This is a genomic window from Hymenobacter sp. IS2118 (genome assembly GCF_000715495.1).
In the GTDB taxonomy this organism is placed as follows: Bacteria; Bacteroidota; Bacteroidia; order Cytophagales; family Hymenobacteraceae; genus Hymenobacter.
Window position 1 is genome coordinate 1 of the sequence record NZ_JNLX01000191.1, and the last position, 57,671, is coordinate 57,671.

Genomic DNA, 57,671 nt, shown 5'->3' on the forward strand with positions numbered 1-57,671 from the left:
TGGTAGTGGCACTCGGCCCAGCGGGCCAGCACCGCAGCCGAGCCGGTAGGCGGGGCGGCAGGGGCGGCTCCGGGGGTTGGGGCCGCCGCCGCAGTTTCGGCGGCTTCGGACTGCGCCAGTGCCCCGGCCCAGGGCCGCAGCCAGGGGCGAGCGTGGGCGGGCAGCGCCTCGCGGCCGGTTTCGACGAGGGCCAGCAACGAGCGGCTCAGGCCCAGCCAGGGGGCCAGCCCGGCCTGCGAAAAGGCGAAGTGGGCGCGGATGTCGCGCAGTTGGGAGTGGAAAGCCATACGGGCAGCAATATCGATGGCAGGCAACCCAGCCGCAACCAGAGCGGCCAGGGCCAACCAACCTAACAACTTCCCAGCCGCGCTCAAATTGTGTTAGGTACTCAGCAACCTAACACAATTTCATCCCAAGCAAAAACCTGTTAGGTCAGCTGGCGGGCGGCAACGCGTCCGCTCCGGGGAGCAGGGACCGGGCCAGGCTGCGGCTTCTGCGATGAAAAACGCGAGCCGGCCAACGCAGCGTTAACCAACGCAAAAGCGGCTGAAACTACGAGAGTTTCAGCCGCTTTCAGTTTCTGCCGCGCGGGCGGAATCACCGATGAATGGCCGGGTGCTCCGGGGCGGTGAACCCCCACTCGCCGATGACGATGCCGGTGCGCTTGATTTCCTGCACGAAGGGGTTCCAGTCGGTGAACTGCTCGGGCGAGAAGGTGTGCGGCTCGATGTCGACAAACTGCTTCTGAATAATGGCGTTGCTGAGTAAGCCCACGTCCTGAAAACCGAACCCGGTGAACGCATCGGCTACCAGGGCCACGTCGATATCCGAGAATTCGCGCTGCTCGTTGCGGGCGTAGGAGCCAAACAGAATAACCTTACGCAGCCCGATGGACTGGCTGCGGATGCTTTCGGCAAAGGCCCGGACCCGTTCTAGGGCAACTGATTGAGTAAGCATTGGCGCAGGTCGGTTACGTCGTGTAGCACCGCTTGGGTGAAGGCTTGGGTGGCTTGCTGGCGCAGGTTGGCCGTGTAGCTCTCATAACGCCCTTCCAACTGAAAGGTGTTCAATTGCTGTACAAACGTGGCCTGACCCGTCGTTAGCACCAAATTGGTATCGACCAGCAGCCGGGCAATGTTGTGCGTGAAGGGCGGCGTGTCGCCAGCATTATCCTGCACCCAGAGCGCCTTGGCCAGCTTCTCGATGGTGAGGTGCGCCCAGAATAGGCACGGCACGTAAGTACCGGCTTTGAACAGGCTGCCGACATCCTGCCAGTTCTGGTCGGCGGCATTCATCCAGTGCGCAACGTGGTCGGCTTTGGTCATAAAAGAAAGATGTGAGGTGTACCAAGATTAGCATTTAGAACCTGCTTTGTTACCCTGACCCACCTCACACGCTTCAATTCACCTCAATTACATATGAATCGCCCGGTTCTCCGTAGCGGCCAGGCACGCCTCTTTCATAGCCTCGGCGTAGGTGGGGTGCGAGTGGCTCATGCGGGCCACGTCCTCGGCGGAGGCGCGGAACTCCATGGCGGTCACGGCTTCGGCGATGAGGTCGGCGATGCGCGGGCCTATCATGTGCACGCCCAGGATTTCGTCGGTGGTTTTGTCGGCCAGCACTTTTACGAAGCCATCGGTGTCGCCGCTGGCGCGGGCCCGGCCGCTGGCTTTGAAGGGGAAAGAGCCCACTTTGTAGGCCGTGCCGGCTTCCTTGAGCTGCTCCTCGGTGTAGCCCACGCCCGCCACTTCGGGCCAGGTGTACACCACGCCGGGGATGAGCAGGTAGTTGATGTGCGGCTTCTGGCCCACGATGGTTTCGGCCACGAACACGCCTTCTTCCTCGGCCTTGTGGGCCAGCATGGCCCCGCGCACCACGTCGCCGATGGCGTAGATGCCGGGCACGTTGGTTTGCAGGTGGGCATCGACCTTGATGCGGCCACGTTCCTCCATCTCGATGCCGGCGGCTTCGAGGTTGAGGCCGGCGGTGTAGGGCGCGCGCCCCACGGCCACGAGGCAGTAGTCGCCCTCAAAGCTCACTTCCTCGCCCTTTTGGTTGGTGGCGGTCACGGTTACGCTGTCGCCCTCGCGGGTAGCAGCAGTCACCTTGTGGCTCATGAAAAATTCGATGCCGATTTTGCCCAGCACACGCTTCAGCTCCTTGCCCAGGCCCCGGTCCATGGTCGGAATCAGGGAATCCATGAACTCAATAACGGAGACTTTGGCGCCGAGGCGGGCGTAGATGGAGGCCATTTCGAGGCCAATCACGCCACCGCCAATGACAATCATGTGTCGGGGCACTTCCCGAATGTTCAGGGCCTCGGTGCTGGTGATGATGCGCTGCTTGTCCTGCTTGATGAAGGGCAGCACCGTGGGCTTGGAGCCGGTGGCGATGATGACGTTCTTCGTTTCAATCGTCTGGGCCTCGCCGCCCTCGATGGGCTCAATTTTGATGTGGGTTTTGTCAACAAAAGAGCCGAGGCCGGTGAGGACGTCGATTTTGTTTTTCTTCATCAGGTAGCCGATGCCCTCCACGTTGGCCTTCACCACGCCGGCCTTGCGGTCAATCATACGGTTCATGTCCACCGTCAGGTTATCGAGGCCAATGCCGTGGTCAGCAAATACCGAGTGGGCGTTGTGGTAGTGCTCGGAGGAGTCGAGCAGGGCCTTGCTGGGAATGCAGCCCACGTTGAGGCAGGTGCCGCCCAGGGTGGGGTATTTCTCGATGAGGGCAGTTTTGAGGCCCAGCTGGGCGCAGCGGATGGCCGCTACATAGCCGCCGGGGCCGGAGCCGATGACGGTGACGTCGTATTGATTCATAGAGCCGAATGTTCGGTGAAGGTTCGCCCTGCAAAGGTACGCCTGTCCTGTTGAGCCGACGAAGCATGGACAGGCAGCAGCACGATAATTCCTATTCCACCAGCACGCCGATGTAGTAATTGAACGTATCCACTTCCAGCGTTTCCCTGGTAGCGCCGGCCAGCTCCTTCACCGCCGCAAATTTCGTGGTGAGCGGAACCAGCTGATAGTCGTCGCCCTTCTGGCGCAGGCGCACGGGCATGTCGAAATCGGGTACTTCCGATACCCAGCGGGCCAGCGTTTGGCCGTTCTCGAAGCGGATTTCCAGGGTGGGCAGGCTGCGGTGGCGCAGGTACTGGTCGAATATTTTGGTGAGGTTCTGGCCGCTTTCGCGGTTGAAGTAGTCGATGACCTGCTGGCCGGTCACGGTCTGGTGGTAGAAGGTGCGGGAGAGGCCGCGCAGCAGCTGGCGCCACTTCGCGTCGTCGTTGATGACCGTGCGCAGCATGTTGAGCAGGTTGCTGCCCTTGTCGTACATGTCGCCGGAACCTTCCTGGTTCACGCCGTAGGGGCCGATAATCGGCGCATCATTCTGAATGTTGCGGCGCTGGCCGTGGATGTATTCTTGGCCCGCCGGCTTGCCAAACTGGCTTTCCACAAACAGCGCTTCGGAGTAGGTGGTGAAGCTTTCGTGCACCCACATATCGGCAATATCCTTAGTGGTGATGTTGTTGCCGAACCACTCGTGGCCGCTTTCGTGGATGATGATGAAGTCCCACTTGTCGCCCCAGCCGGTGTTGCTGCGGTCGCGGCCCAGGTAGCCGTTCTGGTACTTGTTGCCGTAGGCCACGGCGCTCTGGTGCTCCATCCCCAGGTGCGGGGCGTCCACTAGCTTGTAGCCATCTTCGTACCACGGGTACGGCCCGAACCAGTATTCCATGGACTTGAGCATGGGTTTCACGTTGGCGGCGAACTGCGTTTTGGCCTTGGTCAGGTTCTCGGGCAGCACCCAGTAGTCGAGCGTAAGCGGGCCTTTCTCGCCGGCGTAGCTGTCGGAAAAGTGCTGGTAGTCGCCCACGTTTAAGGCCACGTCGTAGTTGTTGATGGGGTTGCGCACGGCCCAGTCGAAGCGGGTGTAGCCGCCTTTCAGCTTGGTGACTTTGCGCAGGCGGCCGTTAGAAACGTCCTTCAGGCCGGTGGGCACACTCACGCTGATGAGCATCGAGTCCACTTCATCGGCCTGCTGGTCTTTGGTGGGCCACCAAATGCTGGCGCCCGTGCCCTGGCAGGCCGTGGCTACCCAGGGCTTGCCGGCGGCATCGGTGGTGAACACCATGCCGCCGTCCCAGGGTGCCCTTTTGGCCACGATGGGGTTGCCGGAATACTGCACCGTGAACTCGTCGCGGCGCCCCTTGGCAATGGCTTGCGGAAAGGTCACGAACACCGCGTTGGCCTCGCGGGTGAAGGGCACCTCCCGGCCTTTGTAAAGCACTTTTTCTACCCGCAGGTTGGCAAAGAGGTCAAATTGCAGGCGCGTAAAATCCTGGGTGGCCGTGAACCGGAATAGGTTGGAGCCGCTGATAAACCGCTTGGCGGGGTCCAGTTTCACATCGAGGTGGTAGTAATTGAGGTCGTAGCAGGTGCGTAGTGGCGAAGTGAGGCTGCCGCGCAGGGAGTCGGCGCGGGAAAAGGCGGGCTTGGGTTGCAACAACTGCGCCGCGGCCGGGCGGCTGCCACCCGCCAGCAGGCCGAGCAGGAGGAATAAAGAAGATACTTTCACGAAGCAAAGATGCGCCAATGGAGGGAGTTGCGTGGGCAAATGTGCAGGCGCTACTCCAGGTTGGCCCGGCGGCCAGCGAAACGCAAACCTTCCTCAACCAAGAAAGGCCGAAGCAAATGCTCCGGCCTTTCCACTCAATTCACACCAGAAAACCTGCTTACGCGCCCACCAGCAGCTTTTCTTCGTGCTGGCTAATGTCGAGGCCCTGCAATTCCTCCTCTTCCGACACGCGCAGTGGCGTGATGAGGTCGGTGAGCTTGAGTAGGATGAACGAGGCCGCGAACGTGAAGGCCGACACGAGCACCAGCGACAGCAAGTGCTTCAAAAACAACGCCGTACCGCCGTAAGCCAGGCCATCGGCTGCGGCCGAGTTCACAGCTTTGCTCGCGAAAATACCGGTCATAATCAAGCCCACCATGCCGCCTACCCCGTGACAGGGAAACACGTCCAGCGTGTCGTCGAGGCGCGATTTGGAGCGCATGTGGGCCACCGCGTTGCTGGTGATGCCCGCCACCACGCCAATGAAGATGCTCACCGGAACCGTGACGAAGCCCGACGCCGGCGTAATGGCCACCAAACCCACCACGGCGCCAATGCAGAAGCCCAGCGCCGAGAGCTTCTTGCCCCTGGCCACGTCAAACAGAATCCAGGCCAGGCCGGCGGCCGAGGCGGCCACGTTGGTGGTTGCAAACGCACTCACAGCCAGCGCGCTGGCACCCACCGCCGAGCCCGCATTAAAGCCAAACCAGCCAAACCACAGCAGGCCCGTGCCCAGCAGCACAAACGGAATGTTGGCCGGCGGCATTGCCTCGGCCGCACCGTGGGCTTTGCGGGGTTTCAGGTACATGGCTGAGGCCAGGGCCGCCCAGCCCGCCGACATATGCACCACCGTGCCACCGGCAAAATCGAGCACGCCCAGCTTAAACAGGAAGCCGTCGGGGTGCCATACCCAGTGTGCCAGCGGGGCATACACCACCAAGCTAAACAGCACGATAAACACGATGTAGGACTTGAAATTGATGCGCTCGGCAATGGAGCCGGTGATGAGGGCCGGAGTGATGATGGCGAACTTCATTTGAAAAAACGCGAACAGCATCAGCGGAATGGTGGGGGCCAGCGACCAGGGCTTGCCGTCGAGCACGCCGCGGAAGAGGAAGAACGTACGCGGGTCGCCCACGAAGCCGCCGATGGAGTCGCCAAACGCCAGGCTAAAACCCACCACTACCCACAAGAGGCTGATGATGCCCATGGCCACGAAGCTCTGCAACATGGTCGAAATCACGTTTTTAGTATTCACCATGCCGCCGTAGAAGAAGGCGAGGCCGGGCGTCATCAGCAGCACGAGGGCCGTGGCACAGAGCATCCAGGCGGTGTCGCCGGTATCGATGCCTTCGGTGACGATGGTGGTGGGCAGAGCGGGCATAAACGTGGCCAGCAGGCCCAGCGCCAGCAGCAGCAGCACAGGAATGTAGTTGGGCTTTTGCATAAGAAATGTTCGGGGTTAAAAATGAAAAAAGCGGGTTGTGAATGTGGTTTCTGGGGTTACCAGTCCGCGCCGCGCAGAGCGGGCGCCTCGGGTTTGGGCACGGCAAGCATGGCGGTTTTCAGCTCTTCGGCCAGGGTGGTCACGGTGAGGAGGGCATCCTGACGGTGGGTTTCCCAGAGCTTTTGCCAGCCGGGGGCCGTGGCCTCTTCCAGGGGCTTGGTTTTGCCGGTGGGCTGCGGCAGGGCGTTGCGGTCGGGCTGGTGGTAGGCAAACGAGAAGTCGGTAAACTGCGAGCGGTAGCGACCGTCCTTCACTTCCACCGTGAGGCGGTAGTGCACCTTGCCGTGCAGCCGCTTGGTGAGGTAGCCCCGGTCGTACACCCCAAAAGCGTGCTCGGCCACCAGCCGGCCGGCGGCCGAGTCGGCCTCGGCCAGCTGGTAGCCGCGCCGCCGCAGCCAGGTTTTGGCGTGGGCATAGAGCACGCCCGCCCGCAGCGAATCGGCCCGCACCACGGCGGCAAAGCCCACCCGGCCCCGCTCGTCGAGCGGCAGGGCTTGCGCCTGGGCTGCGAAAGTGGCCAGAAGGCCCGCTACCACGCCCAGCAGCGGGCACACCGCCAGCGGGGCCGCACGTGAAAATCCGCCCATGCGCCGACTAGTATTTATAGATGAAGGCCACACCCAGCGTGCTCTGCGTTTTGCGGCCGGTGCCTCCCGAGTTTTCGTAGTACTTGTCGGGCGAGGCATCGAAGCGGAATTCCGGCTTCACGATGAGCTTGGTGGCGGCCAGCGTGATGGGGGCTGTTACGGTGACCGAGTTATTGCTCGTTTGCAGGTAGCGCACGGCGTGCTTGTCCTCGAAGTACTCGTAGCGCACGCCCAGCCCCAGCACGTCGCTGAAAGCGTAGCTGGTGTAGAGCGCCACCCCGCCCCAGTCGGGCGCGGTGCTGTCAAACTGGTCGGTTATGGCGGCGGTTTCGGTTGCCGATTCGGCATCGAAGTAGTAGCGGCCGTACGCCGCGTTCAGGCCCAGGTAAAATTTGGGCGTTACCTGATAGGTGGTGGTGAGGTCGTAGAGCTGGCGCGAATAGCTGCCGAACATGGCGGGGAGTGTGCCGCTGCTCACCAAGGAGTTGAGGTAGGTGTCGTCGCGCGAGCCGCCAATCCAGTTCACGTACACCGTCCAGGTACTGAGGGGCTTAAAGGAGAACTGCCCGACAACCGACTTCTGCTTATTATCGTCGGTGAGGTTGTCCCAGTTATTCACCACGCCCAGCATCAGCGAGGTATGGTCATTAAAGGCGTAGGCCGTTTTCAGGCCGATGTGGTAAAAGGGCCCGTTGTTGAACAGGTTGGAAAGGGAATAGTGGTAGTTGACCGGCGCATCGATTACTTCGTAGCCGATGTGCGTGCCAAACTGCCCGGCCGTGAAGCTAAGCTTGGGCGTAACCCGATACGTGAAATAGGCTTGTTTGATGGCCGCCGAAGTGCCGTAGAGCGCCGCGCCGTAGGGCGACTGCGGCCGGAAGGAGTTGAGCGCCCCAGTAGTGTTGCCGAAGTTGCCCAGCTCGGCGTTGGGACCGAAGGTAAGGTCTATCACCAAATCCGATTTGCGGTTCGAGTACCCTAGCCTGGCCTGCACTAGGCCTAGGGCAAACTGGTCGGTGAGGCGGTCGAAGGCGCGGCCGGCCAGCTGGTCCACCCCCAGCAGGTTGCCCGACTTGGGGCGGTTCAGCGCCGTGAGGTAGTAAGAGTCGATGTAGCCCGAGACGGTCAGCTTGCCTGTGTCCGTAGAATCGGTCTGGGCGTTGGCCGAGAAGCCGGAGGCCCCCAAAAGCAGAGTAGGTAAGAGTTTTTTCATAGGAAGCTTAGTATGGTGAATGGTGTTTAAGAAAGAAATAAGCTCATTTTCCAAAAAATGTAGCGACCTTAAGTTTTTAAGTACTTTTGGTTTTTGCATGCAACATTTTAGGAATCACCCCATTTTTTTGTAGGTCATTTTTTCAAATGTATAGATATTTTTCTAAATATGACATAAAAATTTGATGCTTATTTTTAAAATGTTTGTTTTATCAATTCTGGCCGCGCATAGCTTATTACTTATAATTCGCTTTCCCATCGACTTCTGGTAGCCCGTCTCAGAATTGGCGGGAGCGGCTGTAGCACACTGCTCCTACCGGTGCCTGCTCCAGCTAGCCCGTGTCCTTTGCCCATCCTTTGGGCCCAGCCAAAAGTGGGCGCACGGCGTAAGCCCACAGCAGTGCCGTAGTTTTGTGCTCCTGGCCGCGGCCTGGCTGCTAGTAGCAGCGCTGGCCCACTGGCCCCTCTCATTCGCTTTCGATTTACATGCCCGATACTGCCCCGGCCTCGCCTTCACGGGCCGCACTGCTGCTGGCCTTTGCCGCCGTTTACCTCATCTGGGGCTCTACTTACCTGGTTATGAAATTTGCCGTAGCCAGCATGCCGCCGCTGCTCATGGCCGGCACGCGCTACGGCTTGGCGGGCGGGCTGCTCTACGCCGCCATGCGCCTGCGGGGCGAGCCCCGGCCCACTTGGCGGGGCTGGGGCCACGGCCTGCTGATTGGCATTTGCCTGCTGGGCTTCGGCAACGGCGGCACCACGTTTGGCGTGTTGTACCTGCCCAGCGGCACCACGTCGCTGCTGGTGGCCACAGTTCCCATGTTTCTGGCACTACTGGGATGGCTGAGTGGCATCACGCCGCGGCCCACGCGCTGGGTGTCGTTGGGCCTGGCGGCGGGCCTGGGGGGCATGTACCTGCTGGCCGCACACCCGAGCTCGGCGGGCGTGCCGCGGCCGGGGCACCCCGAAATTGGCGTTACCCTGGTGCTGCTGGCGGCGGTGATGTGGTCGGTGGGCTCGCTGTATTCGAAGAAGCACCAACCGGCCTCCTCCCCTTTCCTCTCGGGCGGCATGCAGATGATATGCGGCGGCGTGGCCATGCTGCTGCTGGGCCTGCTGCGGGGCGAGGCCACCGGCTTTGAGTTTGCCCAGGTCACCACCAAGTCGTGGCTGGCGTACGCCTATCTGGTCACGTTTGGCTCCATTGTGGCCTTCTCAGCCTATATATGGCTGCTGCGCGTGGTGGAGCCCGCCCTGGCCGGCACGTATGCCTTCGTCAATCCGGTGGTGGCCGTGCTGTTGGGCTGGGCCTTCGCCGGCGAGGTGCTCAACTTCCAGATGCTGAGCGGCGCGGCCCTCATTGTGCTGGCCGTGGTGCTGGTGGTACTGGGCGGCCGGCGCAAGAAGCCAGCCCCTACGCCAATGCCCGAAGCAGCCGTCGAGGCCTAAGCCTCTGCTTTTTTTGGCTGTTCAAGCCCCTACAGCGGCCGCCACGCGCCGTGCGCCGGCCGTTGCCCGCTAAGCAGCGCCGCCCCACCGGCCAGCACCAGCGCATCTTCGCCCACGCCCACCAGCGCCACGGGCACGCCCGATTCTTCGCTGATGCCCGTACGCAGCGCGTAGCTCACAAACGTGGCCGCTACGGCCGTCAGTCCGCCCACTACGCCGCCGCTCAGGGCGCTGCCGTGCCGGGCGCGGTACCAGGCCGCCCCCACCAACGCCCCCGACAGCAACCGCCCCAGCAGCACCGGCGGCGCAATACGGTCAGGGGTTCCCGGCAGTTTGTCGGCTACCATTTCGCCGACGGCCAGCACCTTGAGCACGGTGGCCGTGGCCGGCTTCTGCAGAAAGCGCAGCCGCGACCCGTCGAGGCCGGCATGGGGCTGCCGCGAGAGGTAGTGGCTCAGAAAAGCCGGTGCGCTCATGCTCCGCATACCCGCCAGGGTGGCAAAGCCGACAACAGGCCAGAACTTGGCGGGGCGGTGCTTTTTTGTGGATTGTTTCATAGCGAAAAATAGTACGGGTTGTTAAACGAAAGCAGTCGCCTTAAAGCCGCGAAATCCCACAAAAAAAGCGGCCGGCAATAATTACCGGCCGCTCCTTCACAGTTCACAGCTGAGGATATTCAGCAACCCTATTATGCTGTCGTACGGAGCTTAATCATCGCCTGCCTACGCGGGCTGGGGCGAGTATTCGTGCTTGTGTGGGGGCTTGCGCGGAGCCAGGTCGCGCAGATACTGTAGGTCCATGATGCTGAAGCCCACTTTGGAGAAGAATGGCACCACTACAAAGAGCAGGGTTTCGGTGGTTTGGCCCAAAAAGCCAATGCCCGAGGGCCCCAGTGCCCAAATTGTAGGATAAGCAAACCAGAGAAACGTCAGGAAGCTCACCAGCTTGGTGTAGATGCTCCCCAGCTCGGCATCGCTGTTGGTGGCAATGCGGCGTAGCGGCACCCACACCACGTAGAGCACGGCCAGAAACGCGCCTACGCCGCACATAAACCACAGCAACCGGGCATTACTCGACTCCGACAAATCGGCAAACAGTCCGCAGATTATCATCACCACGTCAGCCGCCACCAGCCCAAAGAGCAGCGTTTTGCTGCGCTCGTCTTTGGGCACGTAGAACATGGCCGTGAACGCCAGCGCCAACAGCAGCAGCGGCGTGCTCACCACCCAGTCCATGTAGCGGGCGTAGTGCGTCACCTGCCCTGCCACCTCGGTTTTGCCCTGCCCCATGGCCATGCCCATGTACGCCAGTGCCGACCAGATAGGAATCATCATGGCGAGGCTGTATTCGTATTGCGGCACGCCCTTGGGGTCGCGGCTCCAGGCCCAGAACAGCAGCGCGCCACCTATCATCAAGGCCACGTAGAGCCAGTAAAGTAATGTTTGAGTATCCATGCAAAAAAAGTAAGGTGTGAATGGGTTCAGAACGGTTTACTTCAATGTGACATTTTAGGTTTGTTTTTATGACCTTGTGTGAGTGGCCTGATAACTAAAAAACCGGCCCCTGCTGAGCAGAAACCGGTTTTTACAATCATTTTCAACAGCTATTACACCCCAAACATCATGCGGGTGGGGTCTTCGAGCAGCTCCTTCACCCGCACCAGGAACGACACCGACTCGCGGCCATCGATGATGCGGTGGTCGTAGCTCAGGGCCAGGTACATCATGGGCCGAATCACCACCTGCCCGTTCTCGGCAATGGGGCGCTGAATGATGTTGTGCATGCCCAGAATGGCCGACTGCGGCGCGTTGATGATGGGAGTGCTGAGCATGGAGCCAAACACGCCGCCGTTGGTGAGCGTGAACGTGCCGCCCGTCATCTGCTCGATGGTGAGCTTGTTGTCGCGGGCCAGGCCGGCCAAGCGCACCACTTCCTTCTCAATGCCCTCGAAGCTCAGCTGCTCGGCATTGCGAATTACGGGCACCACCAGTCCTTTCGGGGCCGAAACGGCGATGCTGATGTCGCAGAAATCGTTGAATACGATGTCGGTGCCGTCAATCTGCGCGTTCACGCTCGGCCATTCTTTCAGGGCCACGCACACGGCCTTGGTGAAGAAGGACATAAAGCCCAGGCCCACGCCGTTTTTAGCCTTGAACTGGTCCTTAAATTTGTTGCGCAAGTCCATGATGGGCTGCATGTTCACCTCGTTGAAGGTGGTGAGCATGGCCGTCTCGTTCTTCACCGTCACCAGGCGGCGGGCCACCGTCTTGCGCAGGTTGCTCATGCGCTCACGGCGCTGGTTGCGGTCGCCGCTGGCGGCCGGAGCGCTGCTGGTTGAAGCCGATGCCACAGCAGGAGTAGTAGCAAGTGCCGCCGGTGCCGCGGGTTTGGCCTGCGCGTTCTGGGCGTCTTCTTTAGTAATGCGGCCGTCGCGGCCGGTGCCGGCTACGTCGGTGGCCGCAATGCCTTTCTCGCCCAGAATCTTACCAGCAGCCGGCGAAGGCACACCGGTAGCATACGTGGCCGCGCCACCGCCTGCCGGCGCCGATGCCAGCGCCGCAACCGGGGATGCCTGGGCGGCTGCCGGAGCTGCTGCGGCCGGGGCCGCGCCCGCGCCACTACCGCCCTCAATCCGCGCAATGACAGTGCCGATGGCAATTGTTTCGCCTTCTTTCACGGCGTGGCGCAGCGTGCCGCTGGCTTCGGCCGGCAGCTCAAACGTAGCCTTATCCGACTCCAGCTCGGCGATTACCTCGTCGCGCGTTACCTGAGCACCGTCTTCCTTCAGCCATTTGGCTACGGTTACTTCGGTGATGGACTCGCCGACGGTAGGGATTTTCATTTCGATGGTACTGCCGCCCCCACCGGCAGGTGCAGCCGCAGCAGCGGGTGCGCCGGGCGTGGCCGGGTCCTTGCTCTCGTTGCCGGCGGGCGCGCCGCCGTAGCCAGCCTGGTTGCTGGCCTGGGGGTTTTCCTCGCCTTTGGAAACCGGGTCGGGTGCGGCGGCAGCAGCAGCGGCTGGTGCAGAAGCTGCCGGTGCAGCGGCAGGCGTAGCAGCGGCAGGGGCCACACCGTTACCACCCGCGCTATCCAGGTCGGCGATGATGGTGCCGATGCCGATGGTTTCACCTTCGGCCACGCGGATTTTCAGGATGCCATCGGCTTCGGCGGGCAGCTCAAACGTGGCCTTGTCCGATTCCAGCTCGGCAATGACTTCGTCGCGCTTCACGGCGTCGCCGTCCTGCTTGAGCCACTTCGCAATGGTGACTTCGGTGATGGATTCGCCAACGGCGGGAATTTTGATTTCGAGGGGCATGGGCGGTGAAAGCGTGTAGTTAAGTTTTAATTAAATCAGAAACGCCTGGGCCAGTGGCCGAAGCTTGGTTTGAAAACGAGTAGCCATCGTCAGCAAATCAGCCGAAGTATAGCCTGGAGCATCGTCGGTTTCATAACGTAGCTCTACGCCGAATTCATTGAGAATTGTAGCCTCCACCAGGTCTTGTTGAGAGAACTGAATCAAATTTGCTTGAATGAGTGGCAGCAGCAGCTTGGTCAGGTCGTGAATGAACGGCGCGGGTAGCGACGAGGCTACCAGTACGGCTTTTATATATTTCTCCGTTGCCTGCTGGCAGTGGAAACCAATACTTTCATAAAGGTGCGGACTAGCCTTCAACAGGGTCTCAGCGGCTTCCATGTCACGGTCGGCCGTTAAAAGCGACATGGCAACGCGTTTCTGTTCGGGGGTACTAAGCGGCATATAATAGTCGGCCTTGCTGCTCGGCAATGGTTTCTACGGATTGAAAAACACCTGCGGCCCGCTCCATCTCCGCCGGCGTACGAATCAGAATATCCATCGCGGGAGCATCAGTACCCCACAGCAACGTGCGAACAGCAATAGCGCGTGCCACTCGCTTCTCCTCCGCATCACGCTTGATAATGAGCAAATCCAAATCCGAGTCCTCAGTAGGCACGCCATAGGCATACGAGCCGAACAGGATTATCCTGTCCGGCGCGTAGCCTTCAACGATGCGCTGCACCACGGCTTGGATTTGCTCTTCGGTTATCATGTGTAGAACATGCTTTGGCTTGTTCGGCGGCAGGAGGGCGCAAGCTAACGCATGCGCTACCAGCCTTAATCCTGTTTTTTGGCGATTTCAGCGGTAGCCTTGATGGTGTCGTCGGCCACGGCTTCTTTGGGCTTGTCGAAGGCCCGGGCCACCAGGTCCTTTTGCTCTTTCACGTGGATTTTGTTGTAGCCCGTGGCCGGCGAGGCCGATGGCTTGCGGGCAATAACGTCTTCCAGCTCACGGCGCATGTACCGGAGCATGTAGTTCCAATAGCCCATATTTTCGGGCTCCTCCTGTACCCAGTACAGCTTGGCTTTGGGATACTTGGCTAGCTCCACGGCAAGCTGCTTTTTGGGGAAGGGGTGCAGCTGCTCCAGGCGCACAATGGCCACGTCGGCGCGCTTGGATTCGCGCTGCTCCTCCAGCAGGTCAAAGTAGATTTTGCCCGAGCACAGCAGCACGCGCTTCACCTTTTTAGCATCGGCGAAAGTGTCGCCCATCACTTCGCGGAAGCTGCCGCTGGTGAAATCCTCTATCGGCGACACGCACAATGGGTTGCGCAGCATCGACTTCGGCGACATCACCACCAGCGGCTTGCGGAAGCTCCAGGTGAGCTGGCGGCGCAGGGCGTGGAAGAAGTTGGCCGGCGTGGTCATGTTGGCCACCACAATGTTGTGCTCGGCAGCCAGCTGCAGGAACCGCTCGGGGCGGGCGTTGGAGTGCTCCGGGCCCTGGCCTTCGTAGCCGTGGGGCAGCAGCATCACCAGGCCGTTCATGCGCTGCCACTTGCTCTCGCTGCTCACAATGAACTGGTCAATCATAGTCTGGGCTCCGTTGGCGAAGTCGCCGAACTGCGCCTCCCACACCACCAGGGCCGTGGGGTTGGCCATGGCGTAGCCAAATTCAAAGCCCAGCACCGCGTACTCGCTCAGCAGCGAGTTGAAGATGCTCAGCTTTTCGTTTTCGCCCTCAATGTGGTTCAGCGAGTTGTAAGGGGCCGAGGTTTCGGCATCGTGCAGCACCGCGTGGCGGTGCGAGAACGTGCCGCGCTGCACGTCCTGGCCGCTCACGCGCACCATGTGCTTTTCGGTCAGGAGCGAGCCGTAGGCCAGCAGCTCAGCGGCGGCCCAGTTCAGAATGCGGGTTTCAAAGAACATCTTGCGGCGTTCCTTCAGCAGGTTATCAATCTGCTTGAGGGGCTTGAAGCCGTCGGGAAGCGTGGTCAGGGCCTGGGCTACCTGCGCCACGGTTTCGGCCGAAATACCGGTTTCGGGCGACTGGTCGAAGTCCTCGGGCGTGCTGCGGCGCAGGCTGCGCCACTCGTTTTCCAGGGCCTGGTACTTGTAGGGAAGCGGCGCCTGCTTCACAAGGTCGAGGCGCTCTTGCAGGGTGTTGCGGAACTCCTTGTCCATTTGGGCGGCCAGTTCGGCATCCACGTCGCCGCGGCTCACCAGCATGGCATTGTACACCTCGCGCGGGTTCTGGTGCTTCGAAATGATGTTGTAGAGCGTGGGCTGCGTGAACTTGGGCTCGTCCGACTCATTGTGCCCGTGGCGGCGGTAGCACACCATGTCAATAAAGATGTCGGCGTGGAACTGCTGGCGGTATTCGGTGGCCAGCTGCACGGCAAATACCACGGCTTCGGGGTCGTCGCCGTTCACGTGCAGCACCGGCGCGTCGATAATTTTGGCCAGGTCCGTGGAGTAAATCGACGAGCGGGCGTCTTCAAAATCGGTGGTGAAGCCGACCTGGTTGTTGATGACAAAGTGAATGGTACCGCCCGTTTTGTAGCCTTCCAGCAACGACATCTGGGTTAGCTCGTATCCAATGCCCTGGCCCGCCACCGCGGCGTCGCCGTGAATGAGGATGGGGAGAATCTGGTGGTAGTCGTTGTCGTACTGGTGCTCAATCTTGGCTCGCACAAAACCTTCCACCACCGGGTTCACCGCTTCCAGGTGCGAGGGGTTGGGGGCGAGCTTCAGGTTCACCTTCTGGCCGCTGGCCGTTTCCACTTCCGACGAGTAGCCCATGTGGTACTTCACGTCGCCGTCGCCCATCGTCAGGTCGGGCACAGCGGTGCCTTCAAACTCCGAGAAAATCTGCTCGTAGGTTTTGCCCATGATGTTGGCCAGCACGTTGAGCCGGCCGCGGTGGGCCATGCCAATCATCACTTCCTGCACGCCCAGTTCGGCCGCTTTGCCAATGATGGCATCCAGGGCCGGAATGGTGGTTTCGCCGCCCTCCAGCGAGAAGCGCTTCTGCCCTAGGAACTTGGTGTGCAGGAAGTTTTCAAAAACCACTGCCTCGTTCAGCTTCTTAAGAATGCGCTTCTTGTACTCTCCGCTGGGGTTGAAGGCCAGCGAGTCGCGCTCCACCTTCTCGCGGAACCAGTCCAGCACCTGCGGGTCGCGGATGTACATGTACTCGAAGCCAATGGGGCCGGTGTAAATCTTCTCCAGCGCCCCCAGAATGTCGCGTAGCGTGGCCTGGTCACCCAAACCGAGGACTTCGCCGTTTTTGAAAACGGTGTCAAAATCGGCTTCGCCCAAGCCAAAATCGCTCAGGTCGAGGCGGGGCTTGCGGTCTTTGCGCTCGCGCACCGGGTTGGTTTTGGCGCGCAAGTGGCCGCGGCTCCGGAAGGCGTGAATCAGGTTGCGCACGGCCGTTTCCTTGTCGCTGGCGGGGGTACCGCTGGCCATGGCCGGGGCGTTGTTGGTCGAAGCCGGGGTGACGAGGACGCCGTAGGAATCGGGCTGGGGCCGGGGGCCGGGGGCGTCGGCGGCTTTGGTGGCCAGCGCGGCGGTGCCGTTGGCAACGGCGCCGGGCAGCACGGGGGCACCTTCGGGGAACTGCTGGGAGAAATCGAAGCCCTCAAAGAACTTACGCCAGCCGAAATCCACTGACTCCGGATTTTGCTGATACGCTTGGTATAGGGTTTCGATGGCCGCCGCGTCGGCGTTAGCGATATACGAGTATGAATCCATTGAGAAAGCAGGGTGGGTATGGGTGCGTAAATGTAAGACACTTAAAAGTCAGGCAAAAACCTGCATTCGAGTAAACAAATACGCTTAGCAATCAGGAGCATCGCGGCCGTTTGGCATGAGGTCCCTATTAGGTTGAATGGCCAATTTATCAAATATTGAGGGGATGAACCGGGTTGCTGCTTACGGCAACTGGTTGAGATAAGATAAGTCGCAGCACTTCATTCCGCACGGTTCTGCTGGCAACTGCCCGCATGACACCGGTTTGTTCTATAAACATTCAGCTATTAAAACGCCACAACGCACCTAAAGCAGCTTTGAGTTGGATAATTTATTTTCGCAAAACTTATCTATCTATCTAATCGTTAACACTTTTCTCTCGCACAAAATGCGGGCGCGCCGATACTGCCAGGCGAGCAATGGTGGACCAGTGAAACCCTTTTAAATGAGTAGTGTACGATTATTTCTAGACATCCTTTTAGCCGCTTCCGCATTAACAGCCCCCCTTTTCTCCTCCTCACCAGCCACAAACAAAGCAAACGGACTGGTTAAATTTATTATGCCGCTAGAAGTTGCTACCCGCCCCGCCACGGCTCGGTTGGAAAGCAAAAAGATTACCGTTAAAAAAACAAAGACCTACGTTGCCCAAAGCCTGACCTATCGGGTAACGGCCACTATCTACGAAGCTGTGCCTGGCCAAACAGACAGCGAACCGTTTATCACGGCCGATAACTCGCGGATTAAGCCGCACTACGGGACCAAAAAGCGCTGGATGGCCTTGTCGCGCGATTTGCTGAAGCCCTGGGGCGGAAAATTCGCATTTGGCGACACCGTGCGCGTGTCCGGCATCAATGCCAAGCTGGATGGCGTGTACACCATTCACGACACCATGAACCGGCGCCACCGCCACTGCATGGACATTCTGGCCCACACCAGCGAAAACCTGGACATCTTCACCAAAGGAGTTAAAATTCAGAAAGTTGCCTACCAGGCAACCACGCTGTAAGACCCTGCTGTTTTTCATTAAAAAAAGCCGCGCCGTTATCTGGCGCGGCTTTTTTTGATTCATTGAGCCGAAAATTCTATTTCGGCAGCGCCATTTTGTAGATGCCGAAGGGCCGCCGCGGCTGGCCCACGCCCTTGTTCCAGGTTGGCATTTTGTGAATGGCCGAGGTGGCCACGTACAGGTTGCCATCGGCGGCGAAGCTGTAGGTATCGGGCCACTGCAGGCGCGGGTCTTTCACAATGGTTTCAATCTTGCCGGCGGGCGTGCGGCGCACCAGGGCACTCTGCTCGAAAGAGGTGAGGTATACGTTGTTGGCCGCGTCGATTTCCATGCCATCAGTGGCCGGAATTGTGCCCAGGTTTTCCACCTGCTGGCCCAGCTGGGCGGCGCTGAGAGAAGCATCACGCAGGGCGGCCGTCTTGATGCGGTAGAGGGTGTGGCCCGTGAGCGGGCAGTAGTACAGGTAGTTATTGTCGGCGCTGAGGGCAATGCCGTCGGCGTTGAATTGTGCGGGGTTGCCCTTCGGGTCGAGCATGGCGTGGCCTTCGGCTTTCACCACCAGTCCTTTTTCGGCTTTGGTCGAAGGGTGCGTATCGAGCAAGCGGCGCGACGTATTGGTTTTCAAATCGACCACGACCAGAGCGCCGGTGCCCGATTCGGTGAGGTAGGCGTAGTTGTGCTGCAAGTCAATCCGCACATCATTGAGGTAGGATTTGCGGGGCGCCACGCTCTCCGGAAACAACACCGTGAGCAGCACCTGCCGGGTTTTGGGGTCCGTTTTCACCAGCTTGGGGCCGCCGGGCACGGTACCCTGAATGCCCGGCGAGGCGGGGTCGAGTACCCACACCATGCCGGCCTTGTCGGTGTGCACGGTTTGCGGGCAAATCCAGTGTTTTTGCGGCTCATTCTTCACCGAGTCGTTCCACATGCACCAGCTGGCGTCCGGGTAAGGCGTGAGGGTGTTGTTGGGCCCGACTTCGGCGATGGGGTACACGGGGTTATCGTCCCAACGCGGAAAGCAGGCGAAAACCTGCCCGCCGGGCGCCACGGCCACCCCCACCAGCTGGGGCCCCGTAAACTCGGCCACTACCTGCAGGAGCGAGCTGGTCGAGACATTGCTTTGCCCGGTCGATACGGAATCGGGACCGGCAGCCACGGCAATACTCTGCGAGTCGGTAGTGGGCGACGAGCAGCTGCCCAGGCTTGCGGCAGCCAGGCCCACCAGCAAAAAGGGTGGTAGAAAACGAGAAAAAGCCATGAACAGCGAGCAAGTTGGTGGAAAGAAAAAACCTCAGCCGGTCAGGACTGAGGTTTAGCGTACGGCCCTTTGGCGGGGATGTTGATTCGCAAGGCAATTAATTCCTGGGCTCCGGATGAGGTTAGCCGTGGCGTAGGCCTCTGACGGGCTTGTTCAGGGCGTCTCCGGTAGCTCGTCGGGGGCGGGCAGCATGTCTACCGAATCCGGGGGCGGAAGTGCGGGCTGGCTTGATACGGGCGGCGCCGGATTGGCGGGCACCACCCGGATAATTTCGGGCTCCGCCTCGGCCACCGGAGGCAAGGGCTCGGCCTGGGGGCCCACTTCAATGTTGGTAGCCACCGAATCGGCGGCGGTGCGGCTGGTGCTGGTCAGCCGTTCCGACGGCGGGCGGTTGAACGAAAGGTAGACCACCAACCCCAGCAGGGCCAGCAAGCCCCCGATAGACAAAACCAGGGCCAGCGGACTGCGGGCCGGGGGCCGGGCTGCGCCCGAAAACTCATCGTCCGCCCAGGCCTCGGAGTCCGCCGCCGGCACGGGCGGCGGCCCAACCAGCGGCGGCGGCCCGCCTGCCGGAAGCCCGGCGGCGGCGCTTGCATTCCGGCTTTCCTGCTCAGCTCGCGATGTGGCGCTATAATGGTTTGCTGCGTCCGGCTCCGTAATTACCTGTTGTGACGAGGGCGCGGACGGCTCATCATCCGACGAAACCGGCGTGGTTGGCACCACAACCGGAAGCTCCGCGGCCAATGGGGCGGCGGGCGCAAAAGGCGCTGGCGAGGTTGGCGGCGCTACGGCTTCGCTGAACAACAGCCGTTTTTTCAGGGCCTCAAATTCGGTGGGTGTCAGGGCTCCGGCATCCAGCATCTCCTTGAGCTGCCGTAGGGTGTCGAGGGGCGAAGCGGGGTTTTCCATAGTCTGCGTACGGTCGGGGCCCGGCCTAGTTCTTTCGGTCGAGAGCCGAGAGGCGGTCGCGGCGGCGCTGTAGCTGCACGCGGGTTTGGTCCAGCACCTCCCCGTTTTTGATGAGCGAAACCGAATCAGAGCGCATTTCCTGCTCGTTTTGGATGTTTTTCTTTAGTAGCTCTTCAATCTTGGCCAGGTTGGCGGTGGTATTGCTGCGCAGGTAATTTCGGTTTTTTTCAAGCTTGTCCTTCTCCTTTTCGGCCGATTTAAGGTTCTTTTCGGATTCGGCAATCTGGTCGCGGTAGGCTTTGAGACGGGCGGCGGTGGCAAAGGTCTGGGCCATCACGCGCAAGGCCGAATACTCGGTGGCCGTCTTATCGGGGTCGAAAAACGTGTTGTCGTCGAAGCCGCCAAACAGCGCTACTTCGGAAGTAGAATCGGAGGGCGCTACCACAATGGCGTACAAATCCACGAGCTTACCGGAAATGGCATTGGCGGGCGTTTGGCGGGCCGTCAGGGCGTCGCTGTTGCCGAATCCAAACAGTCCTCCGCTCTTAAACTTGATGTTGTAGGTCTGCTTCATCCAGTTCTGAAAGAAATCTTTCACGTCGGAAGCTTTGCCATCGACCTGCACTTTGAGGGCCGGGCGGGTCTTTTTCTCGTGGTTCACCTCACCGGCGCGCACGTCGTAGAGCTGCGCTGCCGCCGGCCCAACCGAAACCAGACTTACCAGAAACAGCAAAAAAACAAATGATTTATACATTGCAAATGAATACGTTAAAATGAAAGCCTAGCGCAGCTCGTGGCGCTCGAATGCGGCCTGCAAATCGGCGCGCATGTCCTGAAACCGGGCAATGGCCGCGGTCATAAATGCCTCGTCGAGCAGCTCGCGCACCTCGGCATCGGTTCCGGTGAGCAGGTCCAGCTCGGCCACTTTGTAGGTCTGCTCCAGGCTGCCCTGCTCCAGCTTCAGCAGAAACTTGCCGTTCCAGGCCAACAGCGTGATTTTAACGGCAGGATGGGGAATATCGGCAACGTGGCGCATGAGTCAACAGGAAAAAGGACCGTACGAAGGTAGCAGGCGCTACCGCTACCAACCCGCACAAACCTACACGCCCCAGCCCGACTGCTACCCGGCCATGCGGCTTTCGGTTACCCGGCCGATGTCGCTGCTTACTTTTTGCAGGAACAGGAGCTGCTCCAGCAGCGACTTATCGTCCTCGCCAACGGGAACGGCGGGCTCGGCCAGGGCCAGCTCGGGGGCGGGTGCCGGGGCCTGAGGAGCAATGAGAGCCAGGCTTTTGTGCAACGTGGCCAGGGCGCTGGTGAGGGCGCGGCGGCTCTCGGCCGGGAAGGGCGGCACGGCGGGCGCGGCCTCGCGCAGGGTGGCGGTGAGAGCCGCAATGTTGGAGGATAGAATGTGGTTCAGCACCACAAATTCGTGGGTTTGGGTGGGCTGGCGCTGCGTGCTTTTGGGCTCGGTGAGCATGCGCTGAAAGGCCGCCGCCAGGTTGGCGCCGCTCACGAACACGTCTTTGCGTAGCAGGCGGTATTCGTTGGGCGGCAGCGGGCGGCCGGCGAGGCGGTTGGCCATCTGGCGCAGGTAGGCCAGGTTGGCGCGCAGGGCCGCCGCCATGTGGTCGGTTAGCTTATCCGATTCCCAGCTCGGAAAGAGGAGGTAGCCGGCCGAAAAGGCAATGGCGCACCCCATGAGCGTGTCCGTAATCCGCTCCTGCACCACGCCCACGTAGTTCAGCCCCAGGAAGCTGAAAAGAATGAGCAAAAAGGCCGTCAGGAACACCACCGTCACCAGATACCTGGACCGCTGAAAGCTGTAGGCCACCACCATGAATACCACCATAATCCAGAACTGCGCATCGGTCCAGGGCACGAGCCAGAGCACGGCCGCCCCCAGCGCCCCGCCCGCCAGCGTGCCCAGAATGCGCTCGATGTTGCGCTGCCGGGTGAGGCTGAAACCGGGCTTGAGCATGATGGTTACCGTCATCAAAATCCAGTAGTTGTGCTCGCCGCGCCACAGCCACTCGGCCACGCCAAACGCCACGAGGCAGGCCAGCGTCATGCGCAAGGCGTGGCGGAACACGGCCGATTTCATGGTCAGATTCTGCCCCAGGGCCTGTACCTGAATTTCCTGGTGCGCCACGAACCGGCCGTGGTCGGTGCGCTCCGGTGCGGGCATGGCCGCCGCCAGGCTCTCATCAAAATAGCGGCGAATGTTGCCCACCCGCCGGGTGATGTCGCGCAGGTTCACCAGTATTTTCTTCAGCACCAGCGTGCTGCCTTCCAGGCTGGGGTCCGCGTCGAGGGCGCTGATGCGGACCTGCAGGCGCGTGAGCTCGGCCGTGAGGTCGGGGCCGGCACCGGCGTAGGGCCGGTTGGCCTGAATGGCCACGCCCAGGTGGTCGAGCTCGGCGGCGAGGTGGCGGATGAGGGCGGCCACCTCCGGCAGCACCCCGCTGGGCCCGAAAGCCACGCGCACGCTGGCATAGTCGTAGTAGCTGGCCGTCATCCGCTCGTACAAATCCACGGTTTCGACAAAAGTGAGCACCAGGCGGCGACCGGTGCTGGTGCTTTCACTCACAATCTGGCGGGTGCGGAACAGCACATCGCGCACGGCCTCCTGCCGCTCGTTCACCACCACCTGCTGGGCCACCAGCTGCCGGTAGTCGTCGGCAAGGGCGGTTTGGGGGTTGTAGAAGCGCGATTTTATGGCCAGAAACTGCGCCAGGGCGTGAATGCACTCGCCCAAGGCCTGCTGAGCCGGGCGGTAGGGCCGCACCTGATGCACCAGCAACGCCAGCCCCGCGTACCAGAAGCCGCCCAGCAGCAGTAGGCCCGCGTGCGCCAGCACCTGCCCTGGAGCGGGCAAATGCGCCAGTACCAGCACGGCATTGAGCAGGGCGGCGGTGCCCACGGCCCCGGCCCGAGGGCCCCAGACCAGCAGCATGGTCAGGCCAAAGCTCAGCGCGCCCACTGCCAGCCCCAGCAGCCACACGTTGCCGGCCGTTAGCCCCATTATTAAAGCGGTGATACCTACCAGCGCCAGCGCCGCCAGCATGCCGTTGCGTCGGTGCCGGGCCGGGCCGGGCACATCGGTCACGCTCAGGCACAGCGCCCCGGTCGATACCGTGATTCCCGCCTCAAAATGCCCCAGCTGCGCAAATACCAGCGCCGGCAGCAGAATAGCCAGCGCGGTGCGCAATCCGTCCGAGAAATTCTGCCCGAAGAAAAAGTACTGAAGTTGGCGCGTTTGGGTATTCATGCGGCGCAAATAAACAAGCTTCGTGCAACCCTGGCCAATGCCCGCTCATTTTCCCGTGGTCGGATGATACTTCCCGAACCTGCTGCAAACTCCCGCAGCGACCGGGCGGTTATGCCCGGCTCATTCAGAAATCGCGGCAATGCACTTTAATTCGATGGCAATGGGCGTGGGCAGGCAGTTAATTTCGAGGGTGGTGCGGCAGGGTTGCGCCGTGGCAAAGTACTCGGCGTAGAGGCGGTTATAAACCGGGAAATCGTCCTTCATATTGGTCAGAAAAACGGTTACGTCCACCAGGTCGTCCCATTTCGCGCCGGCTTCCTCCAGAATGTAGCGCACGTTCTGGAATACGGCATGGCACTGGCTTTCAAAATCATAAGCCACGATATTGCCCGCTTCATCAAGCTCGACGCCGGGAATGGCCGACTGCCCGCGCTGACGCGGGCCCACGCCCGACAGAAATAGCAGGTTGCCCACGCGCCGGGTGTAGGGGTAGGCGCCCACGGGTTCGGGGGCGCGGGAGGTTTCTGCAGTCATGGCAATAAAAGAGGGACGAAGCGGAAAAATAAATCACCCCAAAGAACGTCAGCCCCGTTGATACTGTTGGAATGCCCGTCCTGGCAAGGTTTTTAGGGAGGCTTTCGGTTGCCGGCCCGCTGCTGTTATTTCAGGCATCTTCACCTCTTATTTCATCTTATTCGCTATGCCCTCTCCTACAAAATTACCCCTGCTCGTACTGGTCAGCTGCCTCAGCCTCACCGGCCTCAGTTTCAATAGCTACGCGCAAAAGCGCAAAATGCCGGCCAAGCCCTCAGCGGCGGAGGTGTACGACTCGGTGGCGCAGCCCGCCGTGCCGCTGGGCGGCACCGAAGCATACGCGCGCTTCCTGGGCGACAACCAGCGCTACCCGGCCACTGCTATGCAGCAAGGCATTCAGGGCACGGTGAAGGTGAGTTTCATTGTGGAGAAAACCGGCACCGTGAATGAGGTGAAGGTCGAAACGCCGCTCGCGCCCGAGCTGGACGCCGAAGCCATCCGCCTCATCAAAAGTGCCCCCAAATGGACGCCCGCCAAGCACCGCAACCAAGTGGTGCGCCAGCGCATCTACGTGCCGGTTTCGTTCGTGATGTCGCCCGGCAGCGAAGTAGTGATGGCCGCGCCCAAGGACCGGCCCATTACCACGTCGGCCGCCGATATTGCCGCCTCGGCCAACCCCGACCGGCCGGCCGTGGTGGCGCCCGACCGGCCCACCCAACCCGTGGGCGGCAATCAGGCTTTTTTCGATTGGATTGAGAAAAACCAGAAATACCCCTTGCTGGCCCGTCAGCGCAAGATTCAGGGCAAGGTCCTGGTCGAATTCATGGTGCAAGCCAATGGCAGCCTGACCGATGCACGGGTGGTAAAAAAGCTGGGCTCCGGCCTCGATGAAGAGGCGTTGCGCCTCATTAAAGCCGCGCCCAACTGGGAGCCGGCCGTGTTTCAGGGCAAGCCATTAAAGCAAAAGATGGTGTTGCCTGTTCTGTTCCAACTTTGAGTGGTTAGTTGTCAGGCTTGGTTTAATTAACAACCAGCAACTGACAACTGAAAAACATCCTTTTTCTTAGCATGACTCCTGCCCTTGCCCCCGCCGCCACTTTGCTTTGGCCGCACCAAATCCGTTTCCGGCAAGCAGCCCAGGCACTGGCAAAGGACTTGTTTGATGCCCTAGACGACGACCTGCACCCTTTTGTGCTGCTGCTGGCCTTGCCCACCGACCCGGCCCTACCCGCCCGCTGCCTGGCCCCCGACGACTGCGGCCTGCCCGCCGAGGCCTTCTCCGGCGTGGTGTCCCGCGGGCGCGCCATCCAAAACGCCCGGCCGTGGCCCCAGCCCGAGAACGACGACGTGAGCCCCGCCATGATGCGGCGCAAGCTCGAAGGACTAGGCGTGCGGGACGCCGCGCAGGAAATACTTAACGCCTTGGACAATAATGCGGTGCACCAGCATTTTGCGGGCTACCCTATTCAGATTCAGGGGTATTTTGTGGTCACCATTCTGCGTTTTCAGCGCAAGCCGGTGCGTGCTCATCCTTCCCTCCGCCCCCACCGCTTCTACACCGATGGCCGGCCATTGGCCCCGTCGCTGCTGGTAGCGGCCATGCAACGCTTCAATGAGGAATGTGCCAAGGCCCTGAGCGACCCGGAGCCCGGTGCCGTTTTTTTTCTGCGGCCGCGCGAAAGCGAAGAGCTGCTGCGCGCGGCGGGCAAGTCCCTGCTCGACACGCCCGCTCAGGCCCTGGGTTTCGACCCCGCTACTACCAAGCTTTTCGCCACCTGCAACACCATCAGCAGCCTGCGCTACGAGGGGGCCGAGGGCGTGGGCAAGCTGTTGTTGGCCCGCCGCGGCCACCCCAACATTGAGGAAGTATTCGCCCTCACCTGCCCTACTGAGCTTACCGACTATCGTGCCGTGCGCAAGCTGCTGGAAATGACTACGCCTGACGTGCACCTGCTCGCCGACGGCGAAAGTGTGTACGCCCTGGGCCGGCAGGTGGGCAAGTACGACGCCGTGCGCGAAGACTTGTTCGTCATCAGCTTCCTCACCCATTATTCGTGGGAATTGCAGCACGATGGGCACGTGCTGATGCGCTCGCATTACGGCCTGCCCGGCCTGCCGCGCACCCGCCTCAACCGCACGGGATTTCGCCGGGCGCTCAAACGCACGTTCGGCCTCACCGAGCCGGCCAAGGTGGAACGCTTGTGGGAGGTGGTACTCGAAGCCAGCCGCCAGAAGCATGGCACGCTGCTGGTCATCACCGCCGAGGCGCTGGCCGAGGCCGACCGCCTCAAGCTGCAATGCACCCTTATTGAGCCCGTGCCGCTCACGCCGCTCATCACCCGCCTCGTTACCAGCATCGATGGGGCCGTGCTGCTGGACCCCGAAGGCTATTGCTACTCCATCGGCGTCATTCTCGATGGCCGGGCTTCGGGCCGGGGCGATGGCACCCGTGGGGCCCGCTACAACTCGGCCCTACGCTACGTGGAAAGCTCCGACTATCCCTGCATCGCCATCGTGGTGAGCGAAGACGGCCTGGTGGACGTCCTGACGTCAGAGCCGGAGTAAATTGCAATTATGTAGCGATTTAGTTGATGGTTGCCAGCATTTTACCTCATAACTAACAACAAGCAACTAGCAACCGACGACCAGCAACTCAGGCTTTGGCCCGGAACGACCAGGTGATGCGGAACACGGCCACTACGTCGCCGGCTTCGTCGGTGCCGGTGCTGGTGGCTACCACGGTGCGGCCTTCGCCGGTGGCGCGGCTTTCGGCCACGGCCTGGGCAATGAGGGCGCCTTCGGAGCAGGTGAAGGAAATCAGGCCGACTGCTTTTTTACTAAAATCCGCCTCCATCTTCGTTACCAGCATCGAAACGGGCCCGCCGGCCTGCACGTGCATCATGGCCTGAATGCCGCTCGCAAACTCCGCCGCCATCGCCAAACACGCGAAATAAACGCTGCGAAACGGGTTCTGGGTAAGAAACTGAAAGCGGACGGTAACCACCGCTTCCTCGGGCGTGAGGGCCACGAGCCGCAGCCCCGCAAGCCCCGCCATCGGCAGCTTTTGCATGAGAAACAGGCGCAGCTTCATCGGGCTGAGAACCTGACGACGAAAGGCAGCGGCTTGGGACGTATCGGTGGCGGTCATGGGCTTTTGGTTGGGCAAAAAATGGTGCTTGGCAGCTTTAATTAGTTGTGCGAGTATTGCCGCACATCGACTATTCAGCAACCGATTGGTAATCAAAATAAAGGCTTGCGGCTTGTAGCTTAACTTTTCTTATCCAGTACCAATACCACTTTGTTAAAGTTGGCGGAGGCATTTACAACCGCTCGAAACGCTTCGAAATCGGCTTTCGGCCACCGCACCTGGCGGTAGTTTTCGGACACCGTTACGGTTATGGCCTGGCCCTCCTGCACGTAGGAGGACTGAAAGTCGAAATCCGGTTGAGTGGCGCTGCCACCAGCTCGCACATCCACGTTGAGGTCTTTGAGGTTGCGCACGGTGTAGCCCGCCGGCACTTCAAAGCGAATGGTGCGCAGGTAGCGGCGGTTGTTGTCGTTTTCAATATCGAACTGCCTTTCCTCTTTCTGGTAAAGCTCGGTCTGAGGCCCCAGCAACGTCCCGATTTTGAACAGGTAGCGCGGGCCGGCCTTGTCGAGCAGAGACGCTGACTCCAGCTGGCTTTCGATGATGAACGGTTTTTCCAGCGGGTTCAATCCCCGTTCGACGTTGCGCACGGCGAGCTTTTGAAAATTGATAGCATCGGCCACCACGGACTTTTGCAGCTCTTGCATGAGTACAACGCGCTTGGCTTCCGGAATCAGCGACCAGTAGGGCTGAATCTGCAGGGCGGGGTAGCCGCCCATGGTTTGCCGCAGCTGCAGGGTACTGTTATCCAAATCGGGCGAAAAGGTCACCGTCACGTCAATGTCGTGCGGGCTTTGCTCGGCGTTGAGGGCCGGGATTTCCTTCACCTTGCCCACGGCCGATTCCGTAGTGCCCAGCTTTACACTTTTGATGAAGAGGCCGGGGCTAGCCGTCCACGCGGCGGGCAGCATGCCGTAGCGGCACTCGGGTCGGCCGGGGGCCAGAAACTGCCGCGTGCCCGGAAAGTACAGGGCAAAATGGTTGAGGTAATTCCAGGTATCGAAGCTGCCGTCGAAGGGTTCCGCCTCGCGGCCGCTCGTCACCACAATCTCGAAATCAATGCCAAGGGTGTGATAAATAGCCGCCAGCAAGCGCGTAAAGCCTCCTTCGGGCGCATTGTGCGTCGCTACTACCTGCGCGAGCTGCCCGCTGGCCGCTTCGTCGAGGTTGAAGTTGAGTTTGACATAATTTTCGGCAGCGGCAATGCGCTCGGCCAGCGGGCCAGCCGTGGGAAGCCTGGCGGCGGCCAGCACTTTGGCCACGGCTTTCACGTCCTCTTTGCTCAGCGCCGTGATGTTGCGGTGCAGGAACACGCTGGCGTCGGCCCAGGTGAACTGGCGGATGCTGCCTTTGTTGGCCACGTAGGCCAGCTTATACTCGACGCGCATGCGCTGGGCCGCTACGTTGGCAAACGCTTCTTCCCGCAGCGCGGGCACGCTTTTTTGCGCGAGCCGCAGCACCCGATGGTCGGCTAGCGCGGTGTCCACGGTCACGGCGGGCCCGTTGTACACGCGCGCTTCAAAGGTCAGCGCGCTGGGAGAAATCAACTCAAAAATAACGTCGTGAGCAGCCGTTCCACTCTGCAAAATCTCATTGCCAAAATGGTTGAAGGGCCGTTCCCGGGTGTAGTAATATTCGATTTCACTGCCTTTTTCGACCCCATCCACGGCGAAAACGCGAAAACCCCGGCCGCCTTCCTGGTCCTTCAGCTCCTTCATGTCGGCGGCCTTCACTTCCCGTACCTCGCCCCGCGGGCTGATGGTTCGGGCCCGCACCGCCACCGGCGCCCCAGACTCCAGCACCGGCACCACAATTTTGTTGTATTGCTCGATGCCGTCCGACGTATTCACCCGCACGATGCGGTGCTCGGTGGCAAAAAACCGCATGTCTTTGCTCGCTTTGTCGTAGTAATACTCCAGGCTGGTGAAATCGCGGAGCACGATGGCCGGCAGGGCGGCTTCCGCCGTCGAAACGGGCAGGCGCTGGGTGCGCTTCTGGTCCCAGTTGTAGGCCGTGTTCACGAGGTCGGGGGGCAGCGTTTGAGCCGGAGCGGCGGCAGCTATCAGTAGTAGCCCGGCCAGAAAAAGGAGACGCATAAACAATGTATACTATTCGTTTTTAATTGGTAGCGCAGGCCCACTTTGCGGCCCACGATGCGCGATGGAGCGGCTACGTTCTTTTCTTCTTCAAAATCACCACTTCCCGGTAGGCATTGCCCAGCTTGGCAACCACGGTGTTCCAGCCGCCAAACTGCTGGGGCTGCAGCAGCAGATAGTTCACGTACACCTCCCGCTGCTGAACAATTCGGTTTCCCTTGCGCTCGTAGCTCATCTTAAAGCCGATTGTCTCGCCCTGCGCCTGCACGCTGGGCGGCAGGTAGCTCACCTCGTAGCCGTCGGGCACCACCAGCTCGGTGCGGCTGCGGTCGGTGTAGGCAAACTCGTTGTAGCGCGGCAGCTTGCGGGTGGTTTCATCGATGCGGTCGGTGGCATGGGGGCGCTCCAGGCTGAGGTTGATGTACACTTCATCATCTACCTGCTGCACATAGTCCTGCAGGCGGTAGTCGTAGCTGATGCTCAGGGGCAGGTCGCGGGCGTCCAGGTTGGCAATGCTGTATTTGTCGACGAAGAACTTGTTGTTGCCGCGCTCCAGCAGGGCCTTCACGTAGCGGGGCTCGGCGGTATCATTCAATCCATCAAGGCCATAGCTCTGATTGATTTTGGTGTAGCCCGCCATGCTCAGGGTTCCGGTGCCGCGCAGGCCCGTTCCTTCCAGCGTCAGCACCGATACATCGTCGGTGCCGCTCCGCGCCTTGTCCATCGCCGGAATGTCTACCACGCGGCTGTGGCCGGGGTCGAGCCCAAGCAAGCCTTCCTTGCCCTGAATCATGGCCGAAGGCATGCCGTAGGGCGTGTGCTTGCTCGTGGCATCCAGGAAAACGTATTTGCCCGGCGTGGGCTCGTAGGTGGCAATCATGTGGTTGTCGACACCCGGTGTGGCCAGCTCGGCATACTTGTAGGGCAGGTCGCGGGTACCTACCCAGGTCAGGTAAGCGGTTTTGACCCCGGCCAGCTGCAGCATCTCGTGGGTAAGGTTGGCCATGTCCTTACAGTCGCCGTAGCGCCGGGCGTACACCAGGCCGGCATCGTGCGGAATGAAGCCGCGCAGCCCCTGCTCAAAGGCGATGTACTTCACATTGTCCTGCACCCAATAGTAGATGCGGCGCACTTTTTCTTCCTCGCTTTTGGCCCCGGCCACCAACGAATCGACGCTGAGCTTGAGAGAGGGGCTGGGTTGGCGCTCGATGCGCCGCACGAAATCGGCATACATGGCATAGAGTTCCGGAACGCCGGCCAGCAATTTGCGCGGCTGCCCGCCCACGGGGGCTTCCTCCACAAAAAACACGATGTGCGGCAGGTAATAGCTCGCCCCTGGCCCCTTTTCTTCGTGGGGTGGGCTGGGCAGGTTGTCGGCCTTCCAACGGTAGATTACCTGGTTGCCTTTTTCCTCTTTGGTGTAGGCAATGGCGGTGTGTTGCGCATGGAAGGTTTTGTAGCCGATACGTACGCCCCTGGGCGCCGTGATGGTGAGCTCGGCGTGGTGCACAGGCACGTAAGAACCTACGTAAAAGGGCATCACAAATCGCGCATCTACGTGCTTGACCGTGTAGTCCGTAACGGTGCGGACACCCGGCGCAACGGCCGGAAACGAAAACGAGGTGGAACGGGTATCGTCGAAGAAAATGCCCGCTTGCGTCTGAAAATTATCCCGGAAATTCGTCACCTTCACGGGCCTGAACTTCTCCCCGTTGGGCACGAGGGTGCGGGCCTCCAGTTTTTGCAGGCGGTTGAAGTGCGAGCTAAACACCTGGTCGTTGGCGTACAGGGCCGACTGCTCCTCCAGGTGCAGCATGTCGGCGTGGTGCCGGGCCAGCACCTGCACCGAGTCGTTTCGGATTTCTACCGTCAGGTCCTGCCGCAGCTCCAGGTACACCGCCTTTTCGCCGGGGTATTGCTTCTTCATATCCAGCACCAGCTGGCCGGGCGCCTGGCCACGGGCCACGAAGGCAGCCGATAGAAATACGGACAGCAATAATATAGATTTACACATGCTAAGTGGTGAGATATAAGCTTTTAATTTGATTATAAACTGGTTGGCAACTATTACTTGAAACGGCTTTCCATGTCAGGTGTTTTCACCGCAGAAGGCGCAGAGGAATTCGCAGAAGGCGCGGAAGAACAGCCTCTGCGGCCCGCGCGTCAACCTCACCCCCTAACCCCCTCTCCAAAAAAGAGGGGGAACTAGTTTTTAGTCATGGTCTTAGTCTCTGAAAAATAGGTTTTTAGAGCTATTATTAGTCCCCCCTCTTTTTTGGAGAGGGGGTTAGGGGGTGAGGTTGACGCGCGGGCCGCATAAAGTGAGTAACTAAGTATGGGGCCGGCGAGGAATTCGACAATAACAGACAGATGACTTTCAAGTAGGGCATTGATAGCAAGGCAAAAAGCTAACGGCTTATTACTTACTTCTTATCGTAGACCATCAGATTCCAGTACATATCCGTGCGCTCGGGCTTGCCGGCGGCACTGTAGTAGGTGGTTGGCCCGCTGCGTTCGCCGCTGCGGTACGTTTCCTCACGTTCCAGGGTCCCGTCGGGGCGGTAGTAGCGGCACCGGCCATGCAGCACGCCGTGCAGGTAGTTTTCTTCCTCCATGCGCTTGCCGCCGGGGTAAAAGCTCTCCAGCGGGCCAGTGCGGAGGCCTTTCAGAAAAGTCGAGCGGCGAAACACCTCGCCCGAGGAATAGTAAAACGTGGCCGTGCCCTTCGTTACATTATGGTCGAAGGTTTCGGCGGCGGCCGGCTTGCCATTGGCAAAAGTGGTGGCCACGGCCCCCGTCATATTGGGCAGGGGTTGGAAGGGCGCGGCCTCGGCCGGGCCCCGGAAGCTCACCAGCTCCCCGTGCTCAAACATTTTTTCGACCAGCAATTCGCCTGCCGGATTGTAGCGGCGACTGAGCCCGTGGACGTCACCGCCTTGGTACTGGTACACGCTTTCGACCTTGCCGTTGGGGAAGTAGCTGGTCCACTCCCCTTCCTCCTGCCCGTTGCGGTAACGGCCTTTTTTCTGCAGCTGCCCATCGGGGTAGTAGGTAAGCCATTCGCCCTGCATCAAGCCATTGCGGTATTCGCCGAACCGTTCGGGCGTATTGTTGGCAAATGTTGCTTTGTAGGCCCCGTGGCGCTGCCCATCCAGCAGCTTCATGCTCGTTTCCACGCTGCCATTGGGCCGCAGCCAGGTGCCGGTGCCAGAGCTGCTGTAGCAAATCAGGTCGGTGCGGTACAACGGTTTGCCGCTCGGGTAACGCAGGCTGTACTCCTTGGTTTCGGGCTTGAGGACGATGGCGGCCAGCACCTTGCCCACCGAATCATACGTGGTAATGCGGCGCAGCTTGTCAAATTCGTTGAACCGCTCCTGCGTGAGCTTGCCCCCCGGCTCAAAGCTGCGGGCGGGGCCATTTTGCACGCCTTTGAAATACTCGTATTCCTCGCTCACATTGCCATTGGCGTAGTAATCCTTCCATTGGCCGTGCCGCTGGCCCGCCTGGTAGTAGCCCGTGGTCGCCGGCTGCCCGTCCAGCGTGAATTGCTCATAATACCCTTCTTCCTGGCCACCAGCCGCATAGTTCAGGCGGCGCTGCAGCTGCCCGCCGTGGTAGTAGTAAGCCGAGGACCCGAATTTATCTCCCTTGTCGTCGTAGTGCGTGATTTCGCGCACACTGCCGTCTCGGTAGAACCACTGCCACTCGCCCACCATTTGCCCGTCCAGGTAGGTGCCGGTAGCGCCCTTTTCGCCAGTGGCACCGGGCAGCTGCACGGCCACCCGCCCCTTTTTCACCGCCTGGTCCAGCGTCGTCTTGCCCGCTTTGTCGAAATAGCGCACGCGCACCGTACGGCCGTGGGCATATTCGGTGTCGCTGTAGTGGTGGCCGGCTTCGTCGTAGTCGTGGTAGAGGCCGTGGAGCTCGCCGGCTTCGTCGTAGCTTTTTTCCACACTCAGCTTCCCGGTGGTGAAGTTGGTGCGCCAGGTGCCGATGCGCTTGCCCTGGGCGTAGCGGCCTTCCTCGCTCACCACACCGTTGGGGTGGTACTCCACGTAGGCGCCCTCGCGTTTGTCTTTGTCGTTGGTGCCCTTGTTCTGAGGCGTTTTATCGGGGTAATACGTCATGAAAGGCCCCTGCTTCACGCCGTTGGCCAGCATGGTGGTGTACTCGGGCGTGCCATCCTGGTAGAATCCCTCTTCCAGCCCGTCCACTTTGTCGGCGCGGAGCGTGGCCCGCACCTGCACCTGGCCATTGGGGTGGTAGCTGGCATAAGGCCCGTCGAGCTCCCCGGCCTTGAAGGTGCGGGCGCCCGTGCGCGCGCCGCACTCGTTGTAAATATTAAGCACGCCTTCTATCTTGCCGGCCCGGTACGGGACATCGTAGGCCGGCTGGCCGTTGGCATGAAACTCGTGCGACAGCCCCTCAAGCTCGCCTTTATCGTTGAAGATGTAGGTTTTGTCCACCGTGCCGTCGGGCCGCAGCTCTTTCCACAGCCCCACGCGCTGGCCAAGCGTATTGTACCGGCCCACGGCGTCAATGGCTCCCTGGGGGGTCAGGGAAATCCACTCCCCGGTGTGGGTAAACGTCCCGTTCTGGTTGTTGCCCGGCCCCAGGCCGTCGGGGCCGTTGTCGTTGAACCAGGCATCAGTGCGCTGGCCGGGCGTGCCGCCAACCAGTTGTTGCCGGGCACGCAAATCCACCAGGGGCGGCATCACGGCCTGCAACATCGCATCCACCTTTTTCTGGTTGGATTTCACCCATTGGGCCGCTTTCTTGTCTTCGGCCGATTGCAGAATGAGGTAGGTGAAGGCCGTCAGGTTATCGTCTTTGCGCAGTGCCGCCACCATCGGCCCGTACGCCCGAATCCAGAAGTCGTCGGCAGGGCCATCCACCGGAAACTTCTCCACCAACAGCTGGGTCTGCTTTACCACGGCTGCCTGAAATTTCACCTTCGAAGCATAAGCGGCCTGCAACGCCACTTTGCTTTCCAGCAGCTGGTCAAGCTCTTCAAATGCCCCATTGGCCGACACCGGCTTGGCTTTTTCATTGTCCGGCACCACCGCCACGCCTTGCGAAAGCCGCTCGGCATCTATCAGCACGTCATTGACAGCCGCACCGTTTCCGGCCAACGCCAGCGCGGCCAGCCAACTCACCAGGGCGTGGGAAGTATGGCCTTGCTGCGCCGCCAAAAGCCCCAGCAAGCGGTGCGTACCAGCTTTCGTTGGTGCCAGCTCCAGGCTGTGCTGCAGGTTGGTCAGGGCCTCTGCGGTATGGAGCTGGCGCAAATGCGTCACCCCTTGGTTGTAATACAGGCCCTGGTTGTAAGGGAACAGGCGCAAGGCCTGCTGGTAGGTTGCCAAAGCAGCATCTATCTGCTTGAGCTCCTCCTGCGCATCGGCCAGGGTATTATAGGTTTGAGACTCGAAGGGATTGAGTGCCAAAGCCTGGCGCGCGGCGGCCACTGCAGCTTCTTGCTTTCCAGCAGAGTTTAAGCTCAAAGCAAGTTCGCTCAGGGCCGTGGCATAGGAAGAATCGCCGGGCGTGACGGCGCTGTACTTGGCAATGGCACCAGCATAATCCTGCTTGTCGTGCAGAGCTATTCCTTCCGTGATGAGCTGACCCGGCTTGGGCCAGGTTTTGGGAGCAGTACCCGGCTGGTTTTGCTGGCTCGCGCCCACAAATGGTGCAGCCAGTAGCAGCACTAGCGAAGCCCCCCGTAAAAACATCGGCATAACGTATCGAGATGGTAGAAGAGAAGGTATTATCCAAGTCTCAGACCTGAACTCAGTTACCTACACTACTACAATGATAAGCAATGCCAGCCCATTCTTATCTCAATTTCGTCTTATTTTGATGACTTTGCCTTGCTTTTTTTCAAGCCCTCCGGCAATTGCCCCGGCAAGCGGCCTGGCGCTTTTTCCACAACCAGCTCCCGGTACCCAAAAGTCGGGTCGGGCTCGCGCCGAAATTCCAGCGCGGGCAATTCGCCCAGTACGATTTCGGCCGTCGTGTACACTACGCAGCCATCGAGCAAATGCCCACCGATGGTGCGGCCCGTGCTATCGGCCACGGCCAGGTGCAGGTGCGAGCCGTTGGTGGACAGTGTACCGACCAGCGACACAATCTCAAAGTGGCCCCGGTACACGCTCGGGCCGTCCTGGTTGGCCAGCCGCAGCGTAGCCACCGTGAGGCTGCCCACGCAGGTGAGCATGGTGCCCGCCACCATCTGGTGTTCCTCCACGAAAGCGGACAGCTGCTGGCGCAGGTCGTCGCCGGGTTTGAGGCGCAGGGCGTACGTTTTTAGCGGCGATGACGAAGCAACGGGCACGGCGGGCGGGGTTTGGGCCTGCACCGGGCCAGCGAACAGGCCCAGCAGCGGCAGCAGCAGAAATAGAAGGCGACGAAACACGCCGCAAGGTAAGCGGTCTACTGTCGCACGGGACTGGTCAGGTCGAAACCATCCTAAAAATGCGGCTGCCATTGCCAACAGCTACTACTTGCTGAACCGCACCGTGCCGTAGCGCACCTTGATGTTGACGTTGGCAGCGTTGGCAGCGGGCAGCGCACCGCCAAACGTACCCAGCACGTCGCTGGTCCGCGGGCCATTTTCCTGCGACAGCACTCGAACCATTTTCCGGTCCACCAGCAATTGTCCTTCCTCCGTACTCACATCGAAACGGAAGCTCGGGGCTTCGGCAAAACCCAGCCGGATAGTGCTAAAACCGCCGTCCAGGTTTATTTGGCGGAAGTTGGGCCCCATGTCCCGCACCACAAAATCGGGGCAGTACCGCAGGGCCATGTCCAGCTCCTGGTCGAGCTTGTCGACCGTGAAGCGGGTGTAGCCCGACGAGCCCCGCAGGTTGCGCACGGTGCCCAGGGCCACGTCGCCGTACTTGCTGTGAATGGTCAGGTCCTGCACCGTACCGATGTCGATATCAGAGTTGTTGTTCCGCAGGCCAATGTCAATGCCTTCGTCCAGACGCAGGCGGGCATAGCTGGCGTCGATGCTGGCCTGGCCCGCGTAGGCAATGCTGCAGCTGCCGTTGGCAATGCGCACGAGGTTTTGCGGCCCTTCGAGGCGGCCGGTGCGCAGGGCGCCGTACTCCACGGCCAGCTCGGTGGGGCCGCTCAAAGTGCTGGCAATGTTCACTTCGCCAAAATTATTGTACACGCTCAGGGCCGTGGTACGGGGCAGCCACACGGTGTAGTTCACCTCGTAGCGGCAGCCGCCCGCCCGGCCGCGCAGCAAGGCCCCAAACTGGGTGCTCACGGTCACGCCGCCGGTTCTGGCGTCGTATTCCAGGTACTGCACGCCCAGAGCATCCAGAACCTGGCGCGCGCCCGCCTCGGTTTCAGAGCGGGCCACCAGTTCGGCTTCAACTTTTATTTCATGCTTGTTCCAGGGATTGATTTGCACCCGCCCGTACCGCGTGTTGAGCGAAAATGCCCGCCCGGTTTTGGGCACCACGAAGCTGCGGCTCAGGCGCCGGCGCTGCTCTACCTGCAGCACGCCGGCATCTGGCTGCTGCTGCGGGTCGGGCTGAATATTCTGCGGTGCGCGGCAAGTGGCTTCCTCAGGAATAAACAGCTCAATATCGATGGACCGGATGGCTGCTCTGGCCCCTCTCCCATCGGGCAGCGCCACGGCAGGCTGGGAGCGCACCAGCCCGGCCAGCAGTAGCACGGCCACTCCCATTAGCCGCCAAACAGCACAGGACACCAGCGTTTTCATTGGCCCTGCCGGCTATCGGCCAGCACGTAAGAGCCGGCGGTTCGGTCTTCGGGCGTGGCGGTGCCCAGGTTCAGCTGCTGGTCCAGAATATCGAGGCGGACCTGCAGGTTGCGGTTCATGGCCGTGAGCACGGCATCGGGCTGCGGGTGGTGCAAAAGCTCCGTTTTGAGCTGCCGGTAGCTGGAATCGAGCGACACCAACTCCCGTTTCCAGTCGGCCGTCATGGCGGCCATACCAGGACCATTGAGCTGGTGCAGCTCTTCCTGGCGGCTGGCCAGCTGGGTGGTGTAGTAGGCTTCCATGCCGCGCACCGCCCGCACCAGCTGGCTATCGGCGCCGGCACTACGGTCGGCCGCCGTCATGGCCATTGGGTTGATGCCTTGGTACAAGGCTTCGTCGGGAGCATAGGAGCGACTATCCGCTTGTGCCGGAGCGGTTGCTACGGCAACGTCAACGGTATTTTGGCTTGATTTCCAGGCTTCGCTGGCCCCTGCCGCTACGACAAGCAGCACCAGCGAAGCTGCCACCCCATAGCGCTGCAACCAGTTGCCACGCACTACGGCTGGCACCGAAGCATCTCCGCTGGGGAGCGGTGCGGCTGCCAAACGCATCAGCGGCACTTCGGGCCTGGCAGCGGGCCCGGCCAGTTGCTGCTCGAGCGCGGCCCAGAGGTCGGGGCGCGGCTCGTGGCTGTCGAAATCGGCCCGGTGCCGCTCGGCGAAATTTTCTAATGTATTATTCTTATTGAAATCCATGAATGAGAAGCGGACGCACGGTTCTTCCAAATTGAAGACTGCCGCGGGGCATATAAGAACCGCGGCCGGACGAAAAAGGATGAAGAGTAGTTAAGAAATAGCCAGATTATATAAACCGATAGATAATTAACTCAACCCACGCTGGGCGGCAAGTTCCCGCAACCGAACGCGGGCCCGGCTGTATTGCGATTTGGAAGTGGACTCGGAAATACCCATGATATTGGCAATTTCGAGGTGGTCGTAACCTTCGAGCAGGTACAAACTCAGCACCACGCGGTAGCCATCGGGCAGCTCCTGAATACAGCGCCGCAACACATCGGCCCGATAATTCGTGTCGGCCGCGTCTTCGTGCGAGAATCCGGCGGGTTCGGCGGGCTCTTCGTGGTGCTGCTCGCCCAGCGGCACCAGCGCCAGCCGCCGCTGCCGCAGGCAATTGATGCTTTTATTAACGACAATCCGCTTGAGCCAGGCACCAAACGCAGAGTCGCCCTTGTAGCTGCTCAATTCCCGAAACGCACTCAGAAACGATTCCTGAAGCACATCCTCGGCCTCCGCGTAGTCACCCGTAATACGCAGGGCCGCGTTGAACATGGCCTTGGCATAGCGCCGGTAAATCTCGGCTTGAGCCTGACGGTCGTTCAGGCGGCAGCGCTCCACCAAGGGCGCATTGATGTCAACGTAGGCAACGGCGGCTTGCATGCAGAGAGGTGATTTGAGAGGCTTAAGCAAATGAAGGACTGTGGCGCAGGCGTTGGGGTTGCACCCAGCAGACTCCACGTTTGCACTACCCGTAAATTTAGCGCGCAGCTACCTTTGAACAATTATTTTCCCCAACCTTCCCAAATTCGATGTTACGACGTCTGCCTTATTTGCTGCTACTACCCGCAATGCTATCCTGTAGCAAGTCTGATTCCAGCCCAACGATTGATTTTGGGGAGGGCGAGGGCATATCTTACCGTGACGGTAACAATCTGCCTGCAGGCCCTCAAGACCCTACTGATTGGAAATCGGATGGAAACTGGAATCAAGCTGAACAAAACCTATTCAAATCGATTCCCGTGAACGTAAAAGATGCTTCCAAAGGCTCCTTGTATGGTGCAGGTTTTTATCCCAATCCGGTACGTTCCAAAGCTATCATTTTCTACCGAACACCGGTTGTTACCACCTGTAAGTTGGTCATTGTTGACAAAGACTACAATGTTCTCACAGAAAACACTTTTTCAAATTCAATTTATCCATTGGAGTCGTTTACCCTGAATTTATTCGGCAGCAATTTTCAAAAAGGGCGGCGTTATCGACTTTATTATGTGATGTATAATGGCACTACTCTTTACACCAAGGGCCACGGTGATATAAAAATGGCTGAATAATCTGTGAAGCTGTTTAGGAAGTAGCCAGCGATTGGGAAAATGGGAAAAACTCCCATAAAAGCGGGAAAGTTGAAGTGTGAACCATCTCCTGTCCTTCCCCCATAGAAGGTGAGCAAAAATTATAATCACCCGCTAGACACTGCCCTAATCTGCCTACCCGCAAGTGTAGCCGTGTCGTTGACCCAGCCGAGGTTGTGGGGGCCATCTGCTACTTCGTAAAACCGGCTGTCAGTGGCACTGGCTGCCCGTCAAGAACCTGTTAAAGGGCGAACCGCTGAACTGGCAGGGCGTTTACGACCACTCTCACACCTGGGCATGGGGGCGATTGTGGCGCAGTAATTTGTACCTACATCGGCGTACCCTCAACTTGTCCAGCATCCAAATTGATGGGTTTAAGGCGTTACTCATACGCTGCAAAACCCGCCTGCAAAACTGGACGGCCCTGTCAGCTTTTACGGTCCTGCTATTGCGTAAAATCACGCCGCCGCATACACCTTAAACGGCTTCCTTAACACGTTTTTTTATTAGTCCATTGCAAATTGAAGTCGTTGAAAGTATTCTAGCCACCCTTCAGGCTTCGAAATAATGGCTGTACTTTTTTCTCTAAAAAGAAGCCTAAAAGCAGGGTAAGAACTAGATAGATTATTATGCGGATAGTAAAGTCGGTGAAGCTGTGGCTAAAAATACTGACTGACCCAATCATAAATATTATTGGATAGTGAACCACATAAATACCGTATGAAATGCTACCTAACGGGATAATAAATTCTATAGCCTTCTGACAGAGGTTGTTGAACGCAGTAGCTTTCAACAGGAAAAATAAACTGATAATATAGAAGAGGGCTACGAAACCCACGCCTTTGCTTTCTATCAAAATAAGTAAGTCTCCCTTACCTATTCGAACAGCTAAGTAAACAAGCGGCATAGTATAAATTACGTATTTTAATCCATTATAAATTTTGAATTTTTTATCAGTAAATAACATAATCCCTGCTAAGCAAAATAACAAGTAAGATAAATCTGAAAAATCCACAATCTGCTGGTGGAAATTATCTACTTGCTTTGGCGACACATCCAACCTGAGTTTTTGGAACATGCGCTGCATATAGTTCATTTGCTCAAAACTAAGAAACAAGAATATAAAGGAAATGAGCTGGGAAAATCTTGTAATTGGATTAAACGTATTAGTTGTATACAATTGTGCTAGCCAAAACCCGCTCAGCCAGAATATTAATCCGTAACTATAAGAGGCTAGCATTGGGTCAAACCATTGAGGCATGACTGCCGTCAGAGTAGCTACCGCTGTTGCAAAAAAGATAGCGACTATGGGTTTAATTGAAAAACGCGAAATTAAAATAAATAGTAAATAATAAATCACCTCATAGTTCAACGACCAGAGCGGATTATTCTCATTCATAACCTTTCCCAACGTCACTTGCGAAAAAGTAAGATGCTGTATAATTGTAGGCAAACTATACACTTTACCAAGCAACGAAAACGAAATACCCAATGTCAGCAGTATACTCAGCAGATATATTGGATAGAGTCTTATAAACCTGCGCTTAAGATAGTCTTTACAGCTTTTCCATGAATTTATCGGTGTCTTGTTGGTTAAACCAATAACGTAACCGGATAACATAAAAAATACCAGAACGCTTAAGTGCCCTGGAGGAACATATTTCCAAGCACCAGAAATTTCGTACCCCGTCATAAGCACAGGAGACATTAGCAAAACGTGTCTGATGACCACAATTAAGGCTGCCAAACCCCGTAGTGCTTCTAGGTTAAATTCAAATTTGTGCTGTGGTGTGCTTATTTGTTGCATTGTAACTCCATAGTGTCTATGGCAGCTGGAATAAAATGTGACATTCTTTGTATGTGACGGTCCATAATAAGACGACATCCGCTCAAGAATGATGGTATCCACTCAACACTATTGCCAAGCGCACTGATTTTCAGCGCATTTACTCAAACTATAAATTTAAAAAAAAGCCGTTCTAAAGACTGAACGGCTTTTTTGAAATTACATTATATAGTGCATTACACGTCAAACTTAATCCCCTGGGCCAGCGGCAATTCCGTGCTGTAGTTAATCGTATTGGTCTGGCGGCGCATGTACACTTTCCAGGCGTCGGAGCCGGACTCGCGGCCACCGCCGGTTTCCTTTTCGCCGCCGAACGCGCCACCGATTTCGGCCCCGCTCGTGCCAATGTTAACGTTGGCGATGCCACAATCGGAACCATTGGCGGCCAGGAAGGCTTCGGCTTCGCGCATGTTCAGGGTGAAGATGCTACTCGATAGCCCTTGACGCACATCATTCTGCAGTTCGATGGCATTTTCCACGTTGCCGCTGTACTTGATGAGGTAAAGAATCGGGGCAAACGTTTCTTCCTGCACCGTATGGTAGTGGTTTTCAACTTCCACCAGGGCGGGCTGCACGTAGTGGCCGCCTTGCAGTTCGCCACCGCTCAGCACCTGGCCGCCCGTGAGCAGGGTGCCGCCTTCAGCCTGCACCTTCCCCAAGGCTTCCTCGAACATCTTCACGGCATCACCGTCGATGAGCGGCCCGACCAGCGTGCCTTCCTGCAGGGGATGGCCGATGGGCAGCTTGGGGTAAATGGCCAGCAAGCGGCTTTTTACCTCCTCAAAAATGCTGTCTTCGATAATGACGCGGCGCGTGCTGGTGCAGCGCTGCCCAGCCGTGCCCACAGCCCCGAATACGATGGCGCGGATGGCAATATTCAGGTCCGCGTTTTTGGTGACGATGATGGCGTTGTTGCCGCCCAGCTCCAACAGGGCGCGGCCCAGGCGGGCGCCCACTACCTCGCCTACTTTGCGGCCCATGCGGGTACTGCCAGTAGCCGAAACCAAGGGCACGCGCTTATCAGCCGCCATGGCCGCACCAATCTCGGCCCCGCCGATGATGATGCTGAAGACACCCTCGGGAATATCGTTTTCGGCCAAAACCTCGCGGATGATGTGCTGCACGGCCACGGCCGTGAGCGGGGTTTTCTCAGACGGCTTCCAGATGCTGACGTCGCCGCACACGGCAGCCAGCATGGCATTCCAGCTCCATACGGCCACCGGAAAGTTGAAGGCCGAGATAATACCCACCAGACCCAGCGGCTGGTACTGCTCGTACATGCGGTGGGCGGGGCGCTCCGAGTGCATGGTGAGGCCGTGCAGCTGGCGCGAAAGGCCCACCGCGAAGTCGCAGATGTCAATCATCTCCTGCACTTCGCCCAGCCCTTCCTGCAGGATTTTGCCCATTTCGGCGCTCACCAGCTTGCCAAGCGGCTCCTTGTATTCGCGCAGCTTGTTGCCAATCTGACGCACGATTTCGCCCCGCTTGGGGGCAGGCACGAGGCGCCACGACTTGAAGGCTTCCTGAGCGGTTTCCACCACGGTATTGTAGTCGTCGACGGTGGCAAAAGCTACGCTGGCCATGGGGCGGCCGTCGGCGGGCGCCAGCACAGTGTGGCGGTGGGCGTTGGCGCTGCCACCCCAGACGCGACCGGTGCTGTAAGCGGCATTTTCGGCGGTAATGCCCAGCTGGCGCAGCACGTCCTGAATACCGTGGGGGTCGGGGTGCGGCTGGGGAACGGTTACGTCGGCAGCCGAAGTCGCTTCTTCGAGGGCTTGCTTCATGGGGGAAGGGATGGAAAATTGGGTGGGTGAATGGGTGCAAAGGTAAGCCGATGCTACCGCCCCTCACTTCCTAGCACCTCATGGCGCATAATCCGGCCCGGCCCATGCCCCTAGTCCTTGCTCACGGGCTTTCTGCGCTACCGGCACGGCATCACTCTGTTCACCCTCATTTTCGCCGTTTTTCCCTCTAAAAAGCCTTGTTTCTTGCCCAAAACCTGTTTTTTCAGCAACTGTCTTCGGCTCCGGCGTCTATGCTCGCACGGTTGGCTTGAAGGCCCGTACACCAGCGCGCTCCTGCTGCTCAATAAGCCAGGCCACAGCCTCCGATTCGTCGTCGTAAAATAACGGATAGGAATCCAGCGTCGCGGCATGGCGTAAGTGGAGCTCCATTTCGGCGCTCTCGGCTGCTATCCGCTGGTGCGGGCCGGCCAGGTATGCCGTAAATAAGGGTCCGTCTAGCAACGCTGCGAGCTGGGGTGAGAATTGCTCGCGAAACCACTCGTTCAGGTCTGGGCCGGCCAAAGGTCGGCGGCGCAGGTCCAGAAGCCAGAAGCGGCAGTTGCCGTGGGCCTGAGCAGCCGCCAGCATGGCCTGATAGGTGCCTTGCAACTCGGGCGGCGGCAGGGAGTGCAGCCAGCGACCAATGAGAATACCCAAATCGGCGCGGTACACAAGCGAAAAAGCGGAACTTGAAAATATCGGCTCTGACACGGCAAATAAATTAGTCTGGGGAATATACGGGCCAACCAAACCGGATGTTCAGGCACCTCCTATCCTCCATTAGCCCTTCCCAGATGCGTACCATTTCCATACGAAAGGTTTTTCCGCGAATAGCCGGCCAGCCTTTTCTTATCAAAAAACACTTCTTATCCACCAAGCCAACGCCCTGGTGCTACCCCAAGCGGCAAAGCATTGCACAAAAAAACCCCTACCGGAACCGGCAGGGGTTTTAGAATCTCATCAGTCAAAAAGACTATTCCTGCCCGATGGGGTAATAGGCTTTGCGACCGTCGGGGTACACGCCTTCCACCAGCGCACCCGATTTATTACGGGCCTCATCAAGGTACTTTTTCACATCAGCCGGCTTGGTCACTTGGTTTTTATCGATGCGGGTAATGATGAATCCATCACCCATGCCCGTCTCACGAAAGTTGCTGCCCTGAATGCCGCTGATTTTCGCGCCGCCCTCCAGGCCCAGCTTGGCCTGTTCGCGGGCTGGTACGGGGGTCAGCGTCGCGCCTTCGTATTTCACCGCCGCCGAAACGGATTCCTCACGCACCACGCCGGTAGTGCCGGTAGCGTTACGTAGCACGGCGGTTACCTCGTTGGCTTGACTACCGCGCTGGAAATTCACCTTAATCTTGTCGCCAGGGCGGAAACGGGCCACTTGCTCCTGCAACTGCGAAGAAGTGTTCACTGGCACGCTGTTGATTTGAGTAATCACGTCGCCCGTTTTCAGGCCCGCAGCGGCGGCGGCGCTGTTTGCGCTAGTGCCCTGCACGTACACACCGCTCAGGGTGTTCAGCTTTTTTTCCGCAGCCAGCCGGGCATCTACTTCCTGAATATTCACGCCCAGCAAGGCGCGCTGCACCACTTTGTACTTCAGCAGGTCGTCGACCACTTTGCTGGCCAGCGAGCTGGGAATGGCGAAAGCGTAGCCCTCGAAAGAACCGGTATGCGAGGCAATAGCCGAGTTGATGCCGACCAAATCGCCGTTGAGGTTCACAAGGGCGCCGCCGGAGTTACCGGGGTTCACCACCGCATCGGTCTGGATAAAGGACTCGATGCCCATATTGTCCTTGCGGCGCAAAATGTCGATGTTTCGGCCCTTAGCCGAAATAATACCAGCCGTCACCGTCGAGTTCAGGTTGAATGGGTTGCCCACGGCCAGCACCCACTCGCCCACCCGCACGTCGTCGGAGTTGCCGTACTTCACGAAAGGCAGGTTGTCGGCTTTCACCTTCAGCACGGCCAGGTCGGTGTTGGGGTCGGCCCCCACCAGCTCGGCCTCAAACTTACGCTTATCGTCTAGCACCACCTCAATTTTCGAGGCTTTGTCGATGACGTGGTTATTGGTAACGATGTAGCCGTTGGCGGCAATAATCACGCCCGAGCCCGAACCCTGGCCACCGCCACGGGGGCGGCCCTGCTGCCCGTTGAATTGTTCGAGCTGGTCACCAAAGAACTGGCGCAGGAAGGGGTCCATCTGCGCTTGGCGCTGGTCTACGGCCGGTGCGGCGTATTCGGTCATTACGTGCACTACGGCCGGGGTTACGGCGGCGGCGGCGGCCACAAAGTTCAGGCCTTCGGGCACGGCGTAGGTACTACTGCGCATCTCGGAAGTGTAGCGCACTTGGGGGTCAGCAGCTACAGCCTGGGGCGCCACGGGGGCCGGCTCCAGCAGCTTGTACCCTCCCACGGCCACGCCGCCGCCCAGAATGGCGGAACCGAACAGGCCGAGCATCATTTGTTTTGCTTGCATGGGTAAGGGGAAAAGTTGGTTTTAATTAAATAAACAAAGCATCCTGTCTAATAGTGAGACGGTAAAAGCCGCATGTGTAAACCACGAATATTACCAACAACGCTGGAAAGATGCAATTTCGTGCCTTCGGGTTGCTTTAAACATAAAACAGGCCAATTTGCGCTTGTTGCTTAGTAACAAAACAGCCGGCAAAAAAGACACTCAGCGAACCTTTTTTTAGCTGAAATGCCCGCCGTAACGCATTGAAATGCACTACAGCGGGCGTTTTTTCGGTGGCGGAGGGCCGCGCACAAGGTGCAATGGCTGGCAGGGGAATGCTGGGATTCTGCCACCAAGCCCAAAGCCGTCAATTTGACATGACGCCTGCCGGTGACCGGTACTATCCGGCAGTACTCGTCAGGGTCGCAGTTCTTAGTGTTGGGTGGGAAGCTGTTTGCGCTCAAATGCTTCTTTGCCCCCGAAGAAGGTAAAGCGCACATCGAGCCCTAGCACGGGCGCCACCTGATTGAAGGGGCCGCCGGGCAGGGTGACATTTCCATTCGCGTCCAGCCGGTCCACGGTAAAGTAGTACTTGGTCTGGTAGGCGAACCAGGGCGTCAGGTCGAACCGGTCGCTCAGGCGGCAGCCCACCTCGCCGCGCAGGCTCGTGAACTGGATTCCCCGCTCCTTGGCGTCGGTATCGGCCCGCAGCAGGCGCACGCGCGTAGCGGCCTCGTAGCTCAGGCGGGGGCGCAGGGCTAGGCCGCTGCTGCCCACGGGTAGTAGCTTTTCCAGGTCAACCCGCAGGCGGGCCCACGTTTGGCCATCGGGACCCGGGGCGCCATCGTAGCCGGCGTTGTTGGGGAAGGTACGCTCCAAACTCAGGCGCTGCCCGAAGGTGAGCGGGCCCACTTTGCCGCGGTGCCGAACCAAAACTTCGGGCACCAGAACCAATTCATCGTTACCCAACGATTCGAGCCGGAGCGTGCCGCCGCCACTCCAGTTCTCGTTCCAAAAGTGTTCGTAGCCCAGCGTAAAGCGCCGCTCATCGAAGCCCAGGCTGCGGCCGTCGCCTTCGGCGCTGGAGCGCTCCACATCGCGTTGGCCACGAACTCCCAAAAACAGATAATCGCCGTTTTTCAGCGCCAGCTCGGCTTGCAGTTCGGGCCATACCTGCAGGTTACCAACCTGGCGGCGCGCCTGCGCAGCAACCGACTGAGCACACAACAGGCCACCGACCAAGGCCACAATTCCTCCACGAACAAAAAAACACCAGTCTTTCATTATAAATAGTTGTCAGTTTTCAGAAAATATAATAATCTGTAATTGATGTTTTTGCACGCGGAATCAGCTTCTGATAACCAATTATCAGCAACTACTTAAACAGGGTAACAAGGGCGCAGGAATGCTATTTTCCGGCCAGCTCCTGAATGGCCAGCCAGGCCATGAGGCCCGGACCGGTGGCCAGGGCTTGCTCATCGATGTCGAAGGTTGGCGTGTGCACCGAGGCGGCAAAGCGGCCATCGGCGTGGCGGGTACCGAGGCGGTAGAAGCAGGCCGGGCCGGCCTGGGAGAAGTAGGCAAAGTCTTCGGCGGCCATCCACTGGTCCAGCTCCACCACGTTTTCGGGGCCCAGGTAGGCTTCGGCGGCGGCTTTTACGCGGGCCGTGAGGGCGGGCTCGTTTTCCAGGTACGGGTAGCCCCGGCGAATTTCCAGCTCGCACACCGCGCCCATGCTATCGGCCAGGCCCTCGCAGAGGCGACGCAGGTGCTGGTGAGCCTCGTTGCGCCACTCCTCATTCAGGGTCCGGAAGGTGCCTTCGAGGTAGACTTCGCTGGGAATAACGTTGGTGGCGCCGTTGGCGATAACCTTCCCAAAGCTCAGCACCGAGGGCAGCTTGGGATTGGCGCGGCGGCTCACAATCTGCTGGGCGGCCACGATGATGTGCGCGGCTACCAGCACGGGGTCGAGGTTCATTTCGGGCATGGCGCCGTGGCCGCCCTTGCCGCGCACGGTCAGGTAAAGCTCGTCGGTGCTGGCCATGTAGCGACCGGAGCGCACGCCTATTTTGCCGGCCGGCAAATGCGGGAACACGTGCTGGCCCAACACGCGGGAAACCGCCGGGTTTTCCAGCACGCCTTCCTTTATCATGAGCGAGGCGCCGCCGGGCAGCCGCTCCTCCCCCGGTTGAAACATGAGCTTGATGTTGCCCTTAAAATCCCCCTTCAGCTCGTTGAGAATGCGGGCCGCGCCCAGCAGCGAGGCCGTGTGCACATCGTGTCCACAGGCGTGCATCACGCCGGGATTGGTCGATTTGTAAGGCACGTCGTTGCCTTCCAAAATCGGCAGCGCGTCCATATCGGCCCGCAAGGCAATAGTGGGGCCGCCGGGCTGACCTTCAATCAGGGCCACTACGCCGGTATTGGCAATGGGCTGGGGCTGCAAACCGAGCTTTTCCAGCTCCCGTGTCACAAAAGCCGCCGTATTCGTTTCTTCAAACGACAACTCGGGGTGCGCATGCAGATGGCGACGCAGCGCCACGGTATCGGCCGCATGCTGGGTGGCCAGTCCCTGTATCACTGACTTAATGGATTCTTCTATCACGGATTTAAGGGATTTGTCGGATTTCACGGATTTTGTAGTCAGTTAGGAGGCAGTGGAAACCAGCGTCGCGAGATTCAGGAAATGCCCACTGTTACCAACCGTACGATGGTGTAGCGTAATATCAGCACAATCGTCCACAAAATCCGTAAAATCCGCCGTTAATCCGACGAATCCGTGATTAGGGGTTCTTGTTCAGCAGCACTTGCGTTGCTTCCAGCTCCAGCTTGGGCGAAAGGCCTCGTAGCTTGGATAAGCCGCGGGCGGCCTCCAGCTTGGTGAGGTAGTCGCCGATATAGAGGCGGTAAACCGGCGATTTGAACGTGATATAATCGGTTTCGTCGGGGTAGCGTTCGATGATGGACCGACGAATGGCCATCACCTGGTCACGCTCGATGCCGAGGTACACCAGAATGCGGTAGCCCTGGGCATATTTCACGTTCTGGTTGGTGTAGGCCTGGTCGCGCAGGCGCTGTTCTACCTGGACATTTACGTGGTTGGTGGGCGCGGGCGCGGCTTTGGCGGCAATGCCGGAGCTGGTCGGCGCCGCTTTGGGTGCCGCGAATACGGGACGGTATTTGGTTACGTCCTCGGCCGGCATGGTGGGCGGGGCGGTTGTGGTCTTTTTGGCGGTATCGGCTGCCGTGCTGGTGCGCGGCGCCTGAGAGGCCGTACTGGCGCAGGCCGCGAACGTCAGCGCCAGGGAGGCCAGTAGCATCTTAGGCAGCAGTAGTTTCATCGGTTGTGGTAATCATGGTCACACTATAAGACGAGCCAATGCGGTCGGCGCCAGCGGCCACCAGAACCTCGGCGGCGGCGCGGGTGCGGATGCCCCCGGCGGCTTTGATGCGCACGGTTTCGGGCAGCACGCGCCGCATCAGCGCCATGTCGGCCACCGAGGCGCCGCGGCTGGCAAAGCCGGTGGAGGTTTTCACGAAGTCGGCCTCCCCGGCTACGCACAGCTGGCAGGCCAGCGCTATTTCGGCCTCGGTGAGCAGGGCAGTTTCAATAATGACTTTCAGCAACGCCTGGTGCACATGGCACAAGTCGGCCAGGTTCAGAATTTCGGCCTGAATGGCCTCGGTCTTGCCCGACTTCAGGGCCGAAATATTGATAACCATGTCCAGCTCGGTGGCGCCGTTGTAGAGCGCCACTTCCGCTTCCTTAAACTTGACACTGGAAGCCGAATACCCCAACGGAAACCCGATAACGGTGCAAATGCCCACGCCTGATTCGGCCAGCTTTTCGGCGGCCAACGCCACGTAGCACGGCGGCACGCACACCGTGGCAAAGCCGTGGGCAGCGGCTTCTTCGCAAAGCTGAATGATTTCCGCCTCCGTGCAGTCGGGGCGCAGCAGGGTGTGGTCTATTCGGGCGGCAAGAGTCATGGGGCAAAGGTAGCGGGGAATGCTTCGCTCCGAAGGGATGCAGCGCCTGCCGCCTGAACCTTTAGCCCCTTGCAGCACTTGCCGACGAGCGAAGGCTTACGTTTGACCCTGCCGCGCCGGTTTTTATTATTTCAGCTGCTTTGTATGAACGACGTTTTCTCGGATGTGTTTGCCCTCTCCTACGAGCATTCTCCCAACCTGCTGGTGGGCCGCTGGCTCCGCGACGTTGCCGACCGCAGCCTTTACCCCCCGCAGGAAGAGCTGCTGAGCGCCGCCCTGCAAAACAACCGCTGCCGGTTCTGGCTGCTCGACATGCGCACCCAGCGGGCGTATTCGCCGGTGCTGCTGGATTGGCTGGACTCGTTACTGACGCAGCAGGTGGTGTCGGTGCTGGGCTCGCCGGTGTTCATCGCCTGCGTGGCCGAGAAGATTCACCAAGCCGAAATCGAAGGCATTGGTACCGAAACGCTGCTCCGTCAACAGGCCCAGCACGAGTTTTACCCTTACTTCTTCAACGATGAAGCCGCCGCCCGCGAATGGCTGGCCGACAGCCAGGACTACGAACATCGCCCACCCCAGCGCTGAGCTGATTCATTACCGAACCACTACTAGGCGCTGCGTAGTTGTGGTACTGCCCGCTTGCACACACACAATGTAGACACCCGGCCTAAATGTACTCAGGTCAAGGACGGTACGAGCGTAGGGCGTAGCTGATTGGGTGCGCAACGTCTGACCCAGCGCATCGAGTAATGTAACGGTGGCCATGGTGGCACCGCCCGTAGCGGGCACCCATACGTTTGCATAGCCACTGGCTGGATTAGGATAAATGTGCAACATAGTCTTCGCATTTACATTCGCCAGGTCCGGGTCGTCAAGTCCGGCCAGAAATGGTTGCGAGGAACCTGGACCGCTAAGGGAATAGCTGCCAAAATTAGTAGGAACGGATACCCCGCCGGCAGCATATAACCCGCCGTTGTTAATAGCCAGTCCGCCGATATAACGAATATCTCCTCCTTCGCTCTGTTGGGCCCAGTTCCAATCTGGGCCTGTTGTGGCATCGGTTAGCTTGACTACAAAGCAATTTCGTTGCAGAAAGGGCCTGACATTGGTCAAAGTGGTACTGCCAAAGACCAGGCTTGCACTAGTAAAAGTGCCGGCCAAGTAAAGCGTACTGCCCTTCACTGCCAAGCTGTAGGCCGTTTCGTCGCCTGAGCCTCGGGGCTGCATGGCCCAGGCAAAAGCAGCCGTGCTGCCGGCGTCGTCGAGTCGCGCCACAAAAGCATCGGACCTGGAACTAGCGATGCCGCTTGAGTTTTGCAAAGTAGTGGCGCCGAAGTGCGCTGTGGAACCGGAATAATTACCGGCCACATATACCATTGTTTCCTTCGCTATCAATGCGTGAACAAAAGAGTATAAGTTATCGCCGGCTTGCTGAGCCCATATAAAGCTGCTGCTGCTACCGGCATCGTTCAGCTTAGCAATGAATAGCTGCCCCTGATTGGGATATGCAATGGTGACGCTCCCGATTTGTACCGCCGCATAATCGAACCGCCCGGCCACGTATACAGCAGTTCCGTTTACGGCGAGTGCGGTTGCCTCGGCCTGCTCAGTTGTACTAATTGGCTGGGCCCATACAAACCGACCAGTACTGCCATCGTCGGTAAGTTTGGTCACAAAACCGTTTGAACCTAACGTTGGATTAGAACGTGTGCCGGAATTTATCAAACTAATGGTGCCTGCCATAAACCGGGGGCTCTCAAACTTACCCGCTACGTACACGTCCGAACCTCGTACAGCCAAGGCCAGCGCACCGTCGTTGTCCACACCACCGGCCCGTTGTGCCCATACACAGCGACTAGTCGGACCCGCGTCGGTGAACTTAGCGACGAAAGCATCTGTCCCGCCGGCGCTAATAAGGGAGTTGCTTCCAAAAGCAATTCCGGACCCTTGTGCCCCATTGCTAAAACTGCCGGCGATATAAATATTCTTACCAACTACTGCTATTGCAGTCGCATGGTCGTAACCTGCTCCACCTACCTGTTGTACCCACACAAATTTTTGCGTCACCGTATTCCACCGCGCCAGGAACACATCTCTGTAACCTGCACTGCGCAAGGTGATAGTGCCAAAACTAACTTGGCTCTCAAACATCCCGGTCAAGTATAAGTCATCCCCGTCGCTAGTTGCTAAGGCACTCACCACGGAGAACCCGGAGTATCCTCCGTCAGTGGGCATGGTTATGGCCATCTTCCAAGCTGGTGCCTGCGCAAATACAAATGGACCACGGCAGAACAGCACGAGCAGCATAGCCAACTGCCAGCCAAGCAGCGGGGTATAGAAACGGTATTTCATATGGGAAACTCAGCAAACGTAGGTAGATGCATAAATGCAGGGCAGAAACCAAAGCTGCCAGCCTAAAGTTAAAACGCCCCGACCAACCGGCCGGGACGCTTCCGTTACTATCGAGGACAACACCTAATCCACCAACACCGCCCGGCCGCTCTCCACGTCCTGCTCTACGGACTTGTACTTCACGTCGCGCTTCACGGAGCCGTCCATGTACTGCACGTTCACTTTGTCGTTGCGGTTGGCCAATTTCTGGCTGCGCACGGGCACCTGCTTCTCGGCCGCCTGCGGGGCCTGGTAGTCGGGACCAAAATCCTCGGGGCCGGCACCGAGGGAGTCGAGGTTGTTCTCGTGCTCCACGGTGAAGTTGGTTTGCTGCTCCTCGTTTTCGAGGTAGTAATCCTGCTCCTCGTTGGTACCCACCATGTCTTGCTGCACCGGCACGTCGGCGTGAAAGAGGAAGGAGGTGGTTTCCTCGTTCACCTTACCAATCATGCGTTTGAACAGCTCGAAGCTCTCGAACTTGTAAACCAACAGCGGGTCTTTCTGCTCGTACACTGCGTTTTGCACCACCTGCTTCAGGTCGTCCATCTGGCGCAGGTGCTGGGTCCAGGCCGTGTCAATCACGCTCAGCACCACCACTTTTTCCATCTGGCGGAGGATGTCGTGGCCGCCGGTGGCCTGGGCACGCTTCAGGTTGGCAATGGCTTGCACCTGCTTCTTACCATCGGTGAAGGGCACGGCAATGTTTTCGTAGGGCGAATTCTGGCTGAGCAAGTCGTTCACCAGTGGCAGCGAGTTCGTAGCAATGTGCTCGTTCTTGCTCTGGAAGTAGCCCAAGGCTTCTTCGTACAGCTTTTGCGTGAGTGCGGCCAGTTGCAGGCTGGTCAAATCCGACGCCTTGAGGTAGGTATCATAGCCGAACACCTTGATGACGGCTAGCTTGAAACTCTCGAAGTCGCCCGTGATTTTGTGGCCGCCGGCGATGTCCTCGCTCACGTCGTAAATCATGTTGAGGATGTCCACTTCCATGCGGTCGCCGTGCAGGGCGTTGCGGCGGCGCTTGTACACCACTTCGCGCTGGGCATTCATCACGTCGTCGTACTCCAACAGGCGCTTACGGGTGCCGAAGTTGTTCTCCTCCACCTTCTTCTGGGCGCGCTCAATGGAGTTGGTAATCATCGAGTGCTGAATCACTTCGCCCTCTTCCATGCCCATGCGGTCCATGAGCTTGGCAATCCGGTCCGAGCCGAACAGGCGCATCAGGTTATCCTCCAGACTCACGAAAAACTGCGAGGTACCGGGGTCGCCCTGGCGGCCGGCGCGGCCCCGCAGCTGGCGGTCGACGCGGCGGCTTTCGTGGCGCTCCGTGCCGATGATGGCCAGACCACCCGAAGCCTTCGAGGTTTCGCGCAGCTTAATGTCGGTGCCGCGGCCGGCCATGTTGGTGGCAATGGTAACGGTGCCGGGGAAACCCGCGCCGGCCACAATCTCAGCCTCGCGCTGGTTCTGCTTGGCATTCAGCACCTGGTGTTGGATGCCACGCAGCTTGAGCATGCGCGACATTAGCTCCGAAATTTCTACCGAAGTGGTGCCCACGAGCACGGGGCGGCCGGCTTCCACCAGCTTCTGGATTTCCAGAGCTACGGCGTTGTACTTCTCACGCACCGTCTTGTACACCTGGTCGTCGGAGTCTTTGCGCGAAATCACCCGGTTGGTGGGAATCACCACCACGTCGAGCTTATAGATTTCCCAGAACTCGCCGGCTTCGGTTTCGGCCGTACCAGTCATGCCGCACAGCTTGTGGTACATGCGGAAATAGTTCTGCAGCGTCACCGTGGCGTAGGTCTGGGTGGCGTCTTCCACGCGCACATTTTCCTTGGCCTCAATGGCCTGGTGCAGGCCATCGGAGTAGCGGCGGCCTTCCATCACGCGGCCAGTCTGCTCGTCCACAATCTTCACCTTGCCGTCGTCGCTCAGGATGTACTGGTCGTCCTTCTCAAACAGCGTGTAGGCTTTCAGCAATTGGTTTACGGTGTGCACCCGCTCGCTTTTCTCGTTGTAGTCGCTCATCAGCTTGTCCTTTTGCTGGAGCTTCTCTTCGGCCGAAAGCGTGGCGTTTTTTTCAATATCCGCCACGGCCATCCCGATATCGGGCATGATGAACAGCTGCGGGTCTTCGCCCTGGGCCGTAATCAGGTCGATGCCTTTCTCGGTCAGCTCAATCTGGTTGTTCTTCTCGTCAATGGTGAAGAACAGCGTTTCATCAGCCTTGGGCATCTGGCGCGAGTTGTCGGCCAGGTAATGGCTTTCCGTGGCCAGCAGCACGGCCCGAATGCCAGGCTCCGAGAGGTACTTGATGAGCGGCTTGCTCTTGGGCAGGCCGCGGTGGGCGCGGAACAGCATCAGGCCGCCCTCGCCGTTTTTGTCGCCGGGCTCGGCGCCGGTTTTGCCAGCCGCAATCTGCTTGCGGGCTTCTACCAGGTAGGCTTGCACCACTTTTTTCTGCTCGTCCACAATGCGCTGAATGCGCGGCTTGAGCTGGTAGAATTCGTGCACGTCGCCGCGGGGCACCGGGCCGGAGATGATGAGCGGCGTCCGGGCATCGTCAATCAGCACGGAGTCCACTTCGTCCACCATCGCGAAGTGGTGCTTACGCTGCACCAGCTCCTCGGGGTCCCGCGCCATGTTGTCGCGCAGGTAGTCGAAGCCAAATTCGTTGTTGGTGCCGTAGGTAATGTCGGCCTGGTAGGCGGCGCGGCGCTCCTGCGTGTTGGGCTGGTGCTTGTCGATGCAGTCTACCGTAATACCGTGAAACTCGAACAGCGGCGCGTTCCATTCGGAGTCGCGCTTGGCCAGGTAGTCGTTCACCGTCACCAGGTGCACGCCGCGCTTCGACAAGGCATTTAGGAACGAGGGCAGGGTCGAAACCAGCGTTTTGCCTTCGCCCGTGGCCATTTCCGAAATCTTGCCCTGGTGCAATACCACGCCGCCAATGAGCTGCACGTCGTAATGCACCATGTCCCAGGTGATTTCAGCGCCGCCGGCGAGCCATTTGTTGGCCCAAGTTGCCTGGTCGCCCTGAATGGTGACATTGCCCTTGCGGCTAGCATATTCGCGGTCGTAGTCGGTAGCGGTGACCACCAGCTGGCCGTTTTCCTTGTAGCGGCGGGCGGTTTCCTTCACAATGGCGAAGGCCACCGGCAGCACCTCCAACAGCACGGCTTCGAGGTCTTTGTTGCGCTGCTTTTCCAGGGCGTCAATCTGCTCGAACAGCACTTCTTTCTGCGCCACATCCAGCTGCAGCTGGGTATCAATCTGCTGGTGCAAGCCGGCAATCTGACCGTCGAGGCCAGCGAGGTGCTCGGCAATACGGGCGCGCACCAGATTGGTCTGCTCGCGCAGCTGGTCGTCGGTCAAGCCGGCCAGTTTAGCGTACTCGGCATTAATCAGCGCCACGTAGGGCACGATTTCCTTTAAATCGCGCTCCGACTTGGAGCCAAATATCTTGGCGACGGTCTTGCCTAGGAATTCAAACATTAGGTAGTCTTTTAGCGAATAAGCGCCGTGGCGCACCTCAAATTTACGGAGCGTTCCGCTAAAACCGTCCCAAAACAAAAAGCCCCGCCAAAATGGCGGAGCTCTGGGGTGTGGTAAGCTTTAACTGGCACCGCAGGGTCGGTATGTTTAGTGGCGACTACAATCAGAGCGTACGAACGCCGGTACTCGCTGCGCTCGTCGCAAACTGAAGCTTACGGCGCAGCTACTCCTGCTGCGGCGAGCGGCTTATCAGCTTCTCTACCAGCGCAGTGCTGCCCGAAATAACCGGCAATACCGGCTTGGACGCATTTTCCTTTTCCGTCAGCCTCTTGTAAAGCGTCAGGGCCTGCGCCACTACCTGGTCCATGTTGTAATACTTGTAGGTGGCGAGGCGGCCCACGAAGTGTACGCCCGGCGTTTCGTCAGCCAGCTTCTTATACTTGTTGTACAGCTCGGCGTTTTCGGGCATCGGAATGGGGTAATACGGGTCGCCCTCGGCCTGCGGGTACTCATATACGAGGGCCGTTTTGGGGTGCTCCTGCCCGGTGAGGGCCTTGAACTCGGTGATGCGCGTGTAGAGGTTATCGTTGGGGTAGTTCACGACGGGAGCAGCGAGGTGCTTCTCCTTATTCAGCGTTTCGTGCCGAAACTCGAGTGAGCGGTAGGGCAGCTTGCCAAACTGGAAGTCGAAATACTCGTCCACGGGCCCGGTGAAAATCATTTCCTTGAAAGGAATGAAATTCATGATTTCGTGGTAGTCCGTGTTCAGCATCACCTTGATATTCGGGTGGTTGAGCATGTTCTCAAACATCCGGGTGTAGCCGTGCAGGGGCATGGCCTGGTAGGTGTCGGTGAAGTAGCGGTCGTCGCGATTGGTGCGGGTGGGCACGCGGCTGGTCACCGACTTATCGAGTTGTGAGGGGTCGAGGCCCCACTGCTTGTTGGTGTAGTTCTTGAAGAATTTGTTGTAAAGCTCGCGGCCTACTTTGCTCACTACTACGTCTTCCGAGGTACGAATAACGTCGACTGGCTCGGCAACGGAGGCGAAGAATTCTTCCACCTCGAAGCTGGTCAGGCTCAGGCCGTAGAGCTTGTTGATAGTATCGAGGTTGATGGGCATCGGCACGTGCTGGCCATCTACCGAAGCCAGTACGCGGTGCTCGTAGGGCCGCCAGTCGGTGAAGTTACCGAGGTACTCAAACACGTCCTTCGAGTTGGTGTGAAAGATGTGCGGGCCGTACTTGTGCACCAGAATACCATCCTCGTTGTAATGGTCGTAGGCGTTGCCGGCAATGTGGCTGCGCTTGTCAATTACGAGGACTTTTTTGTTGCTACGGGTGGCCAGCCGCTCGGCCAGCACGCTGCCGGCAAAACCGGCCCCAACAATGAGATAATCAAACATAGCGCGTGGGGTAAAGAAAGAAGTAAGAGATGAAAGCGTTTGGGGGAGCAGCTAGTGCATAGTCGGAAGTCGGAAGTTGGACGCGGGCAGGCCTTTCGCAGTGTTTGCCTGAATACCCGGTTACCTTATGCTGATTACTGTAAATCAGCTGATTGGAGGCAGCGTAACCTCCGATACTTTGGTGGGCATCAGGGGTGCACCGGCGGCGGTGGTAGAAGCATCGGGCTTTTTGGCCCTCAAGCGGTCCTGCATCAGGGCTACCATTTGCTGCCAGGTCTGGTCCCAAGAGATGGTGGCCAGGTAATCATCGGTGCGCTGACGCCAGTCCGCATCGTCGCGCTGGGTGAGGGCCTGCTCAATGGCCCGGCCAAAATCGACGGCGTTATCGGCAATGTGCACCAGCTTAAGGTCGCCATACGGGCGCACCACGTCGCGAATGGGGGTGCTCACCACGGGGTTGCCGGCGGCCAGGTATTCGGGCGTTTTAGTAGGCGAAATAAACTTGGTGCTTTCGTTGTCAGCGAACAGCAGCGTCGCCACATCCCAACCCTTTAAATAGGCTGGTAGTTCCTTGTAATCTTTCCCGCCGAGGTAGTGCACGTTGGTGGTGCGCGGCAGGGTGGCGGGGTCAATTTTCACCACCGGCCCGATGATTACAAACTGCCACTCCGAATGGTTTTGGGAAAGCTCCCGCAGCAGCTCAATATCGAGCCGCTCATCGACCACGCCGAAGAAACCAATGCGCGGGTGCGGGATTGTGGCCTGGTCGGCGGGCTCGGCCATGGGGCCGCGCGCCTGCCCAAAGTGGGCCTTGTCGATGCTGCTCGGAAAAGGGTGCGCGTCGGGGTGCTGCTCGCGCTTGGCTTCGTAGAGCGTGTGGCCGCCGGTGAACACGAGGTCGGCTTTCTGAAACAACTCCTGCTCGCGCTTTTTGAGTTCGGGCGGGGCAAATTTGAAGGCGGCCAACTCGTCCATGCAATCGTACACGGTGAGCTTGGGCGCAAACTGGCGCGACTTGCCCAACGCCATCGGCGTGTAGTACCAGAACAGGTAGTTGGTAACGCTCTGTTCCGCAAAATAGCGGCTCAGAACCTCAAACTGGGCTTGGTCGGCGGCAGCTTCATCGGCCCGCAGGCGGTGGGGCAAGTGCACCACCACCACTTTCACGCCGTTGTCACGGGGCTTTATTTCGACGTGTGGCTCCACCAGGTCGTCGTTGTGGTAGAAAGCATCTTCGACGTAAAAAACCCGGCCGTGCTGCGCGAAGCGCGACAGCAAATGCTGCGGCCGCTGCCACACGAAGTCCCAATGCAAATGCGCGAAGCACACGAGGTCGGGCAGGGTATTAGAGGTAGAAGTTTCGGCGGCAGAATCGCTGGGCCGGGCAGCGGTGGCAGAGGCACGCACAAGTGCATCCACCGTCGAAGAAGGGGACATCAAGAATAGCAGGAATAGGGGGATTTCGCGCCGCGCCGTAGGATGCTCTGCCTACGCGGCCGGGACGCTTGCTACCCTATACGAAGGCTCCGCGCCAAAGGATATAGCTCAGCTTACTTTACTAAAGCCTCGGCAATTCCTCACGTAATCAGCATGATATAAACCTACTGATATCTTCAAATACTAGCTGAATCACCTAAAAGGCACTGCCATTCCACGGCATCCTGCCAGCCGGCAGCGGTGCGCAGCCATGCCTTCCGGGTGCCCACCTGCCGAAAACCAGCCGCTTCAAAAAGCCTCATACTAGGCAGGTTATCGGTGCCTACGGTGGCATAAATCTGGTGC

General features: G+C 59.1%; 47 protein-coding genes (1 of these 47 running past the window's edge). 6 read left to right on the top strand and 41 right to left on the bottom strand.

The annotated features are described in order from the left end of the window. From GM79_RS20940 to GM79_RS20975, 8 genes are all read right to left on the bottom strand, one after another. On the bottom strand, positions 1-287 hold a 287-nt coding region (locus GM79_RS20940), incomplete at its 3' end, for a hypothetical protein (protein WP_200875637.1). A gap of 310 nt (positions 288-597) precedes the next feature. Then, entirely contained in the window at positions 598-957 is a 360-nt protein-coding gene (locus tag GM79_RS20945; protein WP_051719150.1) for a nucleotidyltransferase domain-containing protein, read from the bottom strand. Then, on the bottom strand, positions 933-1,325 hold the full coding sequence (locus tag GM79_RS20950; protein ID WP_035567729.1) for a HEPN domain-containing protein: 393 nt from the start codon (positions 1,323-1,325) through the stop codon (positions 933-935). Before GM79_RS20950 ends, GM79_RS20945 begins: the two co-directional genes overlap by 25 nt. A gap of 87 nt (positions 1,326-1,412) precedes the next feature. After that, positions 1,413-2,819 (bottom strand): dihydrolipoyl dehydrogenase, encoded by a 1,407-nt coding sequence (gene lpdA, locus GM79_RS20955; protein ID WP_035567730.1) that lies wholly within the window; start codon positions 2,817-2,819, stop codon positions 1,413-1,415. Between the two features lie 91 nt (positions 2,820-2,910). Beyond that, positions 2,911-4,578, bottom strand: coding sequence for a M1 family metallopeptidase (locus GM79_RS20960; protein ID WP_035567732.1), 1,668 nt, complete (start codon positions 4,576-4,578; stop codon positions 2,911-2,913). Between the two features lie 157 nt (positions 4,579-4,735). Then, the gene (locus GM79_RS20965; protein WP_035567734.1) at positions 4,736-6,064 is read right to left on the bottom strand and encodes an ammonium transporter; all 1,329 of its coding nucleotides are present in this window, start codon (positions 6,062-6,064) and stop codon (positions 4,736-4,738) included. Positions 6,065-6,120: 56 nt separating this feature from the next. Then, positions 6,121-6,711 carry a DUF4468 domain-containing protein gene (locus GM79_RS20970; RefSeq protein ID WP_035567736.1) on the bottom strand — a complete coding sequence of 197 codons (591 nt, stop codon included), beginning with the start codon at positions 6,709-6,711 and terminating at the stop codon, positions 6,121-6,123. A 7-nt stretch (positions 6,712-6,718) separates the two neighbouring features. Beyond that, positions 6,719-7,924, bottom strand: coding sequence for an outer membrane beta-barrel protein (locus tag GM79_RS20975; protein ID WP_035567738.1), 1,206 nt, complete (start codon positions 7,922-7,924; stop codon positions 6,719-6,721). Between the two features lie 485 nt (positions 7,925-8,409). On the opposite strand from GM79_RS20975, the gene GM79_RS20980 reads away from it, so the two are divergent. Then, the gene (locus tag GM79_RS20980) at positions 8,410-9,372 is read left to right on the top strand and encodes an EamA family transporter (protein ID WP_051719151.1); all 963 of its coding nucleotides are present in this window, start codon (positions 8,410-8,412) and stop codon (positions 9,370-9,372) included. A 29-nt stretch (positions 9,373-9,401) separates the two neighbouring features. Here the strand turns inward: GM79_RS20980 and GM79_RS20985 are convergent, their stop codons facing one another. The 6 genes from GM79_RS20985 to GM79_RS21010 form a co-directional block, all read right to left on the bottom strand. Continuing rightward, on the bottom strand, positions 9,402-9,929 hold the full coding sequence (locus GM79_RS20985) for a DUF4126 family protein (protein ID WP_051719152.1): 528 nt from the start codon (positions 9,927-9,929) through the stop codon (positions 9,402-9,404). Positions 9,930-10,094: 165 nt separating this feature from the next. After that, positions 10,095-10,826, bottom strand: a complete 732-nt coding sequence (locus GM79_RS20990) for a bacteriorhodopsin (protein ID WP_081867919.1) — start codon at positions 10,824-10,826, stop codon at positions 10,095-10,097. 152 nt (positions 10,827-10,978) lie between these two features. Next, positions 10,979-12,688, bottom strand: coding sequence for a 2-oxoglutarate dehydrogenase complex dihydrolipoyllysine-residue succinyltransferase (odhB, locus tag GM79_RS20995; RefSeq protein ID WP_035567740.1), 1,710 nt, complete (start codon positions 12,686-12,688; stop codon positions 10,979-10,981). A 30-nt stretch (positions 12,689-12,718) separates the two neighbouring features. Beyond that, positions 12,719-13,093, bottom strand: coding sequence for a HEPN domain-containing protein (locus GM79_RS21000; protein WP_035567742.1), 375 nt, complete (start codon positions 13,091-13,093; stop codon positions 12,719-12,721). A gap of 25 nt (positions 13,094-13,118) precedes the next feature. Then, complete coding sequence (locus tag GM79_RS21005) at positions 13,119-13,439, bottom strand: nucleotidyltransferase domain-containing protein (RefSeq protein ID WP_035567744.1); 321 nt, start codon at positions 13,437-13,439, stop codon at positions 13,119-13,121. Positions 13,440-13,504: 65 nt separating this feature from the next. Next, a complete protein-coding gene (locus tag GM79_RS21010) occupies positions 13,505-16,423 on the bottom strand; it encodes a 2-oxoglutarate dehydrogenase E1 component (RefSeq protein ID WP_035567747.1) in 2,919 nt (972 codons plus the stop codon). A 556-nt stretch (positions 16,424-16,979) separates the two neighbouring features. On the opposite strand from GM79_RS21010, the gene GM79_RS23430 reads away from it, so the two are divergent. Next, positions 16,980-17,426, top strand: a complete 447-nt coding sequence (locus GM79_RS23430) for a hypothetical protein (protein WP_051719154.1) — start codon at positions 16,980-16,982, stop codon at positions 17,424-17,426. Between the two features lie 76 nt (positions 17,427-17,502). Here GM79_RS23430 and GM79_RS21020 read toward each other — a convergent pair whose 3' ends face one another. The 6 genes from GM79_RS21020 to GM79_RS21045 form a co-directional block, all read right to left on the bottom strand. Next, a complete protein-coding gene (locus tag GM79_RS21020) occupies positions 17,503-18,684 on the bottom strand; it encodes an SMP-30/gluconolactonase/LRE family protein (protein ID WP_051719155.1) in 1,182 nt (393 codons plus the stop codon). A 153-nt stretch (positions 18,685-18,837) separates the two neighbouring features. Then, a complete protein-coding gene (locus GM79_RS21025; RefSeq protein ID WP_035567750.1) occupies positions 18,838-19,593 on the bottom strand; it encodes an SHOCT domain-containing protein in 756 nt (251 codons plus the stop codon). Between the two features lie 25 nt (positions 19,594-19,618). Beyond that, positions 19,619-20,347, bottom strand: a complete 729-nt coding sequence (locus GM79_RS21030) for a hypothetical protein (RefSeq protein ID WP_035567752.1) — start codon at positions 20,345-20,347, stop codon at positions 19,619-19,621. A 27-nt stretch (positions 20,348-20,374) separates the two neighbouring features. After that, positions 20,375-20,629 (bottom strand): hypothetical protein, encoded by a 255-nt coding sequence (locus GM79_RS21035; protein WP_035567754.1) that lies wholly within the window; start codon positions 20,627-20,629, stop codon positions 20,375-20,377. An 84-nt stretch (positions 20,630-20,713) separates the two neighbouring features. Beyond that, a complete protein-coding gene (locus GM79_RS21040) occupies positions 20,714-22,864 on the bottom strand; it encodes an FUSC family membrane protein (RefSeq protein ID WP_035567758.1) in 2,151 nt (716 codons plus the stop codon). A 120-nt stretch (positions 22,865-22,984) separates the two neighbouring features. After that, positions 22,985-23,398 (bottom strand): RidA family protein, encoded by a 414-nt coding sequence (locus GM79_RS21045; protein ID WP_035567760.1) that lies wholly within the window; start codon positions 23,396-23,398, stop codon positions 22,985-22,987. 166 nt (positions 23,399-23,564) lie between these two features. Between GM79_RS21045 and GM79_RS21050 the strand changes: the two genes are divergently transcribed. Both GM79_RS21050 and GM79_RS23435 read left to right on the top strand, forming a co-directional pair. Continuing rightward, entirely contained in the window at positions 23,565-24,395 is an 831-nt protein-coding gene (locus GM79_RS21050) for an energy transducer TonB (protein ID WP_035567764.1), read from the top strand. A gap of 71 nt (positions 24,396-24,466) precedes the next feature. After that, positions 24,467-25,963, top strand: a complete 1,497-nt coding sequence (locus GM79_RS23435; RefSeq protein WP_051719156.1) for a DNA integrity scanning protein DisA nucleotide-binding domain protein — start codon at positions 24,467-24,469, stop codon at positions 25,961-25,963. An 88-nt stretch (positions 25,964-26,051) separates the two neighbouring features. Here the strand turns inward: GM79_RS23435 and GM79_RS21060 are convergent, their stop codons facing one another. The 8 genes from GM79_RS21060 to GM79_RS21095 form a co-directional block, all read right to left on the bottom strand. Further along, positions 26,052-26,546 (bottom strand): DUF4442 domain-containing protein, encoded by a 495-nt coding sequence (locus GM79_RS21060; RefSeq protein WP_051719167.1) that lies wholly within the window; start codon positions 26,544-26,546, stop codon positions 26,052-26,054. A 119-nt stretch (positions 26,547-26,665) separates the two neighbouring features. Continuing rightward, complete coding sequence (locus GM79_RS21065) at positions 26,666-28,642, bottom strand: DUF3857 domain-containing protein (protein ID WP_035567767.1); 1,977 nt, start codon at positions 28,640-28,642, stop codon at positions 26,666-26,668. Between the two features lie 73 nt (positions 28,643-28,715). Next, entirely contained in the window at positions 28,716-30,638 is a 1,923-nt protein-coding gene (locus tag GM79_RS21070) for a DUF3857 domain-containing protein (protein WP_035567769.1), read from the bottom strand. A gap of 427 nt (positions 30,639-31,065) precedes the next feature. Further along, entirely contained in the window at positions 31,066-34,377 is a 3,312-nt protein-coding gene (locus GM79_RS21075) for a toxin-antitoxin system YwqK family antitoxin (protein ID WP_081867922.1), read from the bottom strand. Positions 34,378-34,490: 113 nt separating this feature from the next. Continuing rightward, positions 34,491-35,054 carry a PPC domain-containing DNA-binding protein gene (locus tag GM79_RS21080; RefSeq protein WP_235184131.1) on the bottom strand — a complete coding sequence of 188 codons (564 nt, stop codon included), beginning with the start codon at positions 35,052-35,054 and terminating at the stop codon, positions 34,491-34,493. Between the two features lie 84 nt (positions 35,055-35,138). Beyond that, entirely contained in the window at positions 35,139-36,377 is a 1,239-nt protein-coding gene (locus GM79_RS21085) for a hypothetical protein (RefSeq protein ID WP_152560123.1), read from the bottom strand. Continuing rightward, complete coding sequence (locus GM79_RS21090; RefSeq protein WP_035567777.1) at positions 36,374-37,132, bottom strand: hypothetical protein; 759 nt, start codon at positions 37,130-37,132, stop codon at positions 36,374-36,376. Before GM79_RS21090 ends, GM79_RS21085 begins: the two co-directional genes overlap by 4 nt. Before the next feature lie 126 nt (positions 37,133-37,258). Further along, entirely contained in the window at positions 37,259-37,831 is a 573-nt protein-coding gene (locus GM79_RS21095; protein ID WP_035567779.1) for an RNA polymerase sigma factor, read from the bottom strand. A 149-nt stretch (positions 37,832-37,980) separates the two neighbouring features. Here GM79_RS21095 and GM79_RS25155 point away from each other — a divergent pair, with 149 nt between their 5' ends. Next, positions 37,981-38,502, top strand: a complete 522-nt coding sequence (locus GM79_RS25155) for a hypothetical protein (protein WP_152560124.1) — start codon at positions 37,981-37,983, stop codon at positions 38,500-38,502. A 559-nt stretch (positions 38,503-39,061) separates the two neighbouring features. Here GM79_RS25155 and GM79_RS21100 read toward each other — a convergent pair. From GM79_RS21100 to deoC, 8 genes are all read right to left on the bottom strand, one after another. Then, complete coding sequence (locus tag GM79_RS21100) at positions 39,062-40,405, bottom strand: acyltransferase family protein (RefSeq protein WP_081867924.1); 1,344 nt, start codon at positions 40,403-40,405, stop codon at positions 39,062-39,064. A gap of 137 nt (positions 40,406-40,542) precedes the next feature. Beyond that, positions 40,543-42,150 (bottom strand): aldehyde dehydrogenase family protein, encoded by a 1,608-nt coding sequence (locus GM79_RS21105; protein ID WP_081867925.1) that lies wholly within the window; start codon positions 42,148-42,150, stop codon positions 40,543-40,545. Positions 42,151-42,399: 249 nt separating this feature from the next. After that, positions 42,400-42,822, bottom strand: coding sequence for a hypothetical protein (locus GM79_RS21110; protein ID WP_035567782.1), 423 nt, complete (start codon positions 42,820-42,822; stop codon positions 42,400-42,402). Between the two features lie 301 nt (positions 42,823-43,123). Continuing rightward, on the bottom strand, positions 43,124-44,632 hold the full coding sequence (locus GM79_RS21115) for a S1C family serine protease (RefSeq protein ID WP_035567784.1): 1,509 nt from the start codon (positions 44,630-44,632) through the stop codon (positions 43,124-43,126). Positions 44,633-45,043: 411 nt separating this feature from the next. After that, entirely contained in the window at positions 45,044-45,895 is an 852-nt protein-coding gene (locus GM79_RS21120; RefSeq protein WP_035567787.1) for a hypothetical protein, read from the bottom strand. A 124-nt stretch (positions 45,896-46,019) separates the two neighbouring features. Next, a complete protein-coding gene (locus GM79_RS21125; protein ID WP_235184133.1) occupies positions 46,020-47,243 on the bottom strand; it encodes a M20 family metallopeptidase in 1,224 nt (407 codons plus the stop codon). Positions 47,244-47,394: 151 nt separating this feature from the next. Continuing rightward, positions 47,395-47,952 carry a hypothetical protein gene (locus GM79_RS23440; protein WP_152560126.1) on the bottom strand — a complete coding sequence of 186 codons (558 nt, stop codon included), beginning with the start codon at positions 47,950-47,952 and terminating at the stop codon, positions 47,395-47,397. Further along, the gene (gene deoC, locus GM79_RS21135) at positions 47,933-48,601 is read right to left on the bottom strand and encodes a deoxyribose-phosphate aldolase (RefSeq protein ID WP_035567790.1); all 669 of its coding nucleotides are present in this window, start codon (positions 48,599-48,601) and stop codon (positions 47,933-47,935) included. Before deoC ends, GM79_RS23440 begins: the two co-directional genes overlap by 20 nt. 144 nt (positions 48,602-48,745) lie before the next feature. Here deoC and GM79_RS21140 point away from each other — a divergent pair, with 144 nt between their 5' ends. After that, the gene (locus GM79_RS21140; RefSeq protein WP_035567792.1) at positions 48,746-49,186 is read left to right on the top strand and encodes a hypothetical protein; all 441 of its coding nucleotides are present in this window, start codon (positions 48,746-48,748) and stop codon (positions 49,184-49,186) included. Positions 49,187-49,195: 9 nt separating this feature from the next. Here GM79_RS21140 and GM79_RS21145 read toward each other — a convergent pair whose 3' ends face one another. The 5 genes from GM79_RS21145 to GM79_RS21165 form a co-directional block, all read right to left on the bottom strand. Continuing rightward, entirely contained in the window at positions 49,196-50,953 is a 1,758-nt protein-coding gene (locus GM79_RS21145) for a T9SS type A sorting domain-containing protein (protein WP_035567808.1), read from the bottom strand. A gap of 123 nt (positions 50,954-51,076) precedes the next feature. Next, positions 51,077-54,487 carry a preprotein translocase subunit SecA gene (gene secA / locus GM79_RS21150; protein WP_035567947.1) on the bottom strand — a complete coding sequence of 1,137 codons (3,411 nt, stop codon included), beginning with the start codon at positions 54,485-54,487 and terminating at the stop codon, positions 51,077-51,079. 223 nt (positions 54,488-54,710) lie between these two features. Continuing rightward, positions 54,711-55,889 carry a UDP-galactopyranose mutase gene (glf, locus tag GM79_RS21155; RefSeq protein WP_035567811.1) on the bottom strand — a complete coding sequence of 393 codons (1,179 nt, stop codon included), beginning with the start codon at positions 55,887-55,889 and terminating at the stop codon, positions 54,711-54,713. Positions 55,890-56,033: 144 nt separating this feature from the next. After that, positions 56,034-57,326, bottom strand: coding sequence for a glycosyltransferase family 1 protein (locus GM79_RS21160; RefSeq protein ID WP_152560127.1), 1,293 nt, complete (start codon positions 57,324-57,326; stop codon positions 56,034-56,036). Positions 57,327-57,502: 176 nt separating this feature from the next. Further along, positions 57,503-57,671, bottom strand: partial view of a GNAT family N-acetyltransferase gene (locus GM79_RS21165; RefSeq protein ID WP_035567813.1) — the final stretch only. It continues 347 nt past the right edge of the window; the window shows 169 of its 516 coding nt (coding positions 348-516); its start codon lies beyond the right edge, outside the window; it ends in the stop codon at positions 57,503-57,505.

What these genes read in the sequence shown, in the direction of transcription:
- GM79_RS21095 (WP_035567779.1), bottom strand. Translation starts at nt 37,831, where the DNA reads ATGCAAGCCGCCGTTGCCTACGTTGACATCAATGCGCCCTTGGTGGAG.
- GM79_RS21030 (WP_035567752.1), bottom strand. Translation starts at nt 20,347, where the DNA reads ATGTATAAATCATTTGTTTTTTTGCTGTTTCTGGTAAGTCTGGTTTCG.
- GM79_RS21045 (WP_035567760.1), bottom strand. Translation starts at nt 23,398, where the DNA reads ATGACTGCAGAAACCTCCCGCGCCCCCGAACCCGTGGGCGCCTACCCC.
- GM79_RS21090 (WP_035567777.1), bottom strand. Translation starts at nt 37,132, where the DNA reads ATGGATTTCAATAAGAATAATACATTAGAAAATTTCGCCGAGCGGCAC.
- GM79_RS20990 (WP_081867919.1), bottom strand. Translation starts at nt 10,826, where the DNA reads ATGGATACTCAAACATTACTTTACTGGCTCTACGTGGCCTTGATGATA.
- GM79_RS21025 (WP_035567750.1), bottom strand. Translation starts at nt 19,593, where the DNA reads ATGGAAAACCCCGCTTCGCCCCTCGACACCCTACGGCAGCTCAAGGAG.
- GM79_RS21050 (WP_035567764.1), top strand. Translation starts at nt 23,565, where the DNA reads ATGCCCTCTCCTACAAAATTACCCCTGCTCGTACTGGTCAGCTGCCTC.
- GM79_RS21085 (WP_152560123.1), bottom strand. Translation starts at nt 36,377, where the DNA reads ATGAAAACGCTGGTGTCCTGTGCTGTTTGGCGGCTAATGGGAGTGGCC.
- GM79_RS20985 (WP_051719152.1), bottom strand. Translation starts at nt 9,929, where the DNA reads ATGAAACAATCCACAAAAAAGCACCGCCCCGCCAAGTTCTGGCCTGTT.
- GM79_RS20965 (WP_035567734.1), bottom strand. Translation starts at nt 6,064, where the DNA reads ATGCAAAAGCCCAACTACATTCCTGTGCTGCTGCTGCTGGCGCTGGGC.
- GM79_RS21140 (WP_035567792.1), top strand. Translation starts at nt 48,746, where the DNA reads ATGAACGACGTTTTCTCGGATGTGTTTGCCCTCTCCTACGAGCATTCT.
- GM79_RS21010 (WP_035567747.1), bottom strand. Translation starts at nt 16,423, where the DNA reads ATGGATTCATACTCGTATATCGCTAACGCCGACGCGGCGGCCATCGAA.
- GM79_RS25155 (WP_152560124.1), top strand. Translation starts at nt 37,981, where the DNA reads ATGTTACGACGTCTGCCTTATTTGCTGCTACTACCCGCAATGCTATCC.
- deoC (WP_035567790.1), bottom strand. Translation starts at nt 48,601, where the DNA reads ATGACTCTTGCCGCCCGAATAGACCACACCCTGCTGCGCCCCGACTGC.
- GM79_RS20970 (WP_035567736.1), bottom strand. Translation starts at nt 6,711, where the DNA reads ATGGGCGGATTTTCACGTGCGGCCCCGCTGGCGGTGTGCCCGCTGCTG.
- GM79_RS23440 (WP_152560126.1), bottom strand. Translation starts at nt 47,952, where the DNA reads ATGAAACTACTGCTGCCTAAGATGCTACTGGCCTCCCTGGCGCTGACG.
- GM79_RS21035 (WP_035567754.1), bottom strand. Translation starts at nt 20,629, where the DNA reads ATGCGCCACGTTGCCGATATTCCCCATCCTGCCGTTAAAATCACGCTG.
- GM79_RS21120 (WP_035567787.1), bottom strand. Translation starts at nt 45,895, where the DNA reads ATGAAAGACTGGTGTTTTTTTGTTCGTGGAGGAATTGTGGCCTTGGTC.
- GM79_RS21005 (WP_035567744.1), bottom strand. Translation starts at nt 13,439, where the DNA reads ATGATAACCGAAGAGCAAATCCAAGCCGTGGTGCAGCGCATCGTTGAA.
- GM79_RS21020 (WP_051719155.1), bottom strand. Translation starts at nt 18,684, where the DNA reads ATGGCTTTTTCTCGTTTTCTACCACCCTTTTTGCTGGTGGGCCTGGCT.
- GM79_RS21145 (WP_035567808.1), bottom strand. Translation starts at nt 50,953, where the DNA reads ATGAAATACCGTTTCTATACCCCGCTGCTTGGCTGGCAGTTGGCTATG.
- GM79_RS21060 (WP_051719167.1), bottom strand. Translation starts at nt 26,546, where the DNA reads ATGACCGCCACCGATACGTCCCAAGCCGCTGCCTTTCGTCGTCAGGTT.
- odhB (WP_035567740.1), bottom strand. Translation starts at nt 12,688, where the DNA reads ATGCCCCTCGAAATCAAAATTCCCGCCGTTGGCGAATCCATCACCGAA.
- GM79_RS21000 (WP_035567742.1), bottom strand. Translation starts at nt 13,093, where the DNA reads ATGTCGCTTTTAACGGCCGACCGTGACATGGAAGCCGCTGAGACCCTG.
- GM79_RS21105 (WP_081867925.1), bottom strand. Translation starts at nt 42,150, where the DNA reads ATGAAGCAAGCCCTCGAAGAAGCGACTTCGGCTGCCGACGTAACCGTT.
- GM79_RS21160 (WP_152560127.1), bottom strand. Translation starts at nt 57,326, where the DNA reads ATGTCCCCTTCTTCGACGGTGGATGCACTTGTGCGTGCCTCTGCCACC.
- GM79_RS21065 (WP_035567767.1), bottom strand. Translation starts at nt 28,642, where the DNA reads ATGCGTCTCCTTTTTCTGGCCGGGCTACTACTGATAGCTGCCGCCGCT.
- GM79_RS23435 (WP_051719156.1), top strand. Translation starts at nt 24,467, where the DNA reads ATGACTCCTGCCCTTGCCCCCGCCGCCACTTTGCTTTGGCCGCACCAA.
- glf (WP_035567811.1), bottom strand. Translation starts at nt 55,889, where the DNA reads ATGTTTGATTATCTCATTGTTGGGGCCGGTTTTGCCGGCAGCGTGCTG.
- GM79_RS21100 (WP_081867924.1), bottom strand. Translation starts at nt 40,405, where the DNA reads ATGTCGTCTTATTATGGACCGTCACATACAAAGAATGTCACATTTTAT.
- GM79_RS20980 (WP_051719151.1), top strand. Translation starts at nt 8,410, where the DNA reads ATGCCCGATACTGCCCCGGCCTCGCCTTCACGGGCCGCACTGCTGCTG.
- GM79_RS23430 (WP_051719154.1), top strand. Translation starts at nt 16,980, where the DNA reads ATGCCGCTAGAAGTTGCTACCCGCCCCGCCACGGCTCGGTTGGAAAGC.
- GM79_RS20950 (WP_035567729.1), bottom strand. Translation starts at nt 1,325, where the DNA reads ATGACCAAAGCCGACCACGTTGCGCACTGGATGAATGCCGCCGACCAG.
- GM79_RS21115 (WP_035567784.1), bottom strand. Translation starts at nt 44,632, where the DNA reads ATGCAAGCAAAACAAATGATGCTCGGCCTGTTCGGTTCCGCCATTCTG.
- secA (WP_035567947.1), bottom strand. Translation starts at nt 54,487, where the DNA reads ATGTTTGAATTCCTAGGCAAGACCGTCGCCAAGATATTTGGCTCCAAG.
- GM79_RS21040 (WP_035567758.1), bottom strand. Translation starts at nt 22,864, where the DNA reads ATGAATACCCAAACGCGCCAACTTCAGTACTTTTTCTTCGGGCAGAAT.
- lpdA (WP_035567730.1), bottom strand. Translation starts at nt 2,819, where the DNA reads ATGAATCAATACGACGTCACCGTCATCGGCTCCGGCCCCGGCGGCTAT.
- GM79_RS21075 (WP_081867922.1), bottom strand. Translation starts at nt 34,377, where the DNA reads ATGCCGATGTTTTTACGGGGGGCTTCGCTAGTGCTGCTACTGGCTGCA.
- GM79_RS20945 (WP_051719150.1), bottom strand. Translation starts at nt 957, where the DNA reads ATGCTTACTCAATCAGTTGCCCTAGAACGGGTCCGGGCCTTTGCCGAA.
- GM79_RS20975 (WP_035567738.1), bottom strand. Translation starts at nt 7,924, where the DNA reads ATGAAAAAACTCTTACCTACTCTGCTTTTGGGGGCCTCCGGCTTCTCG.